Annotated in this window: 36 protein-coding genes and 2 pseudogenes (2 of these 38 only partly in view); 23 read left to right on the forward strand and 15 right to left on the reverse strand. The window is 67.3% G+C overall.

The window, feature by feature from the left end; all coding sequences use genetic code 11:
- Nucleotides 1–1,588 carry the 5' portion of a TonB-dependent receptor gene (locus MZV50_RS07660; protein WP_252633822.1) on the reverse strand. It extends 737 nt beyond the left edge of the window, so the window shows 1,588 of its 2,325 coding nt (coding positions 1–1,588); it begins with the start codon at nt 1,586–1,588; the stop codon falls past the left edge of the window.
- A gap of 94 nt (nt 1,589–1,682) precedes the next feature.
- Complete coding sequence (locus MZV50_RS07665; protein ID WP_252633823.1) at nt 1,683–2,858, reverse strand: DUF1624 domain-containing protein; 1,176 nt, start codon at nt 2,856–2,858, stop codon at nt 1,683–1,685.
- A 48-nt stretch (nt 2,859–2,906) separates the two neighbouring features.
- Between MZV50_RS07665 and MZV50_RS07670 the strand changes: the two genes are divergently transcribed.
- Nucleotides 2,907–4,973: a TonB-dependent siderophore receptor gene (locus tag MZV50_RS07670; RefSeq protein ID WP_252633824.1), complete on the forward strand. Its 2,067-nt coding sequence runs from the start codon at nt 2,907–2,909 to the stop codon at nt 4,971–4,973.
- Here the strand turns inward: MZV50_RS07670 and MZV50_RS07675 are convergent.
- Nucleotides 4,970–5,998, reverse strand: coding sequence for a LacI family DNA-binding transcriptional regulator (locus tag MZV50_RS07675; protein WP_252633825.1), 1,029 nt, complete (start codon nt 5,996–5,998; stop codon nt 4,970–4,972). The two genes, MZV50_RS07670 and MZV50_RS07675, sit on opposite strands and share 4 nt — an antisense overlap.
- Nucleotides 5,999–6,272: 274 nt before the next feature.
- Here MZV50_RS07675 and MZV50_RS07680 point away from each other — a divergent pair, with 274 nt between their 5' ends.
- From MZV50_RS07680 to MZV50_RS07690, 3 genes are all read left to right on the forward strand, one after another.
- Complete coding sequence (locus MZV50_RS07680; RefSeq protein ID WP_252633826.1) at nt 6,273–8,186, forward strand: glycoside hydrolase family 97 protein; 1,914 nt, start codon at nt 6,273–6,275, stop codon at nt 8,184–8,186.
- Entirely contained in the window at nt 8,183–9,892 is a 1,710-nt protein-coding gene (locus MZV50_RS07685) for a glycoside hydrolase family 43 protein (protein ID WP_252633828.1), read from the forward strand. Before MZV50_RS07680 ends, MZV50_RS07685 begins: the two co-directional genes overlap by 4 nt.
- Before the next feature lie 79 nt (nt 9,893–9,971).
- Nucleotides 9,972–11,063 carry a LacI family DNA-binding transcriptional regulator gene (locus MZV50_RS07690; RefSeq protein WP_252633830.1) on the forward strand — a complete coding sequence of 364 codons (1,092 nt, stop codon included), beginning with the start codon at nt 9,972–9,974 and terminating at the stop codon, nt 11,061–11,063.
- Here the strand turns inward: MZV50_RS07690 and MZV50_RS07695 are convergent.
- From MZV50_RS07695 to MZV50_RS07705, 3 genes are read right to left on the reverse strand one after another with little or no spacing between them, the layout of a single operon-like run.
- On the reverse strand, nt 11,017–11,964 hold the full coding sequence (locus tag MZV50_RS07695; protein WP_252633831.1) for an ROK family protein: 948 nt from the start codon (nt 11,962–11,964) through the stop codon (nt 11,017–11,019). The two genes, MZV50_RS07690 and MZV50_RS07695, sit on opposite strands and share 47 nt — an antisense overlap.
- Entirely contained in the window at nt 11,961–13,148 is a 1,188-nt protein-coding gene (locus MZV50_RS07700; RefSeq protein WP_252633833.1) for a glycoside hydrolase family 88 protein, read from the reverse strand. Before MZV50_RS07700 ends, MZV50_RS07695 begins: the two co-directional genes overlap by 4 nt.
- A gap of 2 nt (nt 13,149–13,150) precedes the next feature.
- On the reverse strand, nt 13,151–14,365 hold the full coding sequence (locus MZV50_RS07705; protein WP_252633834.1) for an oligosaccharide MFS transporter: 1,215 nt from the start codon (nt 14,363–14,365) through the stop codon (nt 13,151–13,153).
- Between the two features lie 592 nt (nt 14,366–14,957).
- Here MZV50_RS07705 and MZV50_RS07710 point away from each other — a divergent pair.
- The 9 genes from MZV50_RS07710 to MZV50_RS07750 all read left to right on the forward strand — a co-directional run bounded on the left by MZV50_RS07710 (nt 14,958) and on the right by MZV50_RS07750 (nt 33,557).
- Entirely contained in the window at nt 14,958–17,870 is a 2,913-nt protein-coding gene (locus MZV50_RS07710; protein WP_252633835.1) for a TonB-dependent receptor, read from the forward strand.
- Nucleotides 17,871–18,045: 175 nt separating this feature from the next.
- Nucleotides 18,046–19,824: a response regulator gene (locus MZV50_RS07715; RefSeq protein ID WP_252633836.1), complete on the forward strand. Its 1,779-nt coding sequence runs from the start codon at nt 18,046–18,048 to the stop codon at nt 19,822–19,824.
- 79 nt (nt 19,825–19,903) lie between these two features.
- A complete protein-coding gene (locus MZV50_RS07720) occupies nt 19,904–21,262 on the forward strand; it encodes a glycosyl hydrolase 53 family protein (protein WP_252633838.1) in 1,359 nt (452 codons plus the stop codon).
- 138 nt (nt 21,263–21,400) lie between these two features.
- A complete protein-coding gene (locus MZV50_RS07725; protein WP_252633839.1) occupies nt 21,401–24,043 on the forward strand; it encodes a TonB-dependent receptor in 2,643 nt (880 codons plus the stop codon).
- 145 nt (nt 24,044–24,188) lie between these two features.
- A complete protein-coding gene (gene galA, locus MZV50_RS07730) occupies nt 24,189–26,675 on the forward strand; it encodes a beta-galactosidase GalA (protein ID WP_252633840.1) in 2,487 nt (828 codons plus the stop codon).
- A gap of 414 nt (nt 26,676–27,089) precedes the next feature.
- The gene (locus MZV50_RS07735) at nt 27,090–30,188 is read left to right on the forward strand and encodes a TonB-dependent receptor (RefSeq protein ID WP_252633841.1); all 3,099 of its coding nucleotides are present in this window, start codon (nt 27,090–27,092) and stop codon (nt 30,186–30,188) included.
- A gap of 96 nt (nt 30,189–30,284) precedes the next feature.
- Nucleotides 30,285–31,007, forward strand: coding sequence for a SapC family protein (locus MZV50_RS07740; protein ID WP_252633842.1), 723 nt, complete (start codon nt 30,285–30,287; stop codon nt 31,005–31,007).
- Nucleotides 30,932–32,038, forward strand: coding sequence for a cupin-like domain-containing protein (locus tag MZV50_RS07745; protein ID WP_252635203.1), 1,107 nt, complete (start codon nt 30,932–30,934; stop codon nt 32,036–32,038). Before MZV50_RS07740 ends, MZV50_RS07745 begins: the two co-directional genes overlap by 76 nt.
- 19 nt (nt 32,039–32,057) lie before the next feature.
- Nucleotides 32,058–33,557: a tryptophan halogenase family protein gene (locus tag MZV50_RS07750; RefSeq protein ID WP_252633843.1), complete on the forward strand. Its 1,500-nt coding sequence runs from the start codon at nt 32,058–32,060 to the stop codon at nt 33,555–33,557.
- Here the strand turns inward: MZV50_RS07750 and MZV50_RS07755 are convergent.
- The 4 genes from MZV50_RS07755 to MZV50_RS07770 all read right to left on the reverse strand — a co-directional run bounded on the left by MZV50_RS07755 (nt 33,554) and on the right by MZV50_RS07770 (nt 38,027).
- Nucleotides 33,554–34,858: a glycosyltransferase family 4 protein gene (locus tag MZV50_RS07755; protein ID WP_252633844.1), complete on the reverse strand. Its 1,305-nt coding sequence runs from the start codon at nt 34,856–34,858 to the stop codon at nt 33,554–33,556. The two genes, MZV50_RS07750 and MZV50_RS07755, sit on opposite strands and share 4 nt — an antisense overlap.
- An 8-nt stretch (nt 34,859–34,866) precedes the next feature.
- A complete protein-coding gene (locus tag MZV50_RS07760; RefSeq protein ID WP_436792213.1) occupies nt 34,867–36,048 on the reverse strand; it encodes an FkbM family methyltransferase in 1,182 nt (393 codons plus the stop codon).
- Between the two features lie 124 nt (nt 36,049–36,172).
- Nucleotides 36,173–37,657 (reverse strand): hypothetical protein, encoded by a 1,485-nt coding sequence (locus tag MZV50_RS07765; protein WP_252633846.1) that lies wholly within the window; start codon nt 37,655–37,657, stop codon nt 36,173–36,175.
- Between the two features lie 70 nt (nt 37,658–37,727).
- Nucleotides 37,728–38,027 (reverse strand): helix-turn-helix domain-containing protein, encoded by a 300-nt coding sequence (locus MZV50_RS07770; protein WP_252633847.1) that lies wholly within the window; start codon nt 38,025–38,027, stop codon nt 37,728–37,730.
- A 262-nt stretch (nt 38,028–38,289) separates the two neighbouring features.
- On the opposite strand from MZV50_RS07770, the pseudogene MZV50_RS26695 reads away from it, so the two are divergent.
- The 9 genes and pseudogenes from MZV50_RS26695 to MZV50_RS07815 form a co-directional block, all read left to right on the forward strand.
- Nucleotides 38,290–39,192, forward strand: a pseudogene (locus MZV50_RS26695) (S-layer protein RsaA); the annotation flags it as partial.
- A gap of 2,239 nt (nt 39,193–41,431) precedes the next feature.
- Nucleotides 41,432–43,156 (forward strand): type I secretion system permease/ATPase, encoded by a 1,725-nt coding sequence (locus MZV50_RS07780; RefSeq protein ID WP_252635204.1) that lies wholly within the window; start codon nt 41,432–41,434, stop codon nt 43,154–43,156.
- Nucleotides 43,157–43,219: 63 nt separating this feature from the next.
- Nucleotides 43,220–44,527 carry an HlyD family type I secretion periplasmic adaptor subunit gene (locus tag MZV50_RS07785; protein ID WP_252633849.1) on the forward strand — a complete coding sequence of 436 codons (1,308 nt, stop codon included), beginning with the start codon at nt 43,220–43,222 and terminating at the stop codon, nt 44,525–44,527.
- Between the two features lie 138 nt (nt 44,528–44,665).
- Complete coding sequence (gmd, locus tag MZV50_RS07790) at nt 44,666–45,643, forward strand: GDP-mannose 4,6-dehydratase (protein ID WP_252633850.1); 978 nt, start codon at nt 44,666–44,668, stop codon at nt 45,641–45,643.
- Nucleotides 45,643–46,290, forward strand: a complete 648-nt coding sequence (locus MZV50_RS07795; protein ID WP_252633851.1) for an acetyltransferase — start codon at nt 45,643–45,645, stop codon at nt 46,288–46,290. Before gmd ends, MZV50_RS07795 begins: the two co-directional genes overlap by 1 nt.
- Nucleotides 46,287–47,402: a DegT/DnrJ/EryC1/StrS family aminotransferase gene (locus tag MZV50_RS07800; protein WP_252633852.1), complete on the forward strand. Its 1,116-nt coding sequence runs from the start codon at nt 46,287–46,289 to the stop codon at nt 47,400–47,402. The genes MZV50_RS07795 and MZV50_RS07800 overlap by 4 nt, the downstream gene beginning before the upstream one ends.
- A 3-nt stretch (nt 47,403–47,405) precedes the next feature.
- Nucleotides 47,406–48,443 carry a glycosyltransferase family 4 protein gene (locus MZV50_RS07805; RefSeq protein WP_252633853.1) on the forward strand — a complete coding sequence of 346 codons (1,038 nt, stop codon included), beginning with the start codon at nt 47,406–47,408 and terminating at the stop codon, nt 48,441–48,443.
- A gap of 10 nt (nt 48,444–48,453) precedes the next feature.
- Nucleotides 48,454–49,491 carry a glycosyltransferase family 4 protein gene (locus tag MZV50_RS07810; RefSeq protein WP_252633854.1) on the forward strand — a complete coding sequence of 346 codons (1,038 nt, stop codon included), beginning with the start codon at nt 48,454–48,456 and terminating at the stop codon, nt 49,489–49,491.
- A gap of 56 nt (nt 49,492–49,547) precedes the next feature.
- Entirely contained in the window at nt 49,548–51,131 is a 1,584-nt protein-coding gene (locus MZV50_RS07815; protein ID WP_252633855.1) for a TolC family outer membrane protein, read from the forward strand.
- Nucleotides 51,132–51,134: 3 nt separating this feature from the next.
- Here MZV50_RS07815 and MZV50_RS07820 read toward each other — a convergent pair.
- Nucleotides 51,135–52,456 (reverse strand): annotated as a pseudogene (locus MZV50_RS07820) (glycosyltransferase).
- 179 nt (nt 52,457–52,635) lie between these two features.
- On the opposite strand from MZV50_RS07820, the gene MZV50_RS07825 reads away from it, so the two are divergent.
- Nucleotides 52,636–54,171, forward strand: coding sequence for a class I SAM-dependent methyltransferase (locus MZV50_RS07825; protein WP_252633856.1), 1,536 nt, complete (start codon nt 52,636–52,638; stop codon nt 54,169–54,171).
- 591 nt (nt 54,172–54,762) lie between these two features.
- Here the strand turns inward: MZV50_RS07825 and MZV50_RS07830 are convergent.
- From MZV50_RS07830 to MZV50_RS07845, 4 genes are all read right to left on the reverse strand, one after another.
- Nucleotides 54,763–55,512 carry a DUF599 domain-containing protein gene (locus MZV50_RS07830; RefSeq protein ID WP_252633857.1) on the reverse strand — a complete coding sequence of 250 codons (750 nt, stop codon included), beginning with the start codon at nt 55,510–55,512 and terminating at the stop codon, nt 54,763–54,765.
- Between the two features lie 59 nt (nt 55,513–55,571).
- Complete coding sequence (locus MZV50_RS07835) at nt 55,572–57,023, reverse strand: MFS transporter (protein ID WP_252633858.1); 1,452 nt, start codon at nt 57,021–57,023, stop codon at nt 55,572–55,574.
- 60 nt (nt 57,024–57,083) lie between these two features.
- Nucleotides 57,084–57,239 carry a DUF3309 family protein gene (locus tag MZV50_RS07840; protein WP_081916837.1) on the reverse strand — a complete coding sequence of 52 codons (156 nt, stop codon included), beginning with the start codon at nt 57,237–57,239 and terminating at the stop codon, nt 57,084–57,086.
- 104 nt (nt 57,240–57,343) lie between these two features.
- Nucleotides 57,344–57,671, reverse strand: the 3' portion of a protein-coding gene (locus MZV50_RS07845; protein ID WP_252633859.1) for a DUF983 domain-containing protein. Its footprint extends 65 nt past the window's final position; only the last 328 of its 393 coding nucleotides appear in the window; the start codon falls outside the window, past its right edge; its stop codon occupies nt 57,344–57,346.

Here is a 57,671-nt window from a genome sequence, read left to right on the forward strand (position 1 = left end):
GCCCGACCTTGGGCAAGAAGGCGTTGAAGGTGCGGGTGTCGGCGGGGGCGTTGGAGCCGGCCTGGGCGACCATGTTGGCCACGAAGGCGTTCACCTGGGTCACGTAGGGCGCATAGGCGCCGAAGGCCGCCGGACTGGGATAGGTCCCCGTGAAGGTCGCCTTCTGAGTCGTGGCGATGGTGTTCTTCTCGTGGTCGTAGCGGAAGCCGCCCAGCAGGGTCAGCCTGTCGGTCAGGGCGAAGCTGGCGTCGGCGAAGATGGCGCTGGTCTCGACCTGGTTGGGCTGGTCGCCAGCGTAGCTGACCGGCACCACCGGCAGGGCGGCGATGTAGAGGTTCGCGAAGGCGTTGGCCTGGGCCGCGGCGGCGGCCTGCTGGGCGGCGGTGGGCGACGGCGCGCCGGCCAGTAGGGTCGAGGTCAGCACGCTGACCAGGGTGGCGCGCGGGAAGGCGACATTGACCTGGCTGGCCAGGAAGTCCTGGGTGTCGCGCTGGGAATGCCACAGGCCGATCAGGCCCTTCAGCCGCTCGCCCTCATAGTTCAGCCGCAGCTCCTGCGACGTGGTGTCGGTGTCCTGGTTGTGCTGGCCGTACGAGGTCCGCGCCGGCAGGAAGTCGATGTCGTAGGTGGCGTCGGTCTTGACCGTGTTGAACGAGGCGATGGCGTTCAGGGTCAGCTTGTCGGTGAGCGCGTACGAGATGTCGGCGGTCAGGATGTCGGTCTTGGCCTTGGTGCGGCTTGGGTCGCCCGACAGGTCGATGCGGTGCTTGTAGTAGTCGGGCCGGTCGACGCGCGAATAGGTGAACTGGTAGCCCGCGTCGCGATCGTTGTGGGCCACGGTCAGCATCGCCCGCAGGCCCGGCAGGGCGGTGGGCGTGAACAGCAGCTTGCCGCGGATGTACAGATTGTCGACCGCGTCGATGTCGCGCTTCAGGGTCGGGTTGTAGATGAAGCCGTCGCTGTCCTTCTTCTCGGCCGCGACGCGGAAGGCCAGCTGGTCCTGGACGATCGGACCGCTGACGGCCAGGGCGAAGGTGCGCTCGTCGCCGCTGGCGATGTTCACGCGGGCGCGGCCCTGGAAGGTCTGGGTCGGGTTGGCCGAGGTGATGATCACCGCGCCGGCCAGCGAATTGCGGCCCTGCAGGGTCGACTGCGGTCCGCGCAGCACCTCGACCTGGCCGATGTCCCACATCTCCAGCGGGCCGCTGTAGGTGGCCTCCATCGGCAGAGCCGCGCCGTCGACATAGATGGTCGCCAGGCCGCCGGTGCCGCCGCCCGAGACGTTCATGTTGCTGACGCCGCGAATCGTGAAGCCGGTCTTGCCGTAGGTCTCGCTCATGTTCGCTGTGCGGGCGACCACGTCGTAGAAGGTCTGGATGTTCTCGCGCTCGATCCGGGCGGCGGTGGTCACCGCGACGCTGGTGACTGTCTGCTGCAGGCTGCGATTCGACTTCTCGCCGGTGACGACCACGGCCTCGACGGCGGTCGCCTGATCGTCGGCCGTCGCCATCGGGGCGGTCTCGGCCGCCCAGGCGCCGTGCGCCGCAAAGAGACCGAGCGCACTGGCCGCCAGCAACATCCGCTTCATCAAACTATCCCCGCCACAAAACCCGTGGGAGGGCGCTTACTTTGGCTTGATTATGCGAGTCAATCTCATTCGCATAATCATGGGGCGTGACGATCTACAAATAGCGCATCCACGGCCAGGGACTGGCGCGCTTGACGGGGCCGAACCAGCGGCAGGCGAACCAGCAAGGGATCGCGACCAGCACCGCCAGCAGCCAGATCGCGCCGACGCCGGGCAGCGCCCAGGTCTCGCCCTGGTTGGGACCGAACGCCAGCCGCGCCGCCAGCTGCAGCAGGTGCAGGGCGTAGAGGTGGATCAGGTAGAAGAACAGCGGGGCGGCGCCCAGCACCGCCAGCGCGCCGACCAGACGGGCGGGCGCCTTCTCCAAAGCCGCCAGCATCAGGGCGCCGACGCCCAGGGTCAGCAGCAGGAAGTCGGCCGATGGCGGGTACTTGGTGAAGTTCAGCCAACTCATGACCGTCCTTCCGGGGCTGGACCCGACGCTCCAGGCCAGCGGCTCGCCGTACAGGTTCGTCGCGCGCAGGATCGACAGCAGGACCAGCATGGCCAAGCCGGCCAGGACCAGGCGGTCGCGACGTTCCGACCAGGCGCGAACGAACCAGGGCCCGATGGCGTAGCCCAGCGCCGCCACGCCGATCCAGGGCAGCAGCGGATACGAGGTCCGAGCCCGCGCGCCCCAGGGCAGCTCGATGAAGTCGCGATCGTGCAGCACCGCCCAGAGCGCGTGGTCGGGCTGTTCGGGCGCGACGGTGATCGGATCCAGCAGGTTGTGACCCAGCACGATCACCAGGCCGACCGCGATCAGCCAGAGACGGGGCAGGCGGACCAGCGCCGAGAGGGCGATCATCGACAGGCCGATCGCCCAGATGACCTGCAGATAGATCGTCTTGGGCGTAAGCGAGAAGCTCCAGGCGAAGCTGACCAGGGTCAGCTCCAGCGCCACCAGGAACAGACCGCGCTTCAACAGGAAGCCCGAGGCCGCCCCATGGCCCCGTTCCGCGCCGCCCTGCTTCTGGCCATACAACCACGCGCCCAGGCCTGTCAGGGCCACGAACACTGGCGCGCAGAAGTGAGCGGCCAGGCGCGTGAAGAACAGGGCGGGCTCGGTCTTCTCCACGTCCATCGGGTCGGAGACCTGGGCGTGGATGAAGAAGAACTCCCGCACGTGGTCGACCATCATCAGCAGCATCACCAGGCCGCGCAGGGCGTCGATCGAGCGGATACGGCCGGCGGCCGAAGCGCCCAGCGAGGAGGTGGTTGACAGCGTCATGGTCCATTGCGTAGCTGTTATGAAATAACATTACAACGGAGTTTCTCCTTGCCCCTGTCGTGGAGCTGCGCGAGCGCGTGCCTGCTGGCCCTGGCCGCCCCGGATTCGGCCGATACGGCCGTCGCCGTCGAGCCCGAGGCCCATGCGGTGGGGAAGATCGTCATCCTGGGCCGACGCGGCGCGCCACGCGACCTGACCCTGGGGGCGGGCGAGGTCACCCAGGCGACCTCGCCGTCCAGCCGCTCGGTCGAGCGCGATCTGCTGGACGCGGTCGGCGCGGGTCGCCTGGCCGACGCCCTGGAGCTGACCAGCGGCGTCAGCCAGCAGAACAACCGCGGCGGCTTCATGGACAACTTCGCGATCCGGGGCTTCCTGGGCACGCCGGACGGCGGGGCCGAGTACTATGTCGACGGCTTCCTGGCCAACCGGGGCCTGGCCCCGCCCCGTGACCCGGCCACGGCCGAGCGGATCGAGATTCTGAAGGGGCCGGCCGGCGCGCTGTTCGGCGACATCGATCCGGCCGGCCGCGTCAACATCGTCTCCAAGACGCCCCGGTTCGACCGCGCCGCCAGCGTCGCGGCCACGGTCGGCTCGTTCGGCCTGCGCCGGGGCGAGGTCGATGTCACCGGATCGCTGGGCGAGACCGTCGCGGGCCGCCTTGTCGTCGCCGACGAGAAGAGCGACGGCTGGCGCGATCATGTCGACCTGCATCGCCGGGCCGTGGCGCCGTCCCTGACCTGGAAGCCGAGCGACGCCCTGAGGGTGATCTATGTCGGCGAATTCACCACCTTCGACGCGCCGTTCGATCGCGGCGTGCCGGCGGTGAACGGTGACGCGCTGGCCCTGCCGCGCTCGCGCTTCTACGGCGAGCCAGGCGATGGGACGACACGCTTCCGCAATGAGCGTCAGCAGCTGACGAGCGAGGCCCGCCTGTCATCCGACTGGACCCTGACCGCCGGCGCGGCCTGGCGCGAGGGCTCCATGCACGGCTTCTCCAGCGACCAGTCGCGGCTGGTGGGCCGTACGCTGTGGCGTCAGCGGCGCGAGCGCGACTACACGGTCGAGGACCTGTCGGGCCGGATCGAGCTGAACGGCCGCGTCGGCGCGCACCGACTGGGCGTCGGGCTCAAGGGCTATACGATGGACTATCGCGAGAAGCTGCTGCGCCGGAACCCCAGCGCTACGGCGCCCCACGCGATCGACATCGACAATCCCGTCTACGGCGGCCAGGCCCTGTCGCTGCTGCCGTTCACCGACAACCGCGAGACCCGGAAGGTGGCGACGCTCTACGTCCAGGACCTGTGGCAGGTCTCGGAGAAGCTCAGCCTGGTCGCCGGTCTGCGGGCCGACGCGTACCGCCAGAAGATCCGCAACAACCGCACCGGCGCGGTCGGCGAGACCAAGGACCAGCCCGTCGACTACCGCCTGGCGGCGCGCTATCGGCTGGGCGACGCCTGGACCGCCCACGCCAGCTACGGCCGCTCGTTCCTGCTGAACTCGGGCACCGGCCGGAACGGCCAGGACTTCGCGCCGGAAGAAGGCAAGGGCTGGGAGCTGGGCCTCGCCGGGGCCTGGCCGGGCGTCGACCTGGCCGTCACCGCCTTCGACATCGACAAGCGCAACATCCTGGCCAACGACCCGGTGGACGCCAGCTTCCTGGCTCCGGTCGGCAGGCTGACCAGCAAGGGCGTCGAGCTCGACGGCGCGTTCGAGGTCACGGCCGCCTGGAAGGTGGTGGTCAACTACGCCTGGACCCGCGCGCGGGCCGACGACGTCGCCTTCGCCACGCCCGACGTGCTGGACGTGCCCGAGCACCAGGGTGGCGCCTTCGCGGTCGGGCGGTTCGACACCGGACGCGGGACCACCTGGTCGCTGACGCTCGGCGCGGCCTATGTCGGCGATCGGGCCGGGGCGCTGGACGGTAGCGGGCTGCGGCTGCCAGCCTACTGGAAGGCCAAGGCGGCGCTCGCGTACGGCCTGACCCCCGGCCTCGACCTGAGGCTGGACGTCGACAACCTGTTCGACGCGCACTACGCCCAGAGCAGCTACAGCCCGGTCTGGGTGTTCCCGGGCGCGCCGCGCACGGTGCGGGCGACGCTGCGGGCTCGGCTCTAGGCTTTCGGGGCGGCGGTCGAGGCGCGCGGGACCAGGGTCAGCTCGGCGTTGACGTGGCGCGAGGTCTCGTCGTCGCCATCGTGCCGGGCGAGGTTGGCGGCCATCGACACGGCGGTGGCGGCCATGTCGGCGATCGGCTGGCGGATGGTTGTCAGCTCGGGCCACACCGTGGAGGCCACGGGCGTATCGTCGAAGCCGCCGATGCTGAGCTCGCTGGGCACGTCCAGGCCCAGGCCGTGAGCCACCGCGCTGACGGCGGCGGCCATGTCGTCGTTGGCGGCGAAGATCGCCGTGGGGCGCTTGCCCGCGCCCAGCAGCTGGCGCGCGGCGTCCAGCCCCGAGCGGTAGGTGAAGTCGCCCTCGGCCACGAAGGCGTCGGGAACCTTCAGGTCCGCCTCGGCCATGGTCGCGCGGAAACCGTCCTCGCGGCGGCGGGCGGTGGAGTGCCGGGCGTCGCCACGGATGAACGCGATGTCGACATGGCCCAGGTCGATCAGGTGCCGGGTCATCATCCGCGCGCCTTCGTAGTCGTCGACGAAGACCGAGGCCTTGTCGGGACGCGGGGCGGCGGTGGCGAAGCTGACCGAGGGCACGCCCTCGCTCTCGAGATAGGCGAAGACCTCCGGATCGTCGCACAGCGGCGGCGGCAGGACGATGGCCCGCACCCCCGCCTCGACCAGCTTGCGCACGGCGGCCAGTGGGGTCGGGTGGGCCGGGGTCGGCTCGATCAGCAGCTGGCTGCCGCTGGCGCTGGCTTCCTTGAACGCGCCCATGAGGAAGTTGCTGAGGTTCGACGAGTTCGGGTTCGAATAGAGCAGGCCGATCTGGGCGATGCCGGTGCGGGTGGCGCGGGCCAGGGCGTTGGGGCGATAGCCCAGGGTCTGGATCGCCGCGTTGACCCGCTCGCGGACCTGGGCGCTGACATGCGGATAGTCGTTGACCACCCGCGAGGCCGTCATCGACGAGACCCCCGCGTGGCGCGCCACGTCATGGATGGTGGGCGTGTGCCGCCGCTGTCCGCTCAAGATCGCCCTCGCAATTGGCGCGACTCTCTCATGGGCGCGCCTGGTCGGCACTCTATCGAAGTCGGCGCCTCCCTGTCCAAGCGCTCGCGCGCGGATCGCCGCCGCCTGTCGACGATGGCTTGCCAAGGTCGTCGTAGTCGGTTCTGATATCGTTATCACAAATCGCCGCCGCGAGCCGTCGGCGTGAACGAAAAGCCGTTGGGGAAGAAGCGTGTCGGGAACAGATCCTGCGAAATCCGGAAAAGCGAATGGCCGTGGTCCCGCGCGGCGCGGGGTGCTGGCCGGAGCCGGCGCGGCGCTGCTGGCCGGCCCGGCCTGGGCCAAGGGCGACGGACACGAGATCGTCTCGCCGGACGGCCGCCTTCGCCTGCGACTGGGCCTGGGCGCGAAGGGGCCGGTCTGGAGCGTGACGCGCGCTAGCAAGCCGATCTTGGCCGCCAGCCCGATGGGCCTGGTGACGGCCGACGGCCAACGCCTGGGTCATGGCGCGCGTGTCGCGGGGAGCAGCCGCCGGCGCGAGGGTGGTGACTGGGTTCCGCCCTATGGGATCCGCCGACGCTACGACCAGACCTGCTCGGAGCTGACGGTCGAGTTCGTCCAGCCCGACACCGGCGTGCGCTTCGCGGTGGTGGCGCGGGCCTATGACCGCGGCTGCGCGGTCCGCTACGTGCTGCGTCACGCGCCTGGCGGGGCCTTGAAGCTGAAAGGCGAGGCGACCGGCTTCGTCCTGCCACCTCGGACCGTCGTCTACGCCAGCCGCGACGAGGGTGAGTACTATCGGACCGCCTCGGCGGACGTCGGCCCCGCGCCGCATCCGGCCCTGACCGCCAGCTCGGACAAGGAGACGATGGCCGACCTGCCGGTGACCGCCTTGGTCCCCGGCGCGGCGGTGCTGATCGCCGAGTCCGACCGCCTGGACTATCCCCGCGCCATGCTGAGGGCCCAGGGTGGGACCCTGGTGACGCACATGATGCGCTATCCGGCCCGGGCCGACGGCTATTCGGGACCCGGCGACACGCCGCCCGAGGACAGCTTCGACTTCGCGGTCGGCCAGGCCAGCCCCTGGCGCGTGCTGGTGGTCGCCGACAACGAGGCGGGCCTGGTCGAGCGCGCCGACCTGATCACCACCCTGGCCAGTCCCAATCGCCTGGGCGACGTCTCGTGGATCAAGCCAGGCCGCGCGGTGCGGGTGCGCAAGCCCTACGGCATGGCCGGGACGATGGACGTCATCGCCTTCGCCGCCGCACGCAAGCTCGACTACATCGAGTTCGACGCCCACTGGTACGGCGACGGCACCGACCCCAGTGACGCCACCCAGGCCATTCCGGCCCTGGACATGCCGGCCATCGTCGCCGCGGCGCGCGCGAAGGGGCTGGGCGTCATCCTCTATGTCGACCGCGTGCCGGTCATGCGCCAGCGCGACGCCATCCTGGCCACCTACAAGGCCTGGGGCGTGGCGGGGATCAAGTTCGGCTTCGTCTGGGAAGGGCGGCAGTCGGACAACCGGTTCATCGCCGACCTGGTCCGCGCGTGCGGCGAGCACAAGCTGCTGGTGAACCTGCACGACAACCTGCGTCCGGCCGGGCTGGAGCGGACCTATCCCAACTACGTCGCCCTGGAGGGCGTGCGCGGCAACGAGCAGTTCCCGACCGCGCGCCACAACGTCACCCTGCCGTTCACCCGGGCCGTGGCGGGGCCGATCGACTACACCATCTGCTACGCCCACGCGCGCAACCAGACGACCAACGCCCACCAGCTGGCGATGGCGGCCGTCTACTATAACCCGCTGACCTTCCTCTATTGGTACGACGCGCCCGAGAAATACGCGGGCAAGCCATGGCCGGAGCTGGCCTGGTTCGACGAATGCCCGACGACCTGGGACGAGACCCGGGCCCTGGCCGGCAAGATCGGCGAGTACGTCGTGGTGGCCCGCCGCAGCGGCGATCGCTGGTTCCTGGGCGCGATGACCAACGAGACGCCGCGCGTGCTGAAGATCCCGCTGGATTTCCTGGGCAAGGGAACGCGCCGGGCGCGGGTGTTCGCCGACGGCGAGGCCGGCGCCCCGGCGAACCAGACGCCGGTGATGGTCTCCGAAAGCCGCGTGGATGGGACCGGTATCCTGACCCTTGACCTCAAGCCCAGCGGCGGCCAAGCCGTGCTCTTCGAAGCGGCTGAGACCGGGGCATGAAGAAGCGATCGATCCTGTTGGCCCTGGTCCTGCTGAGCGCATCGCCGGCCCTGGCGGCCGAACAAAAGGCTTGGCTGCCCGACCAGGGCGACGGGACCTATCGCAACCCGGTGCTGGCCGGAGACTATTCCGACCCCGACGTGGTGCGGGTGGGCCCGTATTACTACCTGACCGCCTCGTCGTTCACGAACACCCCGGGCCTGCCGATCCTGCGTTCGACCGACCTGGTCAACTGGACGCTGATCGGTCACGCCCTGACCGACATCCCGCCCGTCGCCCACCACAGGACGCCCCGGCGCGGTGGCGGGGTCTGGGCCCCGGCCATCCGGCATCACGGCGGCAAGTTCATGATCTACTACCCCGATCCGGACTTCGGGGTGTTTCTGGTCACGGCCAAGGACCCGGCCGGGCCGTGGTCCGAGCCGGTGCTGGTCGACGACGCCAAGGGCATGATCGATCCCGCGCCGTTCTGGGACGACGACGGCCAGGGCTGGATGGTCCATGGCTGGGCCCGCTCGCGCGCCGGCTTCGCCAACGTCATCAGCCTGCGCCGTCTGAACGCCGCCGGCGACAAGGCGGTGGGCGAGCGACTCAAGATCATCGAGGCCGACACCCTGCCGCCGGTGAAGACCTCGCGCGGACCGTTCCCGTGGATGACCACCGAGGGGCCCAAGCTCTACAAGCGCGACGGCTGGTACTACGTCTTCGCCCCTTCGGGCAGCGTGAAGGGCGGCTGGCAGGGCGTGTTCCGGTCGCGCAAGCTGACCGGTCCCTGGGAGGGCCGCGACGTGCTGGACCAGGGCAAGACCGAGGTCAACGGCCCGCACCAGGGCGCCTGGGTCACCACCCCGACCGGCGAGGATTGGTTCCTGCATTTCCAGGACTACGACTCCTACGGCCGTCGCGTCTGGCTGGAGCCGATGGTCTGGAAGGGCGGCTGGCCGGTGATCGGCGCGGATGCGGACGGCGACGGCATCGGCGAGCCGGTGCTGGTCCACAAGAAGCCCAAGAGCGCCGCCGCCCCGGCGATCACCGCCCCCGTCGACAGCGATGCGTTCGACGGCAAGCTGAACCTGGGCTGGCAGTGGAATTCGAACGCGCAGGCCGACTGGGCCGACTTCAAGGCCGCGCCGGGCAAGCTGCGCCTGAAGTCGATCTCGGGCTCGGAGAACCTGTGGGAGGCCGGCGCCGTCCTGACCCAGAAGCTGCCGGCCGAGCGCTTCACCGCCACCACCAGGCTGACCCTGACGCCGCGCGCCGTGGGCGAGCAGGCGGGCCTGGTCATGTTCGGCGCCGACTACGCCTGGATTGGCCTGCGCAACGGCAAGGATGGGCTGTCGCTAGTCCGCGTCGATCGCCCGGGGGCTGACGCCTCCAAGCCGCAGCGCGAGACGACGGTGCTGGAGAAGGCGCCTGACACGGTGTGGCTGCGCCTGTCGGCCGAGCCGACGACGGTGGCCGAGCCGCCGCCGGGCTTCACGCCGTTCTGGCCCTCGATGCTGCGTTCGGTCCACGCCAAGGTGAGCTTCAGCTACAGCCTGGACGGCGTGACCTACCAGCCGGTGGGCGAGCCATTCGTCAGCAAGCCCGGCCGCTGGGTCGGCGCGCAGATGGGCGTGTTCGCCCAGGCGCCGGCCGGAACGCCGTCGAACACCTCCACCCGGATCGGCTGGGCGGACGTCGAGAACTTCCAGGTCGGTCCCTAGACGGCGACGCCGGCGATTTGATCCCGCGCCGGCGCCTGCTATGGACTGTCTTTGTTATCGTCATCAATCGCGAGGGCGCTTGACCGGAACACGCGAGACCAAGGCCCCGAAGCGGCATGCGACGCCCAAGGCGGACAAGCCGGCGCGGCCCATCACCATCCACGACGTGGCGCGCCATGCCGGGGTCGGCTCGATGACGGTCTCCCGGGTGATCCGGGGCGCGGCCAATGTCAGCCCGGCGATGCGCGAGAAGGTCGAGGCGGCGGTCAGCGTGCTGAACTACCAGGTCAATGTCGCGGCCCGGGCCACGCGCTCGCAGTCGACGGCGGCGCGGATCGGCATCCTCTATTCGAACCCCTCGGCCTCGTACCTGTCCGAGATCATGGTCGGTGGGCTGGAGCAGAGCTCCAAGATGGCCGGGCACCTGCTGCTGGAGCGCTGCGAGGGTCTGGCGGGGCAGCAGGCCGCGGTCGAGCGGCTGCTGGCCTCGGGCGTGGACGGGGTGATCCTGCCGCCGCCGCTGTGCGACTCCCGACCGACCATCAACCGGCTGCTGGCGGAGGGCGTCACGGTGTTGGCCCTGGCCACGGCGCGGCCGATGGACGACGTCTCGTGCGTTCGGATCGACGACTACGCGGGCGCCTTGGCCATGACGCGGCGGCTGGTCGCCCTAGGCCACCGCGACATCGCCTTCATCAAGGGCGACCCGCTGCACACCCCGACCGAGGTCCGCTTCGAGGGCTTCTTGGCCGGCATGGCCGAGGCCGGGATCGCCATCCGCGACGACTGGGTGGCCGAGGGCCTCTTTACCTATCGCTCGGGCCTGGCGGCGGCCGAGACACTGCTGGACGGCGCGGCGCGGCCGACGGCGATCTTCGCCAGCAACGACGACATGGCCGCCGCCGCCTTGGCCGTGGCCCACGGTCGCCAGATCGCCGTGCCACGCGACCTGACCGTCTGCGGCTTCGACGACACGGCGGTGGCGACCACGGTCTGGCCCGAGCTGACCACCATCCACCAGCCGATCGCCGCCATGGGGCGCACGGCGGTGGCGCTGATCGCCGAGGAGATCCGGGCCCGCAAGGCCGGCGACGCGCCGGCCCCCAACCATCATCTGATGAAGTTCACCCTGATCGAGCGTGGCTCGTCGGGGCCTGTTCCAGAGCGCTGAGCTCTTCCAGCGACCACAGCCGCGCGGCCCCGCGCACACCCGAAGCGTCGCCCCAGACGGCCGGCGCTATCTTGGCGCGCCACTGGTCGGAGAAGACGCGCGGCGCGATCAGGGCCGGCAGACGGTCGTAGATCTCGGCGACGTTCGAGAGGCCACCGCCCAGCACGATCACATCCGGGTCGACGATGTTGCACAGCACGGCCACGGCGCGGCCCAGCCGGTCCAGAAACCGCTCGAAGGCGGCGGTCCCCTGCGGCTCACCGGCCCTGAAGCGCTCGATGATCGCCTCGCCGGGCAGGTCCTGACCGGCGGCCTGGCGGAAGTCGTGGCGCAGGCCCGTGCCCGAGATCCACATCTCCAGGCAGCCGCGCTGACCGCACCAGCAGGCCGGGCCCTCGCGTTCGTCGGCGGTGGGCCAGGGCAGGGGGATGTGGCCCCATTCGCCGGCGATGCCGTTCAGGCCCTCGATCAGCTTGCCGTCCACCGTCAGACCGCCGCCGCAGCCGGTGCCCAGGATGATGGCGAACGCGACCTTGGCGCCGGCGGCCGCACCGTCGACGGCCTCGGACAAGGCCAGGCAGTTGGCGTCGTTGGCCAGGCGCACGGACCGGCCCAGGGCCTCGGACAGGTCCTCGCGGAAGCGCCGGCCGTTCAGGTACAGCGAGTTGGCGTTGCGCATCATGCCGGTCGAGGGCGAGATCGAGCCCGGCGCGCCGATCCCCAAGGAGCCACGCTGGCCGACTTCGCGCTCCATCCGGGCCACGAGGTCGCCGACCAGGGCGATCGCCATGTCATAGGCGCCGGGGTTGGGCGCGCGGGCGCGGGCCAGCACTTGCCCCGAAGCGTCCAGGGCGGCGGCCTCGACCTTGGTGCCGCCGAAATCCACGCCGATCTGGATCACCAGTAGGGCTCCCAGACGCGGGTCAGGCGCACCAGCGCCTCGAGGAAGAAGTAGTCGCCCCAGAGGCAGGCCTCGTCGACGCCGACGCCCTTGGGCATGTGATAGACCGCGTGGGCCAGGACGCCGGTCCCGGGCGGGCCCTCGGGCAGCAGGTAGTGCTGGCCCAGCGTCTCGACCATGGCCAGGGCGGCGGCCTCGTAGGTCGCGCGGTCGGGATCGCCCAGCGGCAGGGCGCGGGCCAGCTCCAGCAGGCCGCAGGCGGCGATGGCGGCGGCGGAGCTGTCGCGCGGCTGGCTGTCGTCGGTGAAGACCAGGTCCCAGCAGCAGATCAGGTCATCCGGCAAGCGGTTGAGGAAGTAGTTGGCCAGCCGCGCGGCCGTGTCGATCAGCGCCGGATCGGCGTTGTAGCGATGGACCAGCGGGAAGCCCGAGACCCCCCAGGCCTGGCCCCGCGCCCAGCACGAGCTGTCGCTGAAGCCCTGGTGGGTCGTGCCGCGCAGCGGCGCGCCGGTGGCCGGGTCCATGAAGAAGGTGTGGAAGGTCGAGGCGTCGGGCCGGACGATGTGGCGCGCGGCCTGGTCGATGTGGCGGTTGGCGGCCTTGGCGTATTCGCGGTCGCCGGTCACCTCGGCCGCCCAGTAGAGCAGGGGGAGATTGAGGTTGCAGTCGATGATCATCCGGCCCGCCTCGGCCGGGTTGGAGAGGTCGCCCCAGGCCTGGATGATCCCTGCGGTCGGCAGGAAGCGGTCCAGCAGGGCGTCGGCGGCCTGGATGGCCGCATCGCGGGCGCAAGCGTCCCCGGTCACCTTCCAGGCCGCCACGCAAGATAGTGAATACAGGAAGCCCAGGTCGTGGTGGTCGACATTGATCCGGTGATCGATGCGATGCTTGAAGCTGCGCACCTGGCGTTCGGCCGCCGCGCGATAGCGCGCCTCGCCGCTGGCCTCGAAGGCTAGCCACAGCATCCCGGTCCAGAAGCCGTTGGTCCATTCGATGTTGTCGATGGCCGGATAGACGCCGCCCTCGCTGGAGGGGGCGGGGAAGGCGTCGGTGAAGACCGCCAGGTTGTCGTCGATCCGCGCCAGCACGGCGGCCAGGATGGCGTCCAGCCGAGCCCGGTCGAGGCGGGGACTGCGCAGGATCTCGGGGGCGCGAGCGATCGGCTCGCGAAGGGAAGCGGACATGCTCAGGAGACCTTGGCGCCAGCGGCGCGCGGCGTGGGAGACAGGCTGAACAGCGAGGCCAGCCAGAAGGCCGCCGCGCCCAGGGCGATCAGCAGGTAGGTGTGCGGGAAGCCGATCAGGTCGTAGCTCTTGCCGACGATCGGCGACAGGATGGTCAGGCCCAGCGAGTGGCCGAAGCTGACGCCCACCAGATAGAGGGTCGAGGCCAGGCGGGCCTCGAAGTGGAAGGCGATGTAGCGGAAGATCGACACGGCCAGGATCGGCAGCTCGATCGCGTGCAGCATCTTCATCGCCGAGATCGCCCATGGCCCGGTGACCAGGCCCGATCCGGTGATGCGTATGATCATGATCGCCGCCGCCAGCAGCAGGCCGCGCTTGGCCCCGATCCGGTTGACGATGAACGGGGCCACGAACAGCATCCCCGCCTCGACGAAGATCTGCGCCGAATTGAGGTAGCCGAACATCGCCGCGCCCTGTTTCGGATCGGCGAATTGCGCGGCGTAGTAGGCGGGGAACTGCTGGTCGTAGACCAAATAGAGGTTGGTCACCCCAAGGATGAGCACCATGAAGCCCCAGAACTTGGGCAGCTTCAGGATGGCCAGGGCGTCCGCGAGCCTGAGGTTGTCGGAGCTGCGGCGCTCGTCGTCGCTGGCCTCGATCTTGGTGATCGCCAGCAGCGGCAGCAGCAGCAGGCCCGCGACCGAGGCCAGGGCGAAGTTGATCATCGGGTCGATGTTGAACAGCCGGCCCGAGAAGAACGCCGCGAAGGCGAAGCCCAGCGAGCCCCACAGGCGGGCGCGGCTGTATTCGAAGCCGTACTTGCGGCCCACGCGGTCGACATACGACTCGATCGCGAAGCTGCCGGCCGAGAAGGTGACGCCCAGATAGACCCCGCCGACGATCGCGCCGAGCAGCAGGTTTACCTTGAGCAGCGGGCCGTAGACGAAGGCGAAGAAGGCGCCCGACATCAGGACCAGCACACCGACCGTCCAGAGGATGGTCTTGCGCAGGCCCACCTTGTCCGAGACGAAGCCGTAGATCGGCTGCGAGGCCATGGCGAAGAACGAGTTGGCCGCGAACACGACGCCCGTCTGGGCGCCGGTCAGATTCAGGGTGGTCTTGAGCCACAGGGCCAGCAGCGAGATGCTCATGGCCTGGGCGAAAAAGTACAGGAACAGGAAGGCGCTGAGCAGCGCGTAGTTCTTTTTCAAACCCATGGCCTGGCGTCTCCCCTCGTCCGGGAATGGGCCGCTGCTTTGGCGGCCGGATTCCAGATCGAACCCTTCGCTCATAGATCAACCTGATAACGATACCAACAAAAATCGCCTGTCGGATGGCGCTTTTCAGAAGGCTTGCAAGGAAAATATGATATCGATATCAAGCTATCGTCCTCCGGGACACCCTCCCTGCATGAGGCTGAGTAAGCCGACGGGGCGTCGGCCGGTCCGACGCCCCTTCTTTTGTGGACTGGTGTCGTGGAGGCGGCCGGCCATCAACCTCGGGTGAGGCGGTGTCGACCGCTCGCTTGGGTCGCGCCTCACAAGTTTGTGATAACGATATCAGTTCGGCTCATTTGTCTGACTAATGGGCTTGCCAAGGTGGGATTGATAACGATATCAAAACGGCGCGGCCAGTAGAGCCGAGCGTATCGAACGGGTCCGGCGCGGCGCGCCCAAGGCTCGTCAGGGAGTGAAACCGGCGCGGATCCGCGCCCAGACTTTTCAACGGAAACACGCCGCGAGGCGAAACGCATTTGGAAGACTCGACGCCGGCCACAGAGTCGGCGCGTGTCTCACGGGAGGGGAGACCATGAAGACGCAAAACCAATATCGCCTCTGGCTGACGGCGTCCGCCGTCGCCCTGCTGGCCGCCAGCGCCACCCAGGCGCAAGCTCAAACTCCGGCCACGGCCGCCCCCAGCGACGCCGCCGTCGAGGAGGTGGTGGTCACCGGCATCCGCCAGAGCCTGCAGTCGGCCGTGCAGATGAAGAAGAACACCATGGAGGTGGTCGACTCCATCCGCGCCGAGGACATCGGCAAGCTGCCCGACCCCAACGTGGCCGAGACCCTGACCCGGATCCCGGGCGTGCAGGGCTATCGCTACGGCGGCGAGGGCGCCTCGCCGGTGGGCGTGGGCTCGGGCCTGACGATCCGGGGCCTGTCGGGCCAGACGGCCTCGCAGGTCGACGGCCGCTCGTATTTCACCGCCGGCGGCAGCGAGTTCAACATCGAGGGCGCCATCCCCGGCATGATCGCCGGCTTGGACGTCTACAAGAACCCCTCGGCCGAGCACATCGAGGGCGGCATCGGCGGCCTGATCGACATCAAGACCCGCAAGCCGCTGGACCTGCCCGATTTCTCGGGCAGCGCGGCGATCTCGGGCCGCTACAACGACATGGTCAAGTCGTGGCAGCCGGAATACTTCGCCCTGCTGTCGCAACGCTGGAACACCGGCGCCGGCGAGATGGGCCTGCTGCTGGCGGCCAACTACCAGAAGAGCTGGAACCGCTCGGACAACGCCCCGGGCCCTGGCGGCGCCAACCTGCGCCGGGTGATCCGCGCCGACAGCGCCGAGTACATCGGCAACGCCGCCTACAACCAGGCCTATGCCGGCCGCAGCGACGTCTCGTTCCTGGCCGATGTCGCCGATCCGCTGGCCCTCACGGCCGCCCAGCGCGCGGGCCTGGTCAACATGGCCGGCGTGCAGATCAACGTAAACGAGGAAGACATCCAGCGCACCCGCAAGGGCGTGTCGGGCGCCTTCCAGTGGAAGCCGCGCGCGGGCCTCGAGATCTATGTCGACGGCAACTACAACTCCTACCTCTACCACCAGGGCTATCGGTTCCTGAACGGCGCCGACAGCCGCTATGTCCAGGGTCTGCAGACCAGCGCCTTCAGCACCACCGAGGGCCTGACCAGCCGCAACCGCAACGGCGGCGAGGATGTCTCCCTGGCCGGCCAGCGCTTCGCCAGCGGCACGTTCCTGGGCTCCAGCTTCACCTCGACCGGCGGTGACGAACACCGCCTCTATGAAACCTACATCCTGGCCGGCGGGGCCAAGTGGGCGCCGACCGACGACCTGGATCTGAAGCTGGACGTCTCGTACGTGAAGGCCGACCAGGAGCAGGACAACCGTTCGGTGGCCATGGTCCCGCGCGCGGGTCTGACCTGGGACGTGACCCGCACCGTGGGCCTGCCGCAGAAGGTCGCGATCAGCGGTCCGTCGCTGTCGAACCCGGCCAACTGGGTGTTGGGGACCTACGCCAACGGCACCGAGAACATCTATGACGACGTGGGCTACGCCGCCCAATTCGACGGCAAGCTGCGGATCCACGACAGCGTCTTCGAGGCCGTGAAGTTCGGGGCGCGCTACTACCGGAAAAAGTCGCGCTTCTACAACTACTCCTACAGCGGCAAGAACCTGACGACCGACGGGCTGGGCCTGACGGCCAACCAGTCGAACGGCATCCTGGCCAGCAGCGTCCAGGATCTGGTCGCCGGCTCGCACACCAACTGGTTCGACGGCGAGGCCGGCTATTCCGGCGGCTTCCTGACCTTCAATCCCGACAGCCTGCTGGGCGACAATGTCCGCAACCGCTTCCCGCTGGCGGGCATACCGGCCGAGGACTCGATCCCCGAGGTGCTGCTGTCGCGCCGCAAGGCCGTCGAACAGACCTATGCCGGCTACGGCGTCGTCGACTTCGCGTTCCTGAACGACCGCATCCGCGGCAATGCCGGCGTTCGTGTCGTGCGCACCGAGCTGGACGCCCAGGCCCAGGTCACCGACTCCAGCAGCGGCGTGGCCGTGATCGTCCCGAACAACAAGACCAACAGCTATACCGACGTCCTGCCGACCCTGAACATCACCGGCTATATCCAGGACGACCTGCTACTGCGCTTCGGCTTCGGCAAGGGCATGACCCGTCCCAGCGTCGGCGACATCAACCCGACCGTCGTGGCCAACGTCACCAACGGCACGGGCTCGCAAGGCAACGCCAATCTGGCTCCGCTGCGCGCCACCAGCTACGACCTGTCGCTAGAGAAATACTTCAGCAAGTCGGCCTACGCCTCGGCGGCGGTGTTCTACAAGGACGTGGCGGGCTTCGCCCTGGGCGTCGAGAACTGTCAGACCGTGGCGACGGCGCCGGCCTATACCGGCGCCACGCCCAACAACTGCGCGACCGGCCAGTACCGGATCACCACCTCGGTCAACGCCGATCCCGGCTACGCCAAGGGCGTCGAACTCGCGGCCCAGACCTTCTTCGACTACGACTTTGTCCCGGACTTCCTGCACAATTTCGGGGTCCAGGGGTCGTACACCTGGGTCAAGACCGAGCTGCCGGTGCTGCTGTCGGGCGTGAAGGTCAATGTCCGCCAGCCGTTCCAGTCGGACCGCAACTGGAGCCTGGCCGGCCTCTACGAGAACAAGCGCGTCTCGGCCCGCCTCGTCTACACCTATCGCTCCGACTATGTGCTGTTCGGCGTCTCGGCCAACCCGATCGATGGCCGCTACCTGAAGGGCTACGGCCTGCTGGACGCCTCGGTGAACATCAACCTGCGTGACGACCTCTCGCTGTCGGTCACGGCCTCGAACCTGACCAACAAGGCGCCCATCCGCTACGTCGGCGAGCCGGGTAACGGCTACGACACCGACATCCTGCGCCAGTACTTCATGAACGGCCGGATCTACGGCCTGAGCCTTCGTTACAAGTTCGGCGGCTGATCCTTTCGGCGCCACACCTCCCCCCTGCGGGCGTCGTCTTCGGACGGCGCCCTTCTTTTTTGGGTGTAACTCGGAAATGGGCGTCCGCACTCGCGCTTAAGGCGATCCTTACGATGCGAATCGTAGGCCTATGGAAAAGCGCCTCCCCAGTGGAGGCAGGGTTGGCGGGACCCGCATGTTGAAGAGGCCGACGGACGTCACCCAGCTCGACGGGCTGGTGCGCTATTCGCGTGGCGTGGCCTTGTCACGCCTGGCGCTGGTCGCCTGTTTCGTCCTGCTGCTGCTGATGTTCACGCCCTGGCGGATGGCCGGCCTGGGGGTTCTGGAGTTCGGTCTCTACTTCGCGCTGTTCCTGGCCACCGAGCTGGCCCTGCGCGATCCGGATCCGGAACGGGCGCACCGACGCCTGGCCCTGCAGTCGGACGTCCTGATGTTCCTGTTGGTCACCAATGCCTGCTGGCTGGCCACGCAGATCCGGCTCTACGAGGGACCTCAGTTGCAGGTCGAGGCCGCGTTGCTGGCGATCTGCGTGCTGCTGTTCGCTGCCTTGCGGGTGCATCTGACCCGGGTCAGCTACCTGATCGGCGTGGTCCCGCCGTCCCTGACCCTGATCTGGATCGCCATCGACTGGAGCGATCCGTTCCGGCTCAGCCACTACACGCTGGCCATGGCGCTGTTCGTGGCGGCGGTGCTGGTGGTGACGGCGCGGCAGCAGGCGACGGACCGGGCCCTGACCAGAGCCCTGCGCGACCTGACCCGCAATCATGTAGCTCTGACCCAGGCGATGCATGAGAGCCGCGCGGCCAACCGCGCCAAGAGCGAGCTGCTGGCCGTGGCCAGCCACGAGATCCGCACGCCGCTGAACGCCATACTCGGCTTTGCCCGCGCCCTGAAGGGCGAGAGCCTGACCCCGCGCCAGGCGGATCTGGCCGAAAGCGTCGTGGAAAGCGGCGAGCAGCTGACCCGGCTGCTGAACGGTGTCCTCGACCAGGCCCGGGCGGACCCGCTGCGGGCCAAGCTGGACCTCGCGCCGCTGGACCTGCGGGCCCTGGCGCGGTCGGTGGTGCGGGTGTGGAACGGCCACGCCCGCGCGATCGGCGTCACCCTGACTCTGGAGGACGCGGACCCGACCCTGTCGTTCCTGGTGGTCGCCGACCTGGTGCGGGTGGAGCAGACGCTGGTCAACCTCGTCTCCAACGCCCTGGGCGCGGTGTCGGCGGGCGGACGCGTCACCCTGCGTCTGGCGGGCGTCGTCGAGGGCGAGGCCTTGCGCGTGCTGGTCGAGGTCGCCGACACCGGCCCACCGATTCCGGCGGAGGATCGCGCGCGGGTGTTCGAGGCCTGGGACCAGACCGAGCGCGGCCGCGTTCAGGGCGGCACCGGCGCGGGTCTGCGGGTTTGCGCCCAGAACCTGGCGTTGATGGGGGGCGAAATCGCGGTCGATCCGCCCAACGCGACCCTGGCCGTCGCCCAGGGCGGGCGGGGCGGGGCGGTGTTCTGGTTCGCCTTCGCCGCGCCGATCCATCGTCCCCGGCCCGCGCCTGTCCCGTTAGACAGAACCGGCCGTGACGAGATCCGGGTGCTGGCGGCGGAGGACAACGCCGCCAATCGCAAGGTGCTGGCGCTGGCGCTGGAGAACGCGCCCGTGGCCCTGACCTTCGCCGAGGACGGGGCGTTGGCCCTGGACCTGTGGCGCGGGGGCGTCTTCGACCTGATCCTGATGGATGTGAACATGCCGGTGCTGGGCGGGCGCGAGGCGGTGCGCGAGATCCGTCGCGTCGAGCCGGCCGGGACCCGGATCCCGATCTGGATGCTGACCGCCAACGTCTTTCCCGAGGATGTCGTCCGCTATCGCGAGGACGGCGCCGACGGCGTGCTGCGCAAGCCGCTGGACGTGGCGGCGCTGTACGCTCTGTTGGCCGAGATCGCCCAGAAGCGGATGGCCGACGCCTGAAGCGGCGCTTGTCTTAATTGTACGATAAATGATAGTCCCCGCCTTGCGACGCCTTCGAAGCGATCGCGACGGAGGAAACATGACCCCCCAGCGCTCGAACGCCCGCGCCTCGCTGATCGCCCTCTCGCTGGCGGCTTTGCTGGCCTCGCCCGTGCATGCAGCGCCCCAAACCTACCTGGGCGTGGACATCTCCTACGCCAACGAGATGGAAGACTGCGGAGCGGTCTATCGCGCGGGTGGCAAGACGGTCGAGCCCTACGCCTTCTTCAAGTCGGCCGGAGCCAATGTCGCGCGGATCCGGATCTGGAACGACCCGGACTGGACGCCGTATTCGAACCTGAAGGACGTCAAGCGCAGCATCGCCAAGGCCCGCAAGGCCGGCCTGCAAGTGCTGCTGGACTTCCACTATTCCGACGACTGGGCCGACGGCGACAAGCAGATCGCGCCCAGGGCCTGGGCCAGGCTGTCGACGCCGGATCAGGCCAAGGCGCTGTACGCCTTCACCCGGAACACCCTGGCCGAGCTGGATCGCGAGGGGCTGATGCCCGACCTTGTCCAGGTGGGCAACGAGACCAACGGTGAGATCGTCTCCAGCCTGGCCAAGGCCAAGGAGCCGATCAATTGGGACCGCAACGCCTTGCTGTTCAACGCCGGGATCAAGGCCGTGCGCGACGCCGGCGCGGCCTCGGCGATCAAGCCGCGGATCATGCTGCACATCGCCCAGCCCGAGAACGTCGAGCCCTGGTTCGCGGCGGCGGAAAAGGCCGGCGTCACCGACTTCGACCTGATCGGGATCAGCTACTACAGCAAGTGGTCCAAGCGCTCGATGGCGCAGCTGGGCCAGACCATCAACCGCCTGCGTCACCTGTACTCGGCCGACGTGCTGGTGGTCGAGACGGCCTATCCGTTCACCAATGACGGCGCCGACAGCTCGCCCAACCTGTTGGGCGCCGACTCGCTGATCGCCGGCTATCCGGCCACCCCGGCGGGCCAGAAGAAGTACCTGACCGACCTGACCCAGCTGGTCTACGCCAATGGCGGGGTCGGGGTGGTCTATTGGGAGCCGGCCTGGCTCTCGACCAAGTGCAAGACCCGCTGGGGCCAGGGCTCCAATTGGGAGAACGCGGCCCTGTTCGACTTCAAGGGCCAGGCCCTGGAAGGCGTCGACTGGCTGAAGGCGCCCTACGTCATGCCCATGGACGTCACCTTCCGCGTCGTCGCCCACGGCGAGGCCGCGCGCTTCATCGACGGCGACTTCCTGGGCGGGGTCGGTCCGCGTCCGATGACGCTGGAGAACGGCGCCTGGACCTATCGCACCCGGCTGATGCCCGGCGCTTCGGTGACGGCCGCCACGGCGACCGACCCGGCGACCGTCGGCGACGCCCAGGCCGAGGCGGCGATCGTGGGGAAGGGCGCGACGGTCATTCCACTGAAATGACAGCGCTTGTCTTATGCGATTGATATGATAAATGGAACCCGTGGCGCTCGCGGGAGCGCCTGACGCGATTCCGCGTCGCCACAAGGCAGTCGCGCCATCCACGAAGCGCGACGCCGTTCTCATTCAGGGGGAACTCACATGACTCGTCATGCCATTCTGCTCGCCGCTGTCAGCGGCATCGCTCTGACGTCGGCCGCAGGCGTCCACGCCCAAACCACCGAAAGCTCGCAGGTCGAGGAAGTCGTCGTCACCGGCGTCCGCAAAAGCCTGCGCGACGCCTTGGCCGTAAAGCAGGGCTCCGACAAGGTCGTCGAAGCCATCTCGGCCAAGGACATCGGCGTCCTGCCCGACGTGACCATCGCCGAGTCCATCGCCCGCCTGCCGGGCGTCAACGCCACGCGCGACCGCGGCAACGACAGCCAGGCGGTCGTCCGGGGCCTGGGCGCGCGCCTGGTGCTGGGCACCATCAACAACCGCGAGGTCGCCTCGTCGGAACCCGACCGCAACGTCCGCTGGGAGATCTATCCTTCCGAAGTCGTCTCGGGCGTCGAGGTCTACAAGTCGCAGTCGGCCGACCTGATCGCCGGCGGCGTCGCCGCGACCATCAACATCAACACCATCGCTCCGCTGGACTATCGCGGCCCCGAGTTCGTGCTGCGCGCCGGCCCGGTGTTCTATGACGGCGGCAAGGACATCCCGAACTACAAGACGACCGGCTATCGCGGCTCGGGTTCGTGGGTCCACAAGCTGAACGACGACCTGGCCGTCGTCGTCGGCGTCACCGCCCAGCGCCAGAAGAACGGCTATGGCTCGTTCACGGGCTGGGGCTACAACGACAGCAACGCGCGTCCGCCCGCCGGGGCCAGCGACTACAGCAGCGACGTCAATCATGACGGCAAGGTCGACTACACGCCCTGGGGCGCGCAGATGTCGGCCAGCCGCATCGACCAGAAGCGCACCGGGATCTCCGGCGGCCTGCAGTACAAGCCGACCGACCATTTCGAGCTGAAGGCCGACGCCCTCTATTCGAAGATCAAGATCATCGAGGTCCAGGACCAGACCGTCTGGGGCGCCAACAACTGGGGCAACTGGAACACCGGCACGGGCAACATCGGCTGGAACGACGGCGTCTACAACGCGCCGGGCGCGTCCTACACGCTGATCAACAACGCCGTCGTGGCCGCCCGCCTGCCGTTCAGCTCGGTGCAGACCGTGCTGGCCAAGTACAGCGAGGACAAGGACCTGTTCGCCGGCGGCCTGAACGGCAAGTGGACCGGCGACCAATGGACCGTCACCGGCGACGTCTCGTACTCGAAGGCCAAGCGGACCAACACCTGGAAGGCCGTGCGCTTCGAAGCCTGGCCGGACTGGACGTCCTTCGACTGGCGGGCCGGCGTGACGCCGACGATCACCACCAGCCAGGAGAGCATCAAGCTCAGCCAGACGGCGGACCTGGCCGGCTCGCATGACGGCCCCGAACACCTGAACGACGAACTGAAGGCCGCGGCCCTGGACTTCACCCGCGACTTCGGCGGTGACGGCTTCTTCAAGAGCGTGCAGTTCGGCGTCCGGGCTTCGGACCGCACCAAGGACCATGTCAGCTTCAGCTTCGCCCCGTCGGCCACCGGCGCGACGATCCCGACCAACCTGCTGACCGCCTACACGCTCAGCGGCGGCGCCAACGTCCCGGCGCTGCTGACCGGCGACATCGACAAGATCGCCGTGGTCGCCTACGGCGCCAACGCCTTCGACGTCTCCAAGGCGACCGAAGAACTGGCCGAGCGCTGGTCGGTCAACGAGAAGGTCTACGAAGGCTACGCCAAGCTGAACTTCGCGGGCGACAGCGTCGGCGGTTCGTGGGTTTCCGGCAATGTCGGCGCGCGCGTGGTGCACACCGAGACCAGCAGCGACGGCATGCAGCAGGACACCGCAAGCGCCTTCAAGGCCGTGACGGTCGACAACGACTACACCGACATCCTGCCCTCGGCGAACGCCAAGTTCGACTTCGGCGATGGCAAGATCGTCCGCCTGGGCCTGGCCAAGGTGATCGCGCGTCCGCCGCTGGACGAACTGCGCGCCAGCCGCACCCTGGCCAATTGGTCGCCGTGGACCGGCAGCGCCGGCAATCCCAAGCTGAAGCCGTTCGAGGCCATCCAGTTCGACGCCTCGGCCGAATATTACTTCCGTCCCGAAGCCCTGGTGGCGCTGTCCTACTACTACAAGGACGTCGACAGCTATATCGGCTGGAAGCAGACGCCGGCTACCTTCGGCGGCCAGACCTATACGGTCGCCAGCCCGGCCAACGGCGGCAGCGGCTACATCCAGGGCGTCGAGCTGACGTTCCAGACGCCGTTCTTCTTCCTGCCGGGCCCGCTCAGCAAGTTCGGCATCTATTCGAACTACGCCTTCGTGGACTCGGACCTGAAGGAGTTCTCGCCGGCCAACAATCCGCTGCGGATGACGGGCCTGGCCAAGAACACCGCCACGGTCGACCTGTGGTACGCCAACGGCCCGATCGAGGCGCGCCTGGGCTGGAAGTACCACTCGCCGATGACGGTCATCTACGGCTGGAACGGCTCGGACCTGCAGACCCTGGAGAGCGAGAAGACCCTCGACTTCAGCTCCTCGTACAAGATCAACGAGGCCTTCAGCGTCCGCTTCCAGGTCAACAACCTGACCAATGAAGCGCTGCGGATGTACCGCGACAACGATCCCAACCGGATCGGCCGCTACGACAGCTACGGCCGTCGCTACCTGGTCGACTTCACGGTCAAGTTCTAGCCCGACGCCCGATCCCGCCGGCATTCGCCGGAGGATCGGGCAAGGCAAAACTCTAGGGCGTCACTTCCTCCCCGACGTTCCTTGCGCTGGGGGAGGGGGCCTTTGCCTCCTCCCCTTCTTTTTGAGTTCGTGAGAGGCTTTCCCGATGCAGATCAATCGACGTCAGGCCCTGGCCGCCACGGCCGGCGCGGCGATGCTGGCCCGCTCGGGCGCCGCCGCCTCTCAAATCGCTCCAGTCGCCGCCATCGACCTAGGCCCGCGCGAACGGATCTCCCTGGACTTCGACTGGCGCTTCGCCCTGGGCCATGCCTCGGATCCCGACAAGGACTTCGGCTTCGGGGCCAACCAGCGCACCTACGCCAAGCAAGGGGCCAGCGCCCCCAGCTGGTGGGTGGCCGCCGCCGCCCAGAAGGACTTCGACGACAGCACTTGGAAGCCGGTGACGCTGCCGCACGACTGGGCCGTCGAGCTGCCGTTCGCCAACAACCCCGACTACAAGCCCTCGGGCAAGCCCGACGACGAGGATCTGCGGGCAGCCCATGGCTACAAGGCGCTGGGTCGCGAATTCCCTGAAAACAGCGTCGGCTGGTATCGCAAGGCCTTCACCCTGCCGGCCAGCGACGCCGGCAAGAGGGTGTCGATCGAGTTCGACGGCGCGTTCCGCGACGCCCTGGTGATCGTCAACGGCTACATCCTGGAGCGCGAGGACAGCGGCTATTCGCCGTTCCGCGTCGACATCACCGACATCGCCAATGTCGGCGGCGACAACTGGCTGACCGTCCGCGTCGACGCCAGCCTGGGCGAGGGCTGGTTCTACGAAGGGGCGGGCCTCTATCGCCACGTCTGGCTGGTGAAGACCGCGCCGGTCCACGTGCCGCAGTGGGGCGTCTTCGTCCGCGCCAAGGTCGACGGCACGGTCCAGATCGACACCGACCTGGTCAACGAGTCCGATGCCAGCCAGGCGTTCGAGGTCTCGCACGCGGTGCTGGACGCCGCCGGCAAGCCCGTCCTGGCCGTCGCCCCCGCCGCCGACCGCATCCCCGCCTGGGAGCGCGTGAGCCTGTCGCAGACCGTGACCCTGTCCAACCCGATCCTGTGGTCGCTGGAAAACCCGCACCTGTACACGCTGGTCACAGAGACCAAGGTCGGCGGCGCGGTGGTTGACCGGTTCGTCACCCGCTTTGGCGTCCGCGCGATCCGGTTCGACGCCCAGAAAGGCTTCTTCCTCAACGACAAGCCGGTGAAGCTGAAGGGCAGCTGCAACCATCAGGACCACGCGGGCGTCGGCGCGGCGATCCCGGACGCGCTGCAGGTCTGGCGGCTGGAGCAACTGAAGTCGATGGGCAACAACGCCTATCGCGCCTCGCACAATCCGCCGACGCCCGAGCTGCTGGACGCCTGCGACCGCCTGGGCATCCTGGTCATCGACGAGACCCGCCGGATGTCCAGCGATCCCACCTCGATGGACGAGCTGGAGCGCCTGGTCCGCCGCGACCGCAACCACCCGTCCGTCATCCTGTGGTCGATCGGCAACGAGGAGCCGCAACAGGGCACGGCCCGCGGCGCCAAGGTCGCCACCACCATGAAGCGGTTGGTCAATCGCCTGGACCCGACGCGCCTAGTCACCGCGGCCATGGACAACGGCTTCGGCGAGGGCATCAGCACCGTCATCGACGTGCAGGGTTTCAACTATCGCCACGAGAAGATGGACGACTTCCACGCCCGTTTCCCGAACACGCCGATCATCGGCACCGAGAGCGCCAGCGTGGTGACTACGCGCGGCGAGTACGCCCGCGACGAGGCCAAGAGCTACGTGCCCGCCTACGACACCGACCATCCGTGGTGGGCGACGACGGCCGAGAAATGGTGGAGCCACGCCGCCGACCGACCGTGGATGGCGGGCGGCTTCATCTGGACCGGCTTCGACTATCGCGGCGAACCGACGCCGTTCAACCGCTGGCCCAGCATCAGCTCGCACTTCGGGGCCTTCGACACCTGCGGTTTTCCGAAGGACAACTATTACTACTACCGCGCCTGGTGGCGGCCGGAGCCGCTGCTGCACCTGTTGCCGCACTGGAACTGGGAGGGCCGCGAGGGTCAGCCGATCGCGGTCTGGGCGCACAGCAACTGCGACAAGGTCGAGCTCTTCCTGAACGGCAAGAGCCAGGGCGTGCGCGCGGTTCAGCCCAACCAGCACGTCGAATGGTCAGTGCCTTACGCGCCCGGCGTGATCGAGGCGCACGGCTACAAGGGCGGCAAGGTGATCCTGCGCGAACGTCGCGAGACGGCCGGCGCGCCCGCCGCCCTGCGCCTGACCGCCGACCGTCCGAAGCTGAAGGCCGACGGCCAGGACGTGGCGATCCTCAAGGTCGAGGTGCTGGACGCCAAGGGCCGCCCGGTCCCGCGCGCCGACACCCTGGTGCGCTTCGAGATCTCGGGCGCGGCCGACCTGATCGGCGTCGGCAACGGCAATCCGACCAGCCACGAGCCCGACGTGGCGTCCCAGAGGAAGGCTTTCAACGGTCTGCTCCAGGCCATTGTCCGCACCCGACGGAATCAGGCCGGGCGGGCGAGGGTGGTCGCGGTGGCCGACGGCCTGAAGAGCGCCGGCTTGGATCTCACATTCGGTTGATCCGGTTCTGACGCGCCGCACGCGTCATCGATGAAAATCCCGCGCGCGGGAGGGGCGGCGGCCAGCGTCAAGCTGGCCGCCGTCGTGCTTTTCCGTGCGCGGAAACCGGTTTCCGTAGCGATTTATAACGCAACCTTGAGCTGCTTAGGGGAATACGGCGCCTTTGCGGCGCTGCAAAATCGACCCCGAGAGACCCTCATTTGTCATAAAAATCATCCCAAAATGGCCTTGAAAAATAATTGCTAGCGCTGTCAATTGGTCATTGCGGCGGTCGGCGACCGATGTTACCGCTAACTGGTCTCTCGTGCATTGGTTGTTCGCCAGTCGCGGGAACGGGAAGAGCGGCCGGGAAATGCTTCCGGCTCGTAACAATAAACATCGCCCCAGAGAGGGCCAATTTTAGGGGGAACGGCTATGAAGCGGCTTCGTCGCTTGCACGCGTCTGCCTCTTGCGTCGCCATCACGGCGGCCATGTTCGCCAGCTCAGCGCTGGCCCAGCAGACTCAAGAGAATACCGCCGTCGACGAGGTCGTCGTCACCGGCATCCGCGCATCGCTCGAACGGTCGATCGAGATCAAGCGCAACAACAGCGGCGTGGTCGATGCGATCTCCGCCGAAGACATGGGCAAGTTCCCGGACACCAACCTCGCCGAATCCCTGCAGCGGATCACCGGCGTGTCGATCGACCGGACGAACGGCGAAGGCTCGCAGGTCACGGTGCGGGGCTTTGGTCCCAGCTTCAACCTGGTGACCCTGAACGGCCGCACCATGCCCACCGCGCGGGTCGCCACGGTCGGCGGCGACCAGTCCTCGGACACCGCGGCCGGCACGAGCCGGTCGTTCGACTTCTCCAACCTCGCCTCGGAAGGCGTGTCCACGCTGGAGGTCTACAAGACCGGCCGCGCGGCTATCCCGACGGGCGGCATCGGCGCCACGATCAACGTCAAGACCCGCCGCCCGCTGGACGGCAAGCCGGGCCTGACGGGCAGCATCGGGGTCAAGGGCGTCTACGACACCAGCATGGACAAGAAGGTCGATGATTTCGGCCACAAGTACACGCCGGAAGCTTCGGGCCTGATCAACTGGGTCGACGACAGCGAGAAGTTCGGCGTCGCCCTGTTCGGCAGCTATCAAAAGCGCGACTACACCACGCGCGCGGCCACGGTGAACGACTGGAACATCAAGTCGTACGCCGACTTCATCGATCCGGCCAACGGCTTCGTCCGCAACGGCGGCGCCACCCAGATCACCAACGCCCCGTCGAACCCGAAGACCTGGGTCGCGATCCCCAATGACACCCGCTATCACTTCGCTCAAGGCGAACGTGAGCGCGTCAACGCTCAGCTGACGGCGCAATTCCGCCCGATCGAGACCATGACGATCACGGCCGACGCCCTGTACGCCCGCAACAAGGCGTTCGAGCGCCGCAACGACAGCACGAACTGGTTCAATCGCCCGTTCGACAAGGTGACCTTCGACAACAATCCGACGGTCGCCACGGCCGTCCTGCTGTCGGAGAACCTGAGCGGCACCAAGGATACGGGCTTCGAGCAGCAGTACCGCGGCAACGAGGATACGCTGAAGTCGTTCGGCCTGAACGGAACCTGGGATGTCTCGGACCGCTTCCACGTCACCGTGGACGGCCATATCTCGAAGGCGGACGCCAAGCCGAATTCGCCGAACGGGGCCAGCTCCACGGCGGTCTCGATCGCCGCTCCGATCTTGACGTCCCAGACCGTCAGCTACCAGGGCGCGGCCCCGGTCCCGAGCGTCACGTTCAACGACGCTCTGCGCGGCAACGGCAACGGCGTTCTAGACGTCGGCGACCTGGCCAGCCAGGTGGCTCGCACCTGGGCGCAACGCCAGCAGCAAAAGGTCAAGGAAATCCGGGCCGACTTCCGTTGGGACCTGGACGACAACGGCAGCAACATCCAGTTCGGTGGCGACTATCGCGACTCGAACATGCTGCAGACCAGCAAGTCGACCCAGCAAGACCTGGGCAGCTGGGGCATGTCCAGCCCGCAGGACGTCTCCAAGAACGCCGCCAACTTGGTGAAGGCGTTCTGCCTGGCCTGCCAGTTCAACGACTTCAACCTGAACCAGTCGGGCGCGGGCCTGGTCTCGTTCCGCGCCAACGCCATCGACCTCTACAACGCCCTGTCGCCGGTCTATGTGGCCAAGGGCAACGCGGTCGGCGTCACGGGCCAGGAAAACAACCGCATCAAGGAAAAGATCGCTTCGGTCTATGGCCAGCTGGTCTGGAAGTCGGAGCTGGTCGGTCTGCCGACCGAACTGGTCGCCGGCGTCCGTTACGAGACCACCAAGACCGACGCGACGTCGCTGGTCCTGGTGCCCAGCGCGATCATCTGGACGGCGGACAACGACTTCTCCCTGCAAACCAACGGCGTTTACCAACCGCTGACGGGCAAGGGTAAGTACAACAATCTGCTGCCGTCGATGGACTTCAAGGTCGAGTTCCGCGACGACCTGACGGGGCGCTTCTCGTTCAGCCGGACGATCGCGCGCCCGGACTACAACAACCTGTTCGCCGCCCAGAGCGTCGGGACGCCGAACCGTCCGGTCGCCAACGGGGCCATCCCGCTGGGCGCCATCGGCAACACCGACCTGGATCCGCTGGTCTCCGACAACTTCGACGTCTCGCTGGAGTGGTACTACAAGCCCAGCAGCTACATCTCGATCGGCTTCTTCGACAAGCGGGTGAGCAACTTCGTCGGCACCGGCACCAAGAGGTCGAGCATGTTCGACCTGCGTGACCCCAGCTCCGGCGCGCCGGGCACCCTGTCCGGCGACGCCAAGACCGCTCTGGCGGCCATCGGCGCGGGCGTCGGCGACGTGAACCTGTTCACGATGGCGGCCCTGATCAAGACGACCGGTTCGGTGTCGGCCGCCACGGCTCAGTTCCAGGCCAACCGCCTTCCCAGCGGTGACCTGAACCAAGCCTTCGTCGACCAAATCCTGGCGGCCGTGGACATCGCGCCCACCAGCACCGATCCGCTGTTCAGCTTCCAGGTCTCGCAGCCGATCAACAAGACCGGCAACATCCACGGCTTCGAAATCGCCGGTCAGCACTTCTTCGGCGATACGGGCTTTGGTGTCGCTGGGGCCTATACGCTGGTGCGCGGCGACGTCGGCTTCGACAACGCCGCCGACCCGGGCCAGGACCAGTTCGCTCTGCTGGGCCTGTCGGACACGGCCAACGCCACGCTGATCTACGAGAAGTACGGCTTCTCGGCCCGCGTGGCCTACAACTGGCGGGACAAGTTCCTGCAAGCCACCAACCGCGGCGGCTCGCGCAACCCCGTCAACGTCGCGCCGTTCGGCCAGCTGGACATCAACATCAGCTACGATGTCACCCCGAAGCTGGCCCTCTCCTTCGAAGGCATCAACCTGACCAAGGAGCATCTGCGCACCTATGCCCGCGACGAGAAGCAGGTCTGGTTCGCGCAAGAACTGGACCGGCGCTTCCTGCTCGGCGCCCGCTACCGCTTCTAGGACCGGAAGTCTCCTAGGATCGAAGGAGGGACCGTCGCGCTTGCGGCGGTCCCTTTCTTCCTTTGAAGTGCCCGTGCCCAGCGTGAGTAGGCCGACATGAACCGAGTGCTTCTGAACAACGTCGACCATGCCGACCTGCGCGTGATCGCCGGCCATGGCGTCGCCTATGGCGATGCGATCAACCAGACCCTGGTGCTGCCCACCGAGTTCGAGGCGGTGCAGCGTGAATATCCGATCCTGATCCGCAAGGACGCCGCCGGCGCCTATCAGGCCGTGGCGCTGCTGGGCCTGGATCGCGACGAGAACCTGTTCCTGGACCAGAGCGGCTGGAACGCCCGCTACGTGCCCGCTGTCCAGCGCCGCGGCCCGTTCTCGATCGCCCTGCAGCGCGATGACCGGGGCGGCGAACCGCGGCCGATGATCCATGTCGACCTCGACCATCCGCGCATCAGCTGCGACCAGGGCGAGCGCCTGTTCCTGCCGGCGGGCGGCAACTCGCCGTACCTGCAGGGAATCAATCAGGCCCTCGGACAGATCCACGAGGGACTGGAAGTGGCGGGGCCGATGTTCGCCTTCTTCGAGGAATTGGGCCTGATCGAACCGGTCGACATCGAGATCAAGCTGGACGACCAGACTACCTACGACCTGCCCGACGTCTTCACCCTGGCGCCCGATCGCCTGGCGGCCGTGACGGGCGAGGACCTCGAGAAGCTGCACCAGTCGGGCCTGCTGCGCGCCGCGCACTGGATCATCTCGTCGATGGGCAACATCCAGGAGCTGATCGCCCGCAAGACCCGCAAGCAGGCGGCCCTGGCATGACTGCCCTGGTCGCCCGCCGCACGCTGGAAACCACGGTGGCGTCGCCCGCCGAGATCCCGTTCGACGCGGTGCTGGCCGGCCAGACGCCGATGCTGTTCAAGGGCCTGGTCCGCGACTGGCCGCTGGTCCAGGCGGGGCTTCGCTCGGGCCAGGCGGCTCGCGACTACATCCGCGCCCACGACCAGGGCGGCCGGGTGGTGGGCTACACCGGCGACCCGGCTATCAAGGGCCGCTTCTTCTACGACGAGACCCGCACGGCCATGAACTTCAAGGCCGAGCGCGCGCCGCTGGAAGCCTTCCTGCGCCGCCTCGAAGAGGTCGAGGGCGCCAACGACGCGCCGTCGGTCTATGTCGGCTCCGCGGATCTCGACGCCTATTTCCCCAGCCTGAAGGCGGCCAACGACCTGGGTGTCGGGGCCGAGGTGTTCGGTCCCGAGCCGCCGATGGCCGGGATCTGGATCGGCAATCGCACCGTCGCGGCCGCCCACTGGGACATGTCCAACAACATCGCCGTCTGCGCCGTGGGCCGGCGGCGCTTCACCCTGTTCCCGCCGGACCAGGTGGCCAATCTCTATCCCGGTCCGCTGGAGCCGACGCCCGGCGGCCAGGTGGTCAGCCTGGTCGATTTCGAGACGCCCGACTTCGACGCTCACCCCGGTTTCCGCGAGGCGCTGAAGAACGCTCAAGTGGCCGAGATGGAGCCTGGCGACCTGCTGGTCTACCCGGCCCTGTGGTGGCATCAGGTCGAGGCGCTGGAGCCGTTCAACGTGCTGGTGAACTACTGGTGGAACGCCGCGCCGGCCCATGCCGACACGCCGATGAACACCCTGCTACACGGCCTGCTCAGCCTGCGCGACCGGCCCGACTTCGAGAAGCAGGGCTGGAAGGCGCTGTTCGACTACTACGTGTTCGGCCCGGCCGATCGCGCCGGAGCGCACATGCCCGAGGCGGCGCGTGGCGCGCTGGGACCGATGGACGAAATGAAAGCCAGGCGGCTGCGGGCCTATCTGCTCGACCGGCTGAATCGATAGGGAAAAGGGGAGGGACGCCATGACCCAGCAGACGATCCGCAAGGTGGTGATCGCGGGCGGCGGCACCGCCGGCTGGATGGCCGCCGCGGCCCTGGCCCGTCAGCTGGGCCCGCTGCTGGACATCACCCTGGTCGAGTCCGAGGACATCGGCACGGTCGGGGTGGGCGAGTCGACCATCCCCACGGCGCGGACCTTCAACGCCCTGCTCGGCATCGACGAAGCCGCGTTCATGCGCGCCACCCAGGCGACCTTCAAGCTGGGCATCTCGTTCGAGCATTGGGGCGAGGTCGGCGACCGCTACATCCACTCGTTCGGCCAGGTCGGAAAATCCACCTGGATGGGCGGTTTCCATCACTTCTGGATGCAGGCCCGCGAGCAGGGCTTCGGCGGCGAGCTGGGCGACTACTGCCTCGAGCTGAAGGCGGCCGAGCAGAACCGGTTCTACACCGGCGAGAACGGTCCGCTGAACTATGCCTATCACCTGGACGCCGGCCTCTACGGCCGCTTCCTGCGCGGCATGGCCGAGGCCGACGGCGTGCGCCGCGTCGAGGGCAAGATCGCCAGCGTGCGCCAGCGCGGCGAGGACGGCTTTGTCGAGGCCTTGGTCATGGAGAACGGCGACGTTGTCGAGGGCGACCTCTTCGTCGACTGCACCGGCTTCCGGGGTCTGCTGATCGAACAGACCTTGAAGGCGGGATTCGAGGATTGGGGCCATTGGCTGCCGACCAACAGCGCGTTGGCCGTCCAGACCCGCTCGACCGAGCCGGCCGCGCCCTACACGCGGGCGATCGCCCACCAGGCTGGCTGGCGCTGGAAGATCCCGCTGCAGCATCGCGTCGGCAACGGCTTGGTCTATTGCAGCGAATGCCTGTCGGACGACGAGGCCCACGCCCAGCTACAGGGCGAGATCGAGGGCGAGACCCTGATCCCGCCACGTCTGATCCGCTATCGCACCGGCCGCCGCCGCAAGACCTGGGACAAGAACGTCGTCGCCCTGGGCCTGGCCAGTGGCTTCGTCGAGCCGCTGGAATCGACCTCGATCCACCTGATCATGATCGGGGTGACGCGACTGATGCAGCTGTTCCCGTTCGCCGGCGTCAGCCAGGCCGTTGTCGACCGCTATAACCGTCAGGCCGATGACGAGTTGGAGAAGATCCGCGACTTCATCATCCTGCACTACAAGGCGACCGAGCGGGCCGACAGCCCGTTCTGGGACCGCGTGCGGACGATGGAGATCCCCGACAGCCTGGCCCAGCGCATCGCGCTGTTCCGCCAGGGCGCCCAGGTCTACCAGGCGCCCGGAGAGCTGTTCCAGGTCGACTCCTGGCTGCAGGTGCTACTGGGCCAGCGCGTGACGCCCCAAGCCTATCACCACATGGGCCGGCTGATGCCGCCGCAGCAGCTGAAGCAGGCGCTGGACGACCTGAAGCGCAACATCGCCGGGGCGGTCGCGCGGCTGCCGCAGCATCAGGCTTTCCTGGACGGCTACTGCGCGCCGCCGGTCAGCAAGAGCGCCTAGGGCTCGATCGGCGCGAACAGCGTCTGCAGCGTCGCGCCGATCCGCGCCGTGGCCGGATCGGTGTCGGCCAGCCCCATGCCCCTGAGCTCATGACCAAGGCGGACGCCGACGGCCAGCAGCGGGCGGCTGGTGACCTGCGCCTGGGCCAGGGTATCGACGGCCTCGGCGTAGCGCGCGGCGTTCAGGGTCTCGAGCGCCCAGGCGCGGGCGGCCTGGCCCGTCCGGCGACGCAGGGTCTCGTCGGCGACCAGGCGCTCCAGGACTTCGCGCAGTTCCTCGATCACGATCTCGCCGTCGATCTTGAACACCAGATCGTCGGGCAACTCGCCATAGAAGCCGGCGCGCGCCACCACGGTCGGCCGGCCGCTGAGCATGCCCTCGCAGGCCGAGCCCGAGGCGCCTTCCAGCACCGGCTTGCGCAGGGCGACCATGATGTCGGCCTCGTCCAGGCGACGATCCAGGGTCTCGTCGTCAACCGCGCCGTCGATGACGAGGTTGGCGAACCCCACCTCGGCGGCGACGCCTTCCAGCGCGGCGCGCTCATCGTCCGAGATCGGACCGACCAGGCGATAGGCGCAGGCCTTCAGCGCATCCGAACCGCCGATGGCGCGGATCACGTCGGCGACGCGCTTGTTAGGGTTCATCACCCCGACCGTGGTCAGGGTCAGCGGGGTCTTGGCCTTGGGCGGTCCCGGCGGCGTCGCGCGATCGGGACAGCACAGCGGCGTCACGGCCACGGGGCCTGGGACCACGGCTTCCAGCTTCGGGGCATAGAACTGGGCGTGCGCCAGGGCCGCCTCGCAGCGCCCGGCCAGCCATTCGGTCATCGGCAGATGCTGGGCGATCTCGCCCATGTCCAGCATCTGGCCCGAACGGACGGCGACGGCATGCGGCTCCGCCTGGGGACCATAGGTCGCGACGATCTCGGCGTCGTGCCGGCGATAGTCCAGCCCATTGTGGTGCAGCCAGCCCGAGAACAGGTTGTAGATGTAGAAGTCGTGGAAGATCCCCAGGCACGGGGCGGCGTCCAGGACCGCGAACACGCCGGCGTGGAAGGGATAGTTGTCGCCGATATTGACGACGACCACGTCGAACGCGGTCCGCAGCCCTGAAAGATCGTAGCGTCGCCAGTGGTGGACGGGCAGAGCGGTTGGATGCAGCGGCTCGGCCGGATCGTCCTGATCCTCGCAGCGCAGGATCTCGACCTGATGACCGCGCGCGGCCAGCTGTTCCGTGACGGCGGCGCTGACCCGGCCGATCGACGAGCGCAGGGCGAAGGGCGTGACCCAGCAGATCTTCATCGCGGGTCCTAGCGGCTCAGCAGGCGGCGCTCGGCGTCGCCGCCGGCGCGCACGAAGGCGATGTTGGCCGAGACCAGCTTGGCGGCGGCCTTGGCGTTGGTCGGTTCGGCCGCGCTGGTCGCCTCATCGATGAGATAGGCCTCGAAGCCGGCGTCGGCGAAGGCCTTGAACCACTGGGCCGGGGTCTGGCCGACTCGCTTGAGGTGCTCGGGGCCGAACTCGGCGACGATGGCCAGGTCGGGGTTCTTGGCGATCAGGCCCTTCATGCCGGCCAGCACGTCCAGCTCGGCGCCTTCGACGTCGATCTTGACGACATCCATCCGCTTGGCCGGGGCGACGTCGTCCAGGCGCACCACCTCTACCTCGACCGTGCGGGCCTCCTCGGCCTCGGGCAGGGCGTATAGCGAGCTGTGGCCGATGATGTCGCTGACGTGGAAGGTCAGGCGGCCGGGCTTCTCGCCCACGGCCTGATCGCGCACCTCGACCCAGGACAGGCCGTTGAGATGCTTCATCTTCTCCAGGTTCGCACGGGGCGTGGCCTCGGGCTCGAAGGCGATGACCTTGCCCGATGGGCCAGCGGCCCACGCCATCAGCAAGGTGAGCAGGCCGATATTGGCGCCGACGTCGGCGACCACCATGCCCGGCTGGACCAGGCGGCGCAGCGCGTCACCGGTGCCGGGCTCCAGGCCCCGGCTGGTGGCGTTGGCCAGCATGGTGACGAAGGTCGGCAGGGCGGTCGGGGCCAGGATGTAGCCGTCGCGCATGCGGATGGCCGTCGACTCGCTGTCGTAGTGGATCAGCGGCCGGGCCTTGATCTCCAGCTCGTCGAAGCGGGGACCGAACAGGCCGGGCAGGCGGGCCAGGGCGACGCCGTCACGTTCAACCCGCGCGTCCAGCTGTCCCAGCGCCGCGCCGAGGCGGGCGTTCTGGCTCAGCAGCAGGTCCAACCGGTGCTCCAGGTCGCCCAGGTGGGCCGACAGGGCGTGCAGATCCGCCGACACGGCGTGGAGGTGATTTCGGGTCTCGCGCAGTTCATGCTCGACGCTGGCCTGCAAGTAGCGGCGGGCGTAGTTGGCCACGGGCGACAGCAGGGGGCTGAGCAGACGGCGGACGAAGCTGAACCGCCGTTGCGGCGGCGGCGACGGTGGGGACGCCTGGGCGGGCGTCTCGCGAGGTGACGGAGCGCGCATGGCGGAACGGATCGTCAAATCCAGGCGTGCGGGCCTCAAATCAATCCTTCCCGAACGCGGCGCGAGGCGCAGACGCTCTTCCGATCTCGCGACATCCGAAGCGCCAAGCCTCGAAACGTTTCGTCTAGACCAGAATCCCGTCGTGCAGGAAGGCCGAATGATTGCCCACCAGGCTGATCGAGCCGCCATCGGCGAAGTCGAAGGTCATGGACATCAGGTGGGTCGCCGCGCTCCCATCACGCAGGATGCTCGCATCGAACATGATGATGTCCTGGCCGTGCTGCACCACTTCGACGCCATTCGTATGCGCGATGAAGAACTTGATGAAATCCTCGACCAGCGCCGTCGGGACGTGGCCGGTCGTCGGGTCGGGCGTGGTCGGCTTGTCGTGCGGCGTCGCGGGCGGGGTCGCGCCCGTATCCCCGCCGGTCGGCGTGGTGTCCGGCGTGCTCGGCGTGGTGTCGGGGTTCAGCACCTGCGGCGGCGTGGCCGGCGAAACGCTGTAGTGCTCGCCCTTGGCGATCAGGTCGGCCAGTACGTCGGGCAGCTTGGCGACCTCGATCACCAGGATCTTCTGCGCGCCAGCGTCGCCCAGAGCGCCGCGGATCAGTTGCACCGCCTGGACCGACGGCAGGCCGTCGAGGCCAAGCCCCAGCCGCACGTCGAGGGTCCAGTTCGCCGCGTCGTTGGCGGCGGGCAGGTCGTTCGCCGCCAGGTCGCGATGCGCGTCGCCATCCGTGAAGGACGACAGGCCGGCGGTCGGCGTGTCGCCGTGGTCGGGTAGGGACGACAGCAGAGCCACCAGCGACAGCACGCTCGACACCGTCTGGGCCGGCGAGGTCTCGGTCGTGACGGTGTGCGTCGGGGCAGGCAGGATCGCGACGGCGTCCAGGCCGGACGCCGAGCCGCCGATGGGGCCGAAATCCAGCGACGCGGCCGCCGCGGCGATCGCGGACTGGGCGGTCGGTTGCAGGCTGGCCGTGTCAACGCCGTAGTCCGAGGCGAGCAGGGCGGCGGCCAGCACCAGAACCGCCTGGTTCACCGGCAGCTGGACGGTGTCGTAAGCGGAGGACTGCTGAACGGCGACCGGCGCCACGCCGCCCGACAGGCTGGCGGTCGAGCTGGACGAGAGCAGCACGGGGCGCGCATGTCCGGACTGGGCGTTGGTCGCGCCGGTCTCGGCCGCCCGCGCCTCGCCGGTCTTGAAGAAAGCGGTGCCGACCACGGCGATCAGCAGGGCCGCCGGGTGGATCGACAGGTTGCTGTTGTTCTCGGGCCGGCGGATCAGCGGGTGGCGCGCCACCATGTTGCGGACCAGGGCCGTGAAATCGAAGCCGCGGGCGATCTCTTCATAGGCGGGGCCGGCGATCAGGTATTCACCGTCGATACGCGCGAAGTGAATGACCACCTCGCCGTCATCGGCGCGATAGAAGATGAACCAGGGTTCGTTCTCGTCGCTGAGGCCACGGTCGGTGCCGACGCGGATGCCCGCGCGAATCAGGGCGCTCTCGACGCGGTAGAACTCGGCCAGCTCCTGCTGGGTCCAGTCCGCGGGTTGAGGCGCGTGGCGCGGCGAACGCTGGAAGAACGAAAGGACCTGAGCGGCCATGCGGTGGAAGCTTCCCCACGCCTAAGAACGAACCGCCGGACCCCCCTCCGGCGGCGACAGGATAGACGACTTAGTCGCCGCTGAACAGGATTTCGTAGGTGATCGGATCGTAGAAGCGGAGCAGTTCGCGGACGAAAGTCTTTTCCGAGACCTCAAGGGCCTGGGCCCAGTCACGGTAACGATCAGGCGGAATGCGGCCCCGACCCGTCTCCAGCTGGGAGATGAAGGTATAGTAGTCGGCGCCGACCTTGGCGGCCAGTTGGCGCTGCGACAGCCCGACGGCCTCGCGTTGCTCTTTCAGCCAGCGCCCACCCTCACGGCGGAGGTCCTGGACGTCGGAAGCGCTGCGGCGTTGTGGATTGCCATACATAACAAAGACCTCGCGCTCCGTCGGCGGGAGGGGCGCGGGCGCGCGCTCACTCATCCACCCGACGAAATCGCCTTATACATAGCGGGTTTTTCGGGGGGGTTCAAGGAACGCTATATAGGAATTTGCTGTACCGGTTAGAAAAATGCTGTACGGCGCGATTTCAGCTATTGTCGACGTATGACGTTTGCTCTATAGCCGTCGCTGCTCCCATGCGCACCACTCGGTCGCAGGGGGTGTGGGATTTTTTTGGGAGACTATCCTCATGGCCTATACTACGGCCCAACTGGTTGCCGCGTACACCAACGCCAACCTCGGCAAGGCGCCTGATGCCGCCACCACCCTGACGCTTGACGCGTACGCGACGCAGTCGCAGACCGGCGGTATCTCGGACACCACCGCTCTGACCAACACCCTGAAGCTGCTCAACAGCACGACCGCCGTCGCTGTCGAGACCTATCAGTTCTTCACCGGTCGCGCTCCGTCGGCCGCTGGTCTTTCCTTCCTGGTCAACTCGACCACGAACACCAGCGACCTGAACGACGCCTACTATTCGAAGTTCTCGGCGGAAAACCGCTTCATCAATTTCTCGATCAACCTGGCCACCGGTCAGGGTGAAGGCGCCGCCGCTTTCGCCGCCGCCTATGGTTCGGTGTCGGTCGCGCAGACCGTCGCGACCGCCTATGACAAGATCATCGGCAATGCGACCGCCGCCGCCGCCGGCGTCGACGTCGCCGCCGCCGTGGCCTTCCTGAGCCGCGCCGACAACATCACCTACCTGACCAACTTCGTGAAGGCGAACACCGGTCTGACCGCCGCCGCCGACATCGATCTGGCCGTCAAGGCCGCTCTGATCGGCGAAATCCTGAACGTCGCTACGGTTTCGGGCCTCGGCGCCTACGCCGGCGCGACCACCGCCCTGATCACCGACCTGTCGGACGGCACGCTGTCGACCGACTCGGCCGCCGGCGTGAACATCCTGACGGCCTATCCGGCCGCGGGCGCCACGGGCACCACCTACACGCTGAAGGCCGGTCCGGACACGATCGTCGGCACCAGCGCCAACGATACCTTCAACGCCCTGAACATCGACGCCAACGGCGCTGCCGCCACCACCTTCTCGGACTTCGATTCGATCGACGGCGGCAACGGCGTCGACACGCTGAACGTCTACACCAAGGCTGGCAGCAACGGTGTGACGCTTCCTGCCAACCTGACGGTCAAGAACGTTGAAAAGGTGTTCCTGTTCAACGCGACCGCTACCTCGGGCAGCAACCTGGCTGATGCTTCGATCTATCAAGGCGTGCAGCAGCTGTGGCAAGTCGGCGCTGCGACGGAGACCAAGGGTGTGGCGAACGGCGTTGTCGCTGGCTTCAAGGATCTGACCACCGGCGCCACGGTGACGACGAACTCTACCGCTACGTCGGCCGCGATCGCTTTCGACAACCAAAAGGAAAGCCAAACCTTCATCGTCGACGGTTCGGCCAACAAAGCGCTGGCTGGCGTTACGGTGACCGGCACCGTGGCCGACAATGACGGCGATGGCGTGGTCAACACCAATGTCACGCTGAAGGTTGGTAAGGACGTTGCTGCGGTTTCGCTCAACTCGACCGCTGGCGTCACGCTGACGGTTGACGACAGCGCCAGCACGACCACCAAGGTCAGCAGCGTTGATCTCTCGGCCAGCACGGGCGCTATCACCTTCGTGGGCGACACCGATGTCCGCACCATCACGGGCGGCGCTGGCGCTGACACGCTGACGATCGCGACCACCACGGTGAAGGACAACACGGCTACCACCGTTGACGAAACCGTCACCGCCACCCTGAACTCGGGCGCGGGCGCCGACGATATCACGATCAGCACCACCGGCACGGGCGTGACCACTGTCACCACCGGCGCGGGCGATGATACCGTGAACGTCACGTCGCGCAGCGACGTCCTGAAGGTCGACCTGGGCGATGGTTCGGACACCTTCACCTCGGGCGTGGCGATCACCGCCGCCGACACCATCGACGCGGGCGCTGGCAGCGATACGCTGTCCCTGCAACTGGTTGGTTCGGCGAACGTCATCGCGTTCAAGAACTTTGACGTGTTCGACGTGAACGGTCTCGACCACAACCTTGATCTCGATATCCTGGCCACCAACAACACGGTCTCGGAAATCGTGGGTTCGGGTACCCTGGGCGCCGCCGCTGCGACGCTGTCGAACCTGGGCGCTGGCGTGAGCTTCCGCGCTACGGCCGATATGGGCACGACCGACGTTCTGTCGCTGACCCAGAAGACCGGCGGCGCGCTGACGGTCACCCTGGACGCCGACCAGACCGGCACCGACACCGCTGCCGACGATACGGCTGGCGTGGCCGTGACGGCGACCAACGCCACCTCGGTGACCGCCGTGTTCGATACCTCGTATCTGAACAAGGCTGGCGCTGTGACGGGTGAAACCGCCGCTACGGACAACGTTTCGACGATCGCTCTGACGACCGCCGCTGCGACCGCCGTGACCGTGGTTTCGGGTGGCGCGAACGCCCAGAACTTCATCACCATCGCTGACGGCGCGACGGCGGCTAACGACAAGCTGGCGACGATCACCGTCACCGGCGCGAGCCACCTGGACCTGACGGCCAGTGCTCTGACCAAGCTGGCCACGATCGATGCTTCGGCTTCGACCGGCGGTCTGTCGACCTCGCTGGCCGGCGTGGCGAGCGGCGGCACGATCAAGCTCGGCTCGGGCGCTGACCTGATTACGGTCACCAGCGCTTCGACCACGGGCGACATCGAGTCGATCCAGAACTTCGAAAAGGCGATCGCCGCCGCGGTTGGCACCAATGCCGCCGCCAAGGCCGCCGCCATCCTGGATACCGACCTGCTGTCGTTCACGGGCGCGGTCAATGCTGATGGCGCCATCACCGGCGGCACCATCGCCAAGGGCGTTCTGACGTTCACCGGCGCTGGTCCGGCCACGCTGACGGACGCTATCGGCCTTGCCGACGCGGGCGTCACCACCGCCGGCAACACGGTGGTGTTCCAGTACCTGACCGACACCTACGTGTTCGTCCAAGGCGGCGCTACCGACACCGTCGTGAAGCTGACGGGCGTCACCGGCGTGACCAACTACGTCGAAGACGGTACGACGAACCACTTCTTCGTCGTCTAATAACGACGAGCGACCGCTTCGGCGGTTGCAACGAAGACTGACTAAGGCCGCCCCGGAGGAATACTCCGGGGCGGTTTCTTATGTGCACGGCGTGGATTGGGGGCGTGCTTGCGGTGAACCCAGTCCTGTGATTTAGCGCCAGAGGCTGGCTGCTTCCTTTCCGCCACAATTTCGTGGTCGAGACGCAACCTAAGTTGTTACTGTATACGTCTCGCCATATGGCGAGACGCTTCGAAGGCTCCCGATGATCTTCAACCGCTCCGGCGCGAAGCCCACCATTCTCGATCGCGCGGTCGAGATCATGAAGCCGGCGGTGATCACCGCCATGGTCTTCAGCTTCTTCATCAACGTTCTGGCCCTGGTCAGTCCGATGTACATGCTGCAGGTCTATGACCGCGTGCTCTCCAGCCGGAACGTCTCGACGCTGGTCGTGCTGACCCTGATCTGCGTCTTCCTGTTCATCATCTACGGCCTACTGGAGGCGCTTAGGACCCAGGTTCTGGTGCGCGGCGGCCTGAAGTTCGACGGGGTGGCGCGCGACCCGATCTTCAGGGCGGTGCTGGAATCGACTCTGACCCGCAAGGGCCAGGGCGGCCAGGCGTTCCGTGACATGGACCAGGTGCGCGAGTTTCTGGCCGGCGGGCTGATCGCGTTCTGTGACGCGCCATGGACGCCGGTATTCATCCTGGTCTCCTGGATGTTGCACCCCTATTTCGGCATCCTGGCCATCGTCAGCTGCTTCATCATCTTCGGCCTAGCGGTAATGAACGATCGCGCGACCAAGAACCCGATTCAGATGGCCACCGCGGCCTCGATCGCGGCCCAGAACGACGCCAGTTCCACCCTGCGCAACGCCGAGGTCATGAAGGCCATGGGCATGTGGGGCGGCCTGCAGCAGCGCTGGCGCGTGCGTCGGGATGAGCAGGTGGCCTGGCAGGCCGGCGCCAGCGACGCCGGCGGCGCGGTGATGTCGGGCATCAAGGTGTTCCGCCAGGTCGTCCAGACCCTGATCCTCGGTGGCGGCGCCTATCTGGCCATCCAGGGCAAGATCTCGGCCGGCTCGATGATTGCCGGCTCGATCCTGGTCGGCCGCGCCCTGGCGCCGATCGAGGGCGCCGTGGGCCAGTGGAAGAACTATCTCGGCGCCCGCGGGGCGTGGGATCGCTTGCAAGGCATGCTGCGCGAACAGAAGAACGCCGATGACCACATGCCGCTGCCCGAGCCGCGGGGCGTGCTGTCGGCGGAGGCCGCCTCGATCCTGCCGCCCGGCGCCCAGGTTCCGACCATGCGCCAGGCCAGCTTCCGCATCGACGCCGGCACCGCCGTGGCCCTGGTCGGTCCCAGCGCCGCCGGCAAGTCCTCGCTGCTGCGCGGTATCGTCGGCGTTTGGCCGTGCTCGGCGGGGGTGATCCGCCTGGACGGTTACGACATCAAGCAGTGGGACCCCGAAAAGCTGGGCCGCCACATCGGCTATCTGCCGCAGGACATCGAGCTGTTCCAAGGCACCGTCGCCCAGAATATCGCCCGCTTCACCGAGTACGAGTCGCAGGAAGTCATCGAAGCCGCCACGCTGGCAGGTGTCCACGAGATGATCCAGGGCCTGCCCATGGGCTATGACACCCCGATCGGCGAGGGTGGGGCTTCATTGTCCGGCGGCCAGCGCCAGCGTCTGGCTCTCGCCCGGTCGGTGTTCCGCATGCCGGCTCTGTTGGTGCTGGACGAGCCGAACGCCAGCCTGGACCAGACGGGCGAGGTCGCTCTGATGGAAGCCATGAGCCGCCTGAAGGCGGCCAAGCGTACTGTGGTCTTCGCTACCCACAAGGTGAACCTGCTGACCCAGGCCGACTACATCATGGTCATCAACCAGGGGGTCATCGCCGATTTCGGCGAGCGTGACGCCATGCTGGCGAAGCTCACAGGCGCCGCGCCGCCGGCCGCGCCGACTCCGCCGCCGGTCCAGCGCGTTCAGTAGACGCCCGCTCCGCCCACCGTTTCCAAGGCCGTCTTCGCGACGCGCCCATCAGGCTGAAAACAGATGAAGCCCCCCAAGATCCAGCGTCCGACGGACAACTACAAGGGCGTCGCCCGTATCGGCTACGCCATCATCGCCCTGATGTTGGTGGGCCTGATCATCGCGTCGTTCGCGCCCCTGGCGGCCTCGGTGAGCGCTACCGGGGTCGTCTCGGCCGAGGGCAACCGCAAGACCATCCAGCATCTGGAGGGCGGCATGTTGCGCAAGATCCTGGTGCGGGAAGGCGAGAGGGTGAAGGCCGGGCAGGTGCTGTTCGAGCTGGATCCGACCCAGGCCAACGCCGCCGCCGGCATCACCAAGAACCAGTACGTGGCCCTGAAGGCCATGGAGGCCCGCCTGCTGGCCGAGCGTGACCAGCGTTCGTCGATCAATTTCCCCGCCGACCTGAGCAGCCAGAGCTCTGATCCGATGGTGGCTCGCGCGATTGCTGACGAGCGGTCGCAGTTCATGGAGCGTCGCCAGACCCTGCAGGGCCAGGTCGACCTGATGAACGCCCAGCGCGATCAGTATCAGAGCGAGATCGAAGGCATCGACCGCCAGACGCAAGGCCTGAAGGACCAGCTGGGTTACATCCAGGACGAGCTCAACGACCTGCGCAAGATTTATGACAAGGGCCTGGTGCCGCGCCCGCGCCTGCTGGCGCTGGAGCGCGAGCAGGCCTCGCTGTCGGGCTCGATTGGCCGCCTGACCGCCGACCGCGCCAAGGCCATCCAGGGCATGGGCGAGACGCAGCTGAAGATCCGCCAGATCAAGCAGCAGTTCTTCGAGGAGGTCAGCCAGAGCATCACCGAGACCCGTGTGAAGCTGGCCGAGGTGACCGAGAAGGAAGTGGTGGCCTCGGACGCCCAGCGCCGGATCAACATCGTCTCGCCGGTCAACGGCACGGCCCAGAACCTGCGCTTCTTCACCGAAGGCGCCGTGGTTCGTCCCGCCGAGCCGATGGTCGACATCGCGCCCGACGACGAGGCTTTTGTTATCCAGGCGCATTTCCAGCCCACCGACGTCGACAACGTCTATCCGGGCATGGTCACCGAGGTCCGACTGCCGGCGTTCCACTCGCGCGAAATCCCGATCTTGAATGGCAAGATCGAATCCATCTCGCGCGACCGCCTGACCGATCCCGAGGGCAAGATCTCGTATTTCCTCGGCATCGTTAAGGTCGACGTCAAGCAACTGCCCAAGCCGCTGCGGGCCAAGGTGACGGCGGGCATGCCCGCCCAGGTGATTGTGCCGACCCGGGAGCGGACCGTGCTGGACTACCTGTTCTCACCCCTGCGCGACGCCATGCGCACCACCATGCGCGAAGAGTAGAGCGCCGGGTTCAACGGTCTGATTTGCAAGGCTTTTCGGAAAGCGGTCGCCGGGGATGGAAATGTCGCCGCCGCCGCTTTCCAATCGGCCCCAATAGTGTAGTCAGGACCCTTCGTTGTTACTGGAGTCGATGGGCGCGTGGCGAAGACGGCTTTGATCACCGGCATTACCGGGCAGGACGGGGCTTATCTCGCCAAGCTGCTGCTGGAGAAGGGCTACGTCGTCCACGGCATGCTGCGTCGCTCGGCGTCGGCCGACGTGATCGGCGATCGCCTGCGCTGGATCGGCGTCCACGACGACATCCGGTTCGAGCTGGGCGACCTGCTGGACGAGGGCGGTCTGTCGCGCCTGCTGCGCCGTGTGCGGCCCGACGAGATCTACAACCTGGCGGCCCAGAGCTTCGTCGGCGCCTCTTGGGACCAGCCGCACCTGACCGGTTCGGTCACCGGGCTGGGAACCACCAACATGCTGGAAGCCCTGCGGATGGAAGCCCCGCAGGCCCGCTTCTACCAAGCCTCGTCGTCCGAGATGTATGGGCTGGTGCAGCATCCGATTCAATCGGAGACGACCCCGTTCTATCCGCGCTCGCCCTATGCGGTGGCCAAGCTCTACGCCCACTGGATGACGGTGAACTATCGCGAGAGCTACGGCCTGCACACCTCGTGCGGCATCCTATTCAACCACGAGAGCCCACTGCGCGGCATCGAGTTCGTGACCCGCAAGGTCACCGACGCGGTGGCGGCCATCAAGCTGGGTCAGCAGAAGACCGTCGAGCTGGGCAATCTGGACGCCAAGCGCGACTGGGGCCACGCCAAGGACTATGTCGAGGCCATGTGGCTGATGCTCCAGCAGGAAACCCCGGACGACTACGTGGTCGCGACCGGCAAGACCTGGACCGTGCGGCAGATGTGCGAGGCGGCCTTCGCCAGCGCCGGCCTGAACTACCAGGATCACGTCACGGTCAACCCGAAGTTCCTGCGCCCGGCCGAGGTGGACCTGCTGCTGGGCGACCCGTCCAAGGCCAAGGCCAAGTTGGGCTGGGAGCCCACGACGACCATGCAGGAGATGATCGCCGAGATGGTCAAGGCCGATATCGCGCGGCGGTCGCGGAACTGATGGACACCACCCTCGCCATCGGGGGCGTCGTCATCATCGGCGGCGGCGGCCACGCCAAGGTGGTCATCGAAAGCCTGCGGGCCTCGGGCCACGCGGTGGCGGCGATCGTCGACGCGGACCCGACGCCGCGCGTGGTGCTGGGCGTGCCCGTGCTCGGCGACGACCTCAAGCTGCCCGAACTGAGAGGGCAGGGACTTTCCGCGCTGTTCGTGGCGGTCGGCGACAACCGGCTGCGGGAGATGCTGGGGCGCAAGGCGCGAGGGCTAGGTTTCTCTCTGGTCAACGCCATCCACCCCTCCGCAACCATCTCGCCGACCGCGCGGATCGGAGAAGGTGTGGCCGTGATGGCGGGCGCGGCGATCAATGCTGAAAGCGAGATCGGCGACCTGGCCATCGTCAACACGGGCGCGGTCGTTGATCATGATTGCCGCCTGGGCGCGGCCTGCCATCTGGGGCCAGCCTCGGCCCTGGCCGGCGGCGTGACCATCGGCGACCGCGCCTTCCTGGGCGTTGGCGCGCGAGTCATTCCGGGCGTCAGCATCGGCGCGGACACGATCGTCGGGGCTGGCGGCGTCGTCGTGCGCGACCTCCCGGAGGCCGTCCTGGCGGTCGGTGTTCCGGCCCTCGTCAAAGGAGAGCGTTCTTGACCGCTTCGCCGCGTATTTCCGTCGCCGCCCCCCGTTTGGACGGCAACGAGCGCGACTATGTGCTGGAGTGCCTGGACACGACCTGGATCTCGTCGGTCGGCCATTTCATCACCGACTTCGAGAAGGCCTTCGCCGCCTATTGCGGGGTCAAGCACGCCATCGCCTGCAACAACGGCACGACGGCGCTGCACCTGGCGTTGGTGGCCTTGGACATCGGGCCGGGCGACGAGGTGATCGTGCCCAGCCTGACATACATCGCCTCGGTCAACGCCGTGACCTATTGCGGCGCCACGCCGGTGCTGATCGACAACGACCCGCGCACCTTCAACCTGGACCCCGCCAAGCTGGAAGCGCTGATCACGCCGCGCACCAAGGCGATCATGCCCGTGCACTTGTACGGCCAGATCTGCGACATGGATCCGATCCTGGATGTCGCCAGGAAGCACGGCCTCAAGGTCGTCGAGGACGCCGCCGAGGCGGTCGGGGCGACGTACAAGGGCAAGATGTCCGGCGCTCTTGGAACGTGCGCGACCTTCAGCTTCTTCGGCAACAAGATCATCACCACCGGCGAAGGCGGGATGATCACGACCGACGACGATGAGCTGGCCGCCCGGATGCGGCTGCTGCGTGGCCAGGGCATGGACCTGAACCGCCGCTATTGGTTCCCGGTCGTCGGCTACAACTACCGCATGACCAACATCCAGGCGGCGATCGGCCTGGCCCAACTGGAGCGGGTCGACGCGCACCTGGACGCTCGCCAGCAGGTGGTGGCCTGGTACGACGAGAAGCTCTCGCGCCTGGGCAACCGGGTGATCAAGCCGCATGTCGAGCCGACCGGCCGCCATGTGTTCTGGATGTATACGGTGCGCCTGGGCGAGGGCCTGTCGACGTCGCGCGACGAGGTGATCAAGGGACTCGACGCTTTGGGCATCGAGAGCCGGCCGGTGTTCTATCCGATGCATGTGATGCCCCCGTACGCCCATCTGGCGACCGGTGATCTGGGCAACGCCGAGGCCTGTGGCGCCGACGGCTTGAATCTGCCGACCCATGCGGGCCTGTCGGAAGCCGACATCGACCGCGTCGTCGCGGCGCTCGACCAGGTGTTGGTCTAGCCGATGCGCGTCGTCCTGCTGTCCTCGATCGTGCCGTTCATCAACGGCGGGGCGCGCTTCATCGTCGAGTGGCTTGAGGAGAAGCTCGTCGAGGCGGGGCACCAGGTCGAACGCTTCTACCTGCCGTTCGTTGACGATCCGAACGAGCTGCTGCATCAGATCGCCGCCTGGCGGATGATGGACCTGACCCAGTGGTGCGACCGGGTCATCTGCTTCCGGCCGCCAGCCTATGTGGTGGATCACCCCAACAAGGTGCTGTGGTTCATCCACCACATCCGCACCTTCTACGACCTGTGGGACACGCCCTATCGGGGCATGCCGGACGACGCCGAGCATCGGGCGATCCGCGACAACCTGCGGGCCCTCGACACCCGGGCCATCGCCGAGAGTCGAGCGGTCTTCACCAATTCCCAGGTGGTCGCCGACCGCCTGAAGCGGTTCAACGGTCTGGACGCCACGCCGCTGTACCCGCCGGTCTACAAGCCCGAGCGCTTCACCCACACCGGTTATGGCGACGAGATCGTCGCCATCTCGCGTCTCGAGCCGCACAAGCGCCAGGCGCTGATGATCGAGGCCATGCAGCACGTGAAGACCGGCGTGAAGCTGCGCCTGGCCGGCACGGCTTCCAGTCCTGAGTACGGTCGCCAACTGGTCCAGATGACGAAGGACCTGGGTGTTCAGGACCGCGTCATCCTCGAGGATCGCTGGATCAGCGAGGACGAGAAGGCCGAGATGCTCAAGGCGGCCCTGGCCGTCGCCTACCTGCCCAAGGACGAGGACAGCTACGGCTATCCCTCGCTGGAAGGCGCCCATGCCCGCAAGGCGATCGTCACCACCACCGATAGCGGCGGCGTCCTGGAGCTGGTCGAGCACGGCCGCAACGGCCTGATCAGCGAACCTGATCCGCGGGCCCTGGCCGAACAGTTCGACCGCCTGCACGCCGACCGGCGAGGCGTCGAGGCCATGGGGACGGCCTCGCTGAACCGCCTCTCGGAGATGAAGATCGACTGGAGCACCGTGGTGGAGCGCCTGACGGCATGAAGATCTCCCGATGAAAGTGCTGGTCGTCAACAACGCCGCCCCATTCCAGCGTGGCGGGGCCGAGGAACTGGCCGACCACCTGGTTCGCCGCCTGAACGCCACGCCCGGCGTCCAGTCCGAGCTGGTTCGCGTGCCGTTCACCTGGGAGCCCGCCGAGCGTCTCATCGAGGAGATGCTGATCGCCAAGGGGCTGCGGCTGCACAATGTCGATCGGGTGATCGGCTTGAAGTTCCCGGCCTATCTGATCCCGCACCAGGACAAGGTGCTGTGGCTGCTGCACCAGTTCCGTCAGGCCTACGACCTGTCCGAGGCCGGCCAGAGCCATCTCGATTTCGACGAGACGGGGCGGACGGTGAAGGCGGCGATCAAGGCGGCCGACAACGCCTGTTTCGCCGAGTGCCGCCGGATCTATTGCAATTCGCCGGTCACCCAGAACCGGCTGATGAAGTTCAATGGCGTGGCCAGCGAAGTGCTGTATCCGCCGCTCAATGACGGCGAGCTGTTCACCGGCGGCGACTATGGCGATTATGTCTTCGCCGGCGGCCGGGTGGCGGCGGGCAAGCGCCAGCACCTGCTGATCGAGGCCCTGGCCCTGCTGCCGAACGGCCCACGTCTGGTCATCGCCGGGCCGCCCGAGAACCAGGCCTATGCCGATCGCCTGACCAAGCTGGTCGAGGACCTGGACCTGAAAGATCGGGTTGATCTGCGTTTCGGCTTCCATCCGCGCGAGGACATCGCCCGCTGGGCCAACGACGCCCTGGTCTGCGCCTACCTGCCCTTCGACGAGGACAGCGTCGGCTATGTGACCATGGAAGCTTTCGCCGCCGGCAAGGCCGTGCTGACCGTCACCGACTCCGGCGGCCTGCTGGAGATCGTCAACGAGGACACGGGCGCCGTCGCCGAGCCGACGCCCGAGGCGCTGGCTCACGCGTTGGTTGGTTTAACGTCCGACAGGGCGCGGGCAATGTCGCGGGGGGCGGCGGCGCGTGACCTCTGGCGCAACAAGAATGTCACATGGGAGGCGACAGTGCGTCGCCTTCTTGATTAAGCCATAAACATTGGGTTGAACGCCGGTTTCCGGCGGAAGCCGTGGAAATCTGGAAAATGCGAGTGTTGTCGAAAGTTCTGTCCGTCCGGTCTTCCGTGATCGCCATGGCCGTCGCCCTGTCCGTCTCGGGCGTGGCTGGCCGCGCGCACGCCGAGACCCTGGCCGACGCGATCACCGCCGCCTACCAGAGTAACCCCAACATCCAGGCCCAGCGCGCGGCCATGCGGGCCTTGGACGAGAACTACGCCCAGGCCCGGGCGGCCTATGGCCTGCAGGCCAGCGCGCAGGTGTCGGAGGGCTATTCCTACCAGAAGGGCGTGGAGAGCGGGAGGAGCGAGGACGCCACTCAGCCGACCAGCCAGCTGTCGGTGTCCCAGGCGCTGTACACCAACGGCCGCTACGCCGCCCGCCTGGCCTCCACCGAGGCGCAGATCAAGGCCGCACGCGAGAACCTGCGACGGATCGAGATGGATCTGCTGGTGCGGGTCACCAACGCCTATGTTTCGGTGCGCCGCGACCGCGAGGTGCTTCGCATCAGCGAGGGCGGCGAGGCCTTCCTGCGTAAACAGCTGCAGGACACCCAGGACAAGTACTCGGTTCGCCAGGTCACCCTGACCGATGTCCAACAGTCCAAGGCGCGTCTAGCGGCGGCCAGCACCCAACTGGCCAACGCCCAAGCGCAGTTGAATGTCAGTGTGGCCTTCTATGCGTCGCTGGTGGGCCACCTGCCCGACACGCTGGATCCCGAGCCGGACATCGACGGCCTGCCCCCGACGCTCGACGAGGCGTTCGATCAGGCCGAACAGAACAATCCGTCCCTTCTGGCCGCCGCCTATACCGAGAAGTCATCGCGCGAGGGCGTCGCCGAAGCGCGGGCCCAGCGGCTTTTTTCTGTCAGCGCGCGCGCCGACTACCGAAACGGCCCTTACGTGTCCTACAATGGCAAGGCCGGCAATCGGGTCGACAACGTCACCGCCAGCGTCACGCTGAGCCAGCCGTTGTTCTCGTCCGGCCAGTTGAACTCGGCCGTCCGCCAGTCGATCGAGGAAAACAACCGCGACAAGCTGCTGATCGACGACGCGCGCCGCAACATGGTGCTGGGGGTCTCGCAATACTGGGATCAACTCGTCGCCGCCCGAAAGGCTCTGGTGTCCACCGAAGAGGAAATGAAGGCCGACACCATCGCCTTCTACGGCGTGCGCGAGGAAGAGCGTTTCGCCCTTCGCAGCACGATCGAGATCCTGAACGCTCAGGCCGAGCTGCAGAACGCCCAGATCAGCTTCATGCGCGGACGGGCCAACGAATATATCGGTCGCGTGCAGCTGCTGGCTCAGGTCGGCACGCTGGAGGTCGGCAATCTCGCGCCTGGGATCCAGCCGTACGATCCAGAGCGGCACTTCAAGAAGGTCCGCTACAAGGGCGTGCTGCCGACGGACCTGATCGTCCAGAGCATCGACAAGATCGCCCTACCGATGGAGCCGAAAAAGCCCAAGGCCGGCGACACCACGCCGATCCGTCCGCCGTCCAGCGAGCTGCCCGCCAAGCCGGTTCCGGCCGACCAAGTCAAGCCGCCGCAGTCGATCAACGACTTGCCGACGTTGAACGACGACGCGCCGGTCAAGACGTCGCCGAGGAACTAGGGTCTAGCCCAAGGCAAGCCGGGCGCGGGTCATGCGCAGCCAGGCTTCGCGGTCGAACGAGACGTGGTCGTTGCGCGCTGTCGCGGCGGCCATGTCCGCGCGCCAGGCGTCGTCGCTGATCATCTGCGCCAGCTTGGCGGCGGCGTCGTCGACGTCGGCGTCGGCCCAACGCCCGGCGCGATAGATGTGGCCGTCGCCCTCGACCGGGATCAGCTTGAAATCGACCAGTTGGCTCGACGCCGGATCCATGAACTCCACGTTCGAGGACCAGCCCGTGGCCAAGGTAGGCTTGCCCAGCCAGATCGCCTCGGCCAGCAGCAGGCCATAGCCTTCCGAGCGATGCAGCGACAGCACGATGTCGCTGCTGGCGGTCAGGCGCGCCATGTCGTCGGCGGACAGGCTTTCCGTCATCAGGCGGATCGATGGATCGTCCGCGACGCGCTCGCGCAGCGCCGCCAGGGTCTCCGGATAGAGTTCCGCCCCGACGATCTTGCAGACCAGCAGAGCCGGTCTGTCGGTCGAGGCTCGCGCCTTCTGGAACGCCAGCAGGGCGGCGTAGGGGTTCTTACGCTGGGCGGTCGAGCGCAGGTCGAACGCCATCAGCGTCACCACCACGCCATCGGGAAGGTCGAAGCGGGCGCGGTCGGGCGCGGGGCGCGGGTTCAGATACAGCGGGTATGGAGCCGGGGAGACCTTCACGCGGGCGGGCGCGATCTTGCGGATGGCGTCGGCGGCGAAGACGGACGGGGTCCAGACCTCGTCGACCAGGTCGAAGGCGGGCGCCCAGTCGGCGGGAACGTCCTCTAGCTCCCAGGCCCAGTAGCCGATGTGGCGGCGGCCCTCCAGTGGGCGGCCTTCGGTCGTCCGCGCCCAGCGCAGCAGTTCGGGCGGATTGATGTGCGAGATCACCGCGCCGCGCTCGTCGGCGGCGGGAGGCGGAAAGGCGACGGGCATGTCGATCGGGAAACCCACCTCGGCCGAGAGGTCCACCGCCCGCGTCGGAAGGCCCGCGTCGGCCAGACCGCGCGCCAGCATGCGCGCGCCCTCGCCCAGGCCATGCACGGCGCCGTGGAAGCCGACGACGGTGATCGGGAGGGTCGGGGGAGGTTCCGACGCCGGGCGCGGCGACGCGCCCGCGCCAGGGCCTTTCGTTCGGCTCTCGCCTTGGCCGCGCGCGCCGCGCGCTCGGCCCGGGCCTTGGCTGCCCGGTCCATGGCTTCGGAGGTCGCCCTGAACGCCGCGGCGGGCGCGCCGGCGGTCAGGTGCGCCGCGCGGCGGACAGGAACAGGTAGGCCGCGCCAGAGCGCGAGGAGGCGGGATTTCATGGGCGGTGCTTGTGGATCCGGGCGCGTCTAACCGGCGTCAGACCTATAGCGACTTGCCCCGCACGCGCCATGACAAAGGGGTGTCGATCAGGGCGCGAACTGTGGCGACAACTTGTCATCCGCAATATTTCCATGCAGCAATTCACGCCGGGTGGGCTTTGGCAGCGGCGGAGAAGCGTGTGTCGACCGAGTGGAACGCGGGCTACGTTACGGATGTAAACTATACCTTTGGCTACTATGGAGAGTTGAGTCCGCTTCGTTGCCGTCTGCCGCTTTTGATGGTCGGTCGCCATGCGCCCAAGATCGAGAACGCATGCGAGCTGGGCTTTGGTCAGGGTCTGTCGGTCTCGATCCACGCCGCCGCCCAGCCGGGAATCAATTGGTACGGCACGGACTTCAACCCCTCGCAGGCTTCCTTCGCCTCGGAAATGGTCCGTCTGGCCGGCGCTGACGCCAAGCTCTACGACGAGGCGTTCGCGGAATTCTGTAACCGCAAGGACTTGCCGGATTTCGACTTCATCGGCCTTCACGGTATCTGGACGTGGATCTCGGATTCCAATCGGGGCGTGCTGGTCGACTTCATTCGCCGCAAGCTGCGGCCCGGCGGCGTGCTCTACATTTCCTACAACACCTTGCCGGGCTGGTCGGCCTCGGCGCCGATCCGCCACCTGATGAAGCGCCACGCCGATGTCATGGGCGCGCCAGGCCAGGGGATCATCGGCCAGACCGACGCGGCTCTGGATTTCATCGAGCAATTCTTCGCGCTCGATCCCCTCTACGCGAAAGCCAATCCTGGAGCCGTCGATCGGCTGAAGCAGGTCAAGGGTCAGGACCGCAAGTATCTGGCCCACGAATATATGAACCGCGACTGGCACCCGATGTACTTTGCCGACATCGAGAACTGGCTTGGCGACGCCAAGGTCGGGTTCGCCAGTTCGGCCCATACGCTGGACAATCTATACGAACTGAACTTCACGCCCGCGCAGATCGAATTCATGCGCAACGCGCCTGACGTCTCTTTGCGCGAGACGATCCGAGACTATTGCGTGAACCAGCAATTCCGTCGCGACTATTGGGTGCGGGGCGTGCGGGCCCTGGTTGGTCATGAGCAGATCGCGGCGATACGCGATGAGCGCGTGGTATTGACCGTCGATCGGGAAAGTCTGCCCACCAAGGTGCGCGGGGCGGTTGGCGAGGCCGGGCTCATCGATACGATCTATCAGCCGATCTATGAACTGCTGCTGGATTACAAGCCCCATACCATTCTGGAGCTGGAGACTCACGTCGGCGGCAAGAACGTCAACTTCGCCCAGCTGAGTTCGGCGTTGTCGATCTTGCTCGGTCTCGGCACGATCCAGCCCGCCGCCCCGGGGCAGGATGTCAGCAAGGCCAAGACGCGGACGCAGGCGTTGAACAGGGCCATCTCGCGTCGCTCGCTCTCGGTGGGCGATATCGCCCATTTCGCGTCGCCCGTGACCGGGGGCGGGATTTCGGCGCCGCGCTTCCACCAGCTTTTCTGGCTGGGCAAGCAGAATGGCGGCAAGACGTCGACGGATTGGGCCGAGTTCGCCTGGACCCTGCTTCGGGCGCAAGGTCAGTCTATCGTCAAGGACGGTGAGACCCTGCAAGGCGAGGATAACCTGACCGAGCTGAAGGCGCAGGCCGAACAATGGGGCGCCAAGGTCCTGCCCGTTTGGACGGCCCTGGGGATCTGAGCCTTCCCGTTTGGCGATAGTGCGGTCCGCAAGGGTGGGCATGCCCACCCTCGGCGGCGGTTCGAGGCGATAGAGCCGTCGGGCGCCGGAGAAAGTGATGGTAAAATCTTCGAGCGTTTCTCAGCGTAATGGGCGCATATAAAGAATGTAGTTGAGGATATTCCGTATAGGTTGTCCGAATGCTGAGTGTTTAAAGCGTTGTCGTAGCCAAGATGATTGCGCCGCAATCCTCGCTTCCAGAACTCTATAAATCCAAAGGTCCTGGAGGGCTTCGCTGAGATGGCGTGGCGGGGCTTCGATATTTCGGCCGCCGCCATGGGAATCTGGCGGAAGCGCTGCAATATCGGAAGTTGCATGGCGAATTCACGACGAAATGTCGAATTCCCGTAGCAAGGCGGTTGCGAAGCGGCGCTGGTTAAGGTATGAAGAACTTGTCTACCCACAAGACTTCCCATTAGCCCCGCCGGAGACCCAGTCACCGGCGGGGCTTATCGTATCTGGGGTCTTGATGTTCGTGGCGAGATAAACGCCGCGCGCGTGGCGGCGATCCTCCAGCCAAGCTTTCCAGAACCCAAAATGCGGTCTTCCGCCCTAGATCCGGTCTTCCGGCGGCGGTGGGGTTAGCCTCGTCAGGTGCGGGCCGGGGACGACCGGCTGACGTTCCAGGATCTGGCGCACCTTGCGCACGGCGGCGGAGGCGCGGCTGCGGCGCTGGCGCCAGAGCAGCAGGGTCATGGCCCCCAGCGTCGCCGCCAGGAACGGCATCGGACCCAGCAGCCAGACGGCCGCCGCCAGGGCGAAATAGTAGGCCCGGACGCCGGCGTTGAACGCCGACAGGGCCGGGTTGAGGATGCCGCCCGCGGCTTCCGCATATTCGGCCAGCACAGCCTGCGGCGCCCACATCGGCGCGGCGCCGATCGCGGCCAGGCAATAGTTCATCTGGCGGATTGACCAGATGAAGTCGAGCAGGCCCCGGGCCAGGGCCACCAAGACCAGGCCCAGCTTGATTTGGAACATCATCGGCGAGGTCTTGGCCAGCACCGCCAGACCCTCGACGCTCTTCCAGGCGGTGTCGCCGCCGAACAGCACCCCGGCCGCGGCGGCGATCAGGATCAGGTTCGACGAGGCGAAGAAGCTGGCTGAATTGATCGCGTGGCCCAGCAACTGGCCGTCCAGCAGGGCGATTTCGCGCACCGCCATCTCCTGCATCCAGCGGCGGCGGATGACGGTCATGTCGGTGTTCAGTACGCCCCCACCTTCGCCCAGGCGCTTGAGCAGGGGCTCGTACAGCAGCCAGCAGGCGGCGAAGATGGACAGGACGATCGAGTCGAGCAGATGCATGGGGGAAATCTAGACGGACGCGGAGAGTCGGAAAACGGGGTTCAGCCGAGCTTGCCGGCTTAGTCCTCGAGAATGAGGCTGTTTCGTCCGGTGTCCTTGAGGATGATCGAGCAGATCAGGCCCAGGGTCATGACGCCGGCGACGTAGAGATAGAAGGTGCTTTCCATCCCGTCGTGCTTGAAGGCCAGGGCGACCATCTCGGCCGTGCCGCCGAACAGCACATTGGCCAGGGCGTAGGGCAGGGCGACGCCCAGGGCGCGGACGTGGGCGGGGAACATCTCGGCCTTCACCACCGCGCTGATGGCGGTGTAGCAGGACTGGAAGGCCATGCCGGCCAGGATCAGGGCCAGGGCGGTGGTCACCGAGGTCGTCTGGCTGATGCCGGTCATGATCGGCCAGATGGTCAGGGCGCCGCCGCCGAAGGCCAGGATCAGCATCGGCTTGCGGCCGAACCGGTCCGACAGCCAACCGGCCAGCGGCTGCAGCAGCATGAAGCCGATCATGCTGAGCGCGCTGATCTCCGACGCCTGGCCTTTGCCGAAGCCGGCCGTGTTGACCAGGAACTTCTGCATGTAGGTCGTATAGACGTAGAAGGTCAGCGAGCCGCCCGCCGTCAGGCCCATGATCAGCAGGCTCTCGCGCGGGTGGCGACGCACCAGCGGGACGATCAGCGAGACGAAGAACAGCGCCAGGAACACCGCGCCGAGGATCTGGCTGGGCCTGGCCAGCGGGCCGGTGGTGACGCCCAGCACGCCGGCGATCACGGTCAGGGCCAGGAAGATCCCGGCGCTGGCGACCTGGCGACGCGACAGGGTCTCGCGCTGGGCGGGACGCTTGAAGGCGATGCTCTCGTCCAGGCCCCGGCGGATCCAGAACACCACCACGGCCAGCAAGGCGCCGATGATGAACGGCACACGCCAGCCCCAGGCCTTCAGTTCGGCCTCGGGCAGCAGGCGCTGCAGCACGATCAGAACGCCCAGCGCCAGCAGCTGGCCGGCGATCAGGGTCACATAGTGGAAGCTGGACCAGAAGCCCCGGCGGGCCTTGCCGGCCATCTCGCTCATATAGGTGGCGCTGGCGCCGTACTCGCCGCCGACCGACAGGCCTTGCAGCACGCGGGCCAACAGCAGAATGGCCGGCGCCCACAGGCCGATGGTCTTGAAACCGGGGGTGACAGCGATGATCAGCGCGCCGCCGCACATCAGGGCGACCGACGCCGACAGGGCGGCGCGGCGGCCGGCGTGGTCGGCGTACATCCCCATCAGCCACGCCCCGATCGGGCGGGCCACGAAGCCCAGGAAGAACACCGCCGCCGCCTGCAGCAGCTGCACGGTCTGGTCGCCTTTGGGGAAGAAGGCGGGGGCGAAATAGAGGGTGAAGGCGGCGTAGGCGAACCAGTCGTACCATTCGACCAGATTGCCGGCCGAGCCGCCCAGTATGGCCTTGGCCCGGTTCAGGGGCGAGAGACGCACGCCTTCGGCGCCTGGCCCCGCGTCGGCGGTCGCCGTCATGTCCACTCCCCCTCCCTGTTTGGAGGGGGAGCTTAGGCGAACGGCGTTCTAGAGCAATCGCTAGATCCTGCCGAGCAGGACCAGGATGATGATGATCACGAGGATCAGGCCCAGGCCGCCGCTGGGGAAGTAGCCCCACGAGCGGCTATGCCCCCAGGTCGGCAGAGCGCCGATAAGGGCCAGGATCAGGATGATGATGAGGATCGTGCCGAGCATGGTCCGAAGTTTCCCTCCAATCCGCGTCGGCCACCGTGGCGACGCTGGTTCAGGACTTCGGAATTCGCGGCGCCGCTTATCGGTTCCGCGCCAAAAGGTTCCCCTCAGGCCGGCGTGTCTTCCGCTTTTCTCAGCCGGATGGCCCACAGCGCGCCAATCACGCCACCCTTCACGCGCGGCAGGGTCAGCAGAGTCGCCAGCGCGAGCGCCGTCACGCACACGGGGACGACGACCAGCGGCGGCCCTTCCCAAACCCAGGGGAAGAACAGCAGCGGCGCGACGACCAGGTGGCCGATCAGCAGGATGGTGAAATAGGCCGGGCCGTCATCGGCCGGATAGCGCGCCAGCTCGTGGCCGCAGGCCTCGCACTCGGGATCGACCTTCAGATAGCGCATGTACAGGCGTCCGTCGCCGCAGTTGGGGCAACGGTGC

This window comes from Caulobacter segnis, assembly GCF_023935105.1.
Lineage (GTDB): Bacteria > Pseudomonadota > Alphaproteobacteria > Caulobacterales > Caulobacteraceae > Caulobacter > Caulobacter segnis_B.

Excerpts from the sequence above, each read along its gene's own strand:
- MZV50_RS07665 (WP_252633823.1), bottom strand. The coding sequence starts at position 2,858 with ATGACGCTGTCAACCACCTCCTCGCTGGGCGCTTCGGCCGCCGGCCGT.
- MZV50_RS07685 (WP_252633828.1), top strand. The coding sequence starts at position 8,183 with ATGAAGAAGCGATCGATCCTGTTGGCCCTGGTCCTGCTGAGCGCATCG.
- MZV50_RS07700 (WP_252633833.1), bottom strand. The coding sequence starts at position 13,148 with ATGTCCGCTTCCCTTCGCGAGCCGATCGCTCGCGCCCCCGAGATCCTG.
- MZV50_RS07705 (WP_252633834.1), bottom strand. The coding sequence starts at position 14,365 with ATGGGTTTGAAAAAGAACTACGCGCTGCTCAGCGCCTTCCTGTTCCTG.
- MZV50_RS07710 (WP_252633835.1), top strand. The coding sequence starts at position 14,958 with ATGAAGACGCAAAACCAATATCGCCTCTGGCTGACGGCGTCCGCCGTC.
- MZV50_RS07715 (WP_252633836.1), top strand. The coding sequence starts at position 18,046 with ATGTTGAAGAGGCCGACGGACGTCACCCAGCTCGACGGGCTGGTGCGC.
- MZV50_RS07720 (WP_252633838.1), top strand. The coding sequence starts at position 19,904 with ATGACCCCCCAGCGCTCGAACGCCCGCGCCTCGCTGATCGCCCTCTCG.
- MZV50_RS07725 (WP_252633839.1), top strand. The coding sequence starts at position 21,401 with ATGACTCGTCATGCCATTCTGCTCGCCGCTGTCAGCGGCATCGCTCTG.
- galA (WP_252633840.1), top strand. The coding sequence starts at position 24,189 with ATGCAGATCAATCGACGTCAGGCCCTGGCCGCCACGGCCGGCGCGGCG.
- MZV50_RS07735 (WP_252633841.1), top strand. The coding sequence starts at position 27,090 with ATGAAGCGGCTTCGTCGCTTGCACGCGTCTGCCTCTTGCGTCGCCATC.
- MZV50_RS07740 (WP_252633842.1), top strand. The coding sequence starts at position 30,285 with ATGAACCGAGTGCTTCTGAACAACGTCGACCATGCCGACCTGCGCGTG.
- MZV50_RS07750 (WP_252633843.1), top strand. The coding sequence starts at position 32,058 with ATGACCCAGCAGACGATCCGCAAGGTGGTGATCGCGGGCGGCGGCACC.
- MZV50_RS07755 (WP_252633844.1), bottom strand. The coding sequence starts at position 34,858 with ATGAAGATCTGCTGGGTCACGCCCTTCGCCCTGCGCTCGTCGATCGGC.
- MZV50_RS07760 (WP_436792213.1), bottom strand. The coding sequence starts at position 36,048 with ATGCGCGCTCCGTCACCTCGCGAGACGCCCGCCCAGGCGTCCCCACCG.
- MZV50_RS07765 (WP_252633846.1), bottom strand. The coding sequence starts at position 37,657 with ATGGCCGCTCAGGTCCTTTCGTTCTTCCAGCGTTCGCCGCGCCACGCG.
- MZV50_RS07770 (WP_252633847.1), bottom strand. The coding sequence starts at position 38,027 with ATGTATGGCAATCCACAACGCCGCAGCGCTTCCGACGTCCAGGACCTC.
- MZV50_RS07785 (WP_252633849.1), top strand. The coding sequence starts at position 43,220 with ATGAAGCCCCCCAAGATCCAGCGTCCGACGGACAACTACAAGGGCGTC.
- MZV50_RS07795 (WP_252633851.1), top strand. The coding sequence starts at position 45,643 with ATGGACACCACCCTCGCCATCGGGGGCGTCGTCATCATCGGCGGCGGC.
- MZV50_RS07805 (WP_252633853.1), top strand. The coding sequence starts at position 47,406 with ATGCGCGTCGTCCTGCTGTCCTCGATCGTGCCGTTCATCAACGGCGGG.
- MZV50_RS07810 (WP_252633854.1), top strand. The coding sequence starts at position 48,454 with ATGAAAGTGCTGGTCGTCAACAACGCCGCCCCATTCCAGCGTGGCGGG.
- MZV50_RS07815 (WP_252633855.1), top strand. The coding sequence starts at position 49,548 with ATGCGAGTGTTGTCGAAAGTTCTGTCCGTCCGGTCTTCCGTGATCGCC.
- MZV50_RS07830 (WP_252633857.1), bottom strand. The coding sequence starts at position 55,512 with ATGCATCTGCTCGACTCGATCGTCCTGTCCATCTTCGCCGCCTGCTGG.
- MZV50_RS07835 (WP_252633858.1), bottom strand. The coding sequence starts at position 57,023 with ATGACGGCGACCGCCGACGCGGGGCCAGGCGCCGAAGGCGTGCGTCTC.
- MZV50_RS07840 (WP_081916837.1), bottom strand. The coding sequence starts at position 57,239 with ATGCTCGGCACGATCCTCATCATCATCCTGATCCTGGCCCTTATCGGC.